Here is a 46,681-nt window from a genome sequence, read left to right as displayed (position 1 = left end):
GATGCCCAGACGCGCCTGCAGCGCCTCGGCCTGCGCGGCCGCGGCCATCTCGGCGACGCGGCCGGTCCGGCGCACGCGCCGCACCGTGTCGCCGTCGAGCACCGCGATGCCAGCCGAATCGTAGCCGCGATACTCCAGCCGCTTGAGGCCCTCGACCAGGACCGGGACCACATCGCGATCCGCGATCGCACCGACGATTCCGCACATGGCAAAACATCCGACAGGGCGCCCCATTATAGAACCGCAGCCATTCGCCCCCTTGCAGCCTGATGCGGCGTCCCGTCGATGCAGTGTGGCCGTTCATCCAGCGAGAACTCCTGCGGTTTGGCCGAGCGGCGCGTCGTCATACTCCTTCCCGACGCGGCCACCTGCCCGTTGCACGGTGGCGTAACGCAGACGCTGAGCCCCAACCGTGCAATCCCATGCACCAGCGCAGGACGCCACCTCGGCGCCCCGCATCGCGACATGGTGGCCATACGCCAATGTGGCCGGCTTGCCACCAGCGACCACAATCGCCATAGGGCCCGCCCTGGGCGGACAAGTGCAGGGGATGCGTTGCAGCCTCCCGCTTTGGGCTACAATCCCCGACCGCCCTCCCCGCTTTGCGGTGGTCGGCCGCACGACGCGCCTGTAGCTCAGCCGGATAGAGTAGTGGCTTCCGAAGCCATTGGTCGGGGGTTCGAATCCCTCCAGGCGCGCCATCCTGCGGCCCCCGATGACGCCTTGTGATCTCGCCACCGCCAAGTGGCGGTTGGCTCAAGAATTCACGGTTCCTGCGCGGTGATCGAGCGCCGCTTGTCGGCCCCAACCGGCCCAGCAACGCACTCAACACTGCAGCAGGCGCGCTCCGCATCGACGCCCACACGAACATGTCCCTGGACGGCTGCCCAGCCTTCCTCCGCACGCGAGCGACACACCGATCGCTGCGGCCGCAGGCGTCGTCCCAAAGGGGCCGAACCTTTGGCATCTCGCGAGCGATGCAGATCAGGCTCAGACAAGCGCGCCCCGCAACGTCCCCGCGCCGAGCGTAACGAAGATGCCAGCGCGACACGCCTGCGCCCGTAGGGATTTCCCATCGGACCGGTAATCGGCGCGAACGGGCATGCCGATCCCACTGCCGCCGTCCCGCCCCCGACTGATACGGTTGGACCTGCTGGGCGTCGGTGCTCAAAGCATCAGTGTGAAACCGAGCTGCAGGCCGCGCAGGTCCGCGCCCGGCTGGTCGGGCGGCAGGCCGGCCGTGGCGGCACCGGCGAAGCGATAGCTCGCCTGCCCACGGTTCTGCAGTACGTTGTAGCCGGCGTAACCGATCAGGTGGCTGTTGAACGTGCGCCGATAGAGCACGCCAACCTGACGAGCGTGATCGCCGCGCCCGCTACGGTCGTGCAGGACACCGACGCCGGCACCGATGATGTCCTTGTCGTTGAGCGCGTACTTCACCGAAACCTCGGCGGCATCGATGTCGACTTCCTGCCCCCAGCGCGCCGAGTGTGTGCCGAGGTACCAGGTGAGATCGCCGCTGCGGTAGTTGCCGCCAGCGAACATCGAGAAGCGGCGGTTGCCGCCGGGGCCGTCGAGGCTCTGCGCCGCGAGAACGCCCTGCCAAGGGCCGCGATCGTAGGTGGCCGCGAACTGGCGGCTTGCCCCGGGACGATGCGGGTCGTCATCGCCCCTGCCCCAATAGGCGGACAGCCGCCAGGCGCCCAGTTTGGGCGTCGTGTAGGACAGCGTGTCGGGGGTGCGATAGGTGTACCAGGCGAAGTTGTTGAGCGCCGATGCATGGGTGCCGCTCTCGGCGACATCGAGCCGGTCGGAGTGCACGAACATCAGGGCATTCTGCGTGCCGTAACGCAGTTCGCCCCAGTCGCCTCCTATGCCCGCCCATGCCTGCCGGTTGAACAGTGCGTTGCCGGTGCGCGTGAGTGTGCCTTCGGACGGGCTGAAGCCGGCTTCGAGCAGGAAGTTCAGCGTCACCGGTCCGGCGTCGGTACCGCCCGCCACGCCGAAGCGGCTGGCCAGGTAGCCGTTGGACCCGAAGTCGCTTTGCCAGCTTTCGCCGGTGTCCACGTGCTGGTAGAACACGTCGACCACTGCGAACGGCTTCAATGTCGACTCTGCGTGCGCAACTGTCGGCAGCAGTGCTGCACCGATGACGCCCCACACCAAGCGCATGACGGACATGCTCGCTCCCCCGCCGCGCAGCTTGCAGGCAGCGCGGTCATTGTGATGGTGATTGCGGAATGCGTGCGAGAGACAGGCGCCGCGCGACGCCTCGCCGCGTGTCAGCTCTGTTCGCTCGCGAACTCGGCCAATGCCTCGCGTGCGACACGGAAGCTGTCGACCGCGGCAGGAACGCCGCAGTAGATCGCCACCTGCAGCAGCACCTCGCGGATCTTCTCTTCGCTCACGCCATTGCGCCGCGCGCCCTTGATGTGCACTTTCAGTTCGTGCGGCCGGTTGAGGGCCGAGATCATCGCCAGGTTCACCAGGCTGCGTTCGGCCAGTTCCAGTCCGTCCCGACCCCAGATCTCGCCCCAGCAGTACTCGGTCACCAGGGACTGGAGCGGCTCGCCAAAGGCATCGGCGGTCGCCAGCGCCTTGTCGACATAAGCATCGCCCAGCACCTGACGCCGGATCGCCAGTCCTTTTTCGTAGCGTGTCTTGCTCATGCTCCCACTCCGCCGAACAGGCTGTATTTGATGTCCAGGTAGTCCTCGATGCCGTACTTGGAGCCTTCGCGGCCCAGGCCCGAGTGCTTGATGCCGCCGAACGGCGCGACTTCGTTGGAGATCGCGCCGCTGTTGATACCGACCATGCCGTACTCGAGCTGTTCGCTCATGCGCCACGCACGGCCCAGATCGCGCGTGTAGCAGTACGCGGCGAGACCGAACTCGGTGTCGTTGGCGAGTGCGATCGCCTGCGCCTCGGTGTCGAAGCGGAACACCGCAGCCAGCGGCCCGAAGGTTTCGTCGCGCGCGACCAGCATCTCGGGCGTCGCGCCCTCGAGCAGGGTCGGCGCGTAGAACGCGCCCCCTAGAGCGTGGCGTTCGCCGCCCGACACGCATCGCGCGCCCTTGGCGAGCGCATCCTGCACCTGCGACTCGACCTTGACCACGGCCTGTTCGCTGATCAGCGGGCCGATCTGCACGTCCGGCTCGCTGCCCTGGCCCACCTTCAGTTGCGCGATGCGTTCGGCAAACCTCTCGACGAATGCATCGTGGATGCCGGCCTGCACCAGGAAGCGGTTCACGCAGACGCAGGTCTGGCCGGCATTGCGAAACTTGGCGAGCAATGCGCCTTCGACCGCGGCGTCGAGATCGGCGTCGTCGAACACGATGAAGGGGGCGTTGCCGCCAAGCTCCAGCGACACCTTCTTCATCGTCGCGGCCGCCCTGCCATAGAGCAGCCTGCCGATCGGGGTGGAGCCGGTGAAGGTGAACTTGCGCACCGCATCGCTCTCGAAGAAGGCATCCCCAATGGCGCGCGCGTTGCCGGTGACCACGCTGAAGATGCCGGCCGGCACACCGGCCTGCAGCGCAAGGTCCGCAAGCGCCAGCGCGGTGAAAGGCGTCTCCAGCGCCGGCTTGACGATGCAGGGGCATCCGGCGGCAAGTGCCGGCCCAACCTTTCGGGTGATCATCGCGGCGGGGAAGTTCCACGGGGTGATGGCCGCGACGACGCCGACCGGCTGCTTGGTCACCACGATGCGCGCGTCGCGGTCAGGGCTCGGGATGACGTCGCCGTACACGCGCTTGGCTTCCTCGGCGAACCACTCGATGAAGCTCGCCGCGTAGAGAATCTCGCCACGCGCCTCCGCCAGGGGCTTGCCCTGCTCGGCGGTGAGGATGCGCGCAAGTGGGTCGGCGTGTTCGACAATCAGATCGAACCAGCCCTTGAGAATCCGGGCCCGCTCCTTCGCCGTCAGGCCGCGCCAGTGCGGCCAGCTTCTTGCGGCGGCCTCGATGGCGCGCGCGGTCTCGCGACTGCCCATCGTCGGCACATGACCGATGATGGCCTGCGTGGCCGGATTGGTGACCGCCGATACTGCGCCATCGTCGGCATCGCACCATCTGCCGTCGAGGAGGGCTTGTTGGCGGAACAGTGGACTGTGCTCGAGTTGCATGGAGACTCCGGGGTCTGTGACGCCGGTCGTCCGGCGCGTGAACGCATGGGGCGGCTGGGCGTGTCAGGCCGGCGGCTGGCTTGTCGGGGTATAGCGCGGCAGCGGTCGGATGCAGTGGAACAGCGCGCAGACGGTCGCGCTGGACGCGATGCCCAGAACCCAGGACACATCGACGCCAGCGAAGGCATCCGCCCAGATCCCATGGAACCAGGGGTTCTTCAGGAACGGCAGCTGCACGACGATGCCGATCACGTAGGCTGTGATCGCACGCGAGTTGAAGCGCCCGTAGACGCCGCCGTCGGCGGCGAAGATCGATTTGATGTCGTAGCCGTTGCGATGCAGAACGTAGAAGTCGAACAGGTTGATCGACACCCAAGGCGCCATCACGAAGAGGATCGCGAAGACGCCACTGATGAACAGCGAGACGAAGTCGCTCGATGCCCACAGCGCCGATCCGGTCGACAGCACCAGCACGATCATCGACATTGCGATGCGGGCGCGTCCCTTGGGCACCCAGTCAGCGACGAAGGTCTGGATGGCGGTGATGAACGACAGCACCGCGCCGTAGAGGTTCATCGCGTTGTGGCCGATGATGTTGCACAGGAACAGCACCATCAGCACCGCGCCGAACATGCCGGTGTGCGCTTTGACCGCTTCCATCGCATCACCCTGGTGGCCGATGCTCACCGCGACCATGCCGAAGACGAACGAGAAGATCGTGCCGAGCGACGCGCCCAGATAGGTATAGACGAATGGCTTGACGCGGCCCTCGGCCAGCGGCAGATACCGCGAGTAGTCCGATGTATACGGGGCAAAGCTAATCTGCCAGACCGCGCAGATACCGAACATCGAGAACCACGGCGCGGCGCTGAAACGCCCCTGCTGCAGCACGTCGGGCGTCAGGTGCGGAATCATCAGTGCCAGGCCGATGAGCAGTGCACCGCCCATGAACCACGCGCCGATGCGGTTGAAGACGTGGATCAGGTGGTAGCCCACCACTCCGATCAGCGTCGCCAGGCCCGCACCGATCACGGTCGCCACCGAGACCGGGATCGCCGGTACGACCGCGTGCAGCGTCTTGCCCGACAGGATGATGTTGGAGACGAAGTAGCCCAGGTAGATGATGGTGGTGAACAGCACCACCAACAGCGAGCCGTGGCGACCGAACTGCGCGCGGCTCTGGATCATCTGCGGAATGCCGGCCAGTGGGCCCTGGGCGGACGTGAGCGCAAGCACCACGGCGCCGAACAGGTGCCCGGCGGTGATTGCCAGCAATGCGCTGATGACATCGAGCTCGAACACCATGACCGACATGGCGCCGGTGATCACCGCCAGCGGGGCGACATTGGTGCAGAACCACAAGGTGAACAGATCGATCGCCTTGCCGTGGCGCTGTCGCGGTGACACATAGTCGATGGCGTTGCCTTCGATCGCGAAGACGCCTGTGACCTGCTGATTCGGGTCCTGCTGCATACGCTGATATCCCCGTTGGCTGCCGCACCGCGGGCCCTCCCCGACGGCGTCACACATCACCCCGGAAGGGGCTGCGGGCGTGGATGAAACGAACAACCGGTGCATACGATCGGCGGTCGCGACGCCGCACCGGCGGCGCGACCCACGTCGATCCGCCGCGCCGGTCGGCTAGCGCATCACGAACGGATCGCCCAGGCGGGCGTCGGAGGTCCGCAGCCACACCGTCTTGGTGGTGGTGTAGTCGAGGACCGCGTCGGCGCCGCCTTCGCGGCCGTGCCCGGACAGGCCGTAGCCGCCGAACGGGGCGAGCGGGGAGACCGCGCGGTAGGTGTTGAGCCAGACGACGCCGGCACGGATCGCGTGCGCCATGCGATGGGCCCGCGTCAGGTCGCGCGTCAACACGCCTGCGGCCAATCCGTACTCGGTCGAGTTGGCCTTGGCGATCGCTTCGGCCTCGTCGGAGAACACATCGACCGACAGGACCGGTCCGAACAGCTCGGTGATCTCGCTCATCGCCTGCGTCACGCCGCTGCAGTCGAGCACCGTGGGGGCGTAGTAGAACCCGTCGCGTTCGATGCGCCGCCCACCGGTCAGCAGGCGCGCGCCCTGTTCGATCGACCGGGCAACCGCCGCCTCGATGGTATGCAACTGGCGCTCGGTGCACAGAGGGCCGTACTCGGTCTGGACATCGCCCGGTGCGCCGATGCGGATCGCTTCGACCTTCTCGACGAGGCGGGCCAGGAACGCGTCCTTGATGCCGGCCTCGACCAGCAAGCGCGAGCCGGCGACGCAGCTTTGTCCGCTGGCCGCGAAGATCGCTGCCAGCTGCGCGTTGACCGCACTTTCCAGGTCGGCGTCGGCAAACACCACCAGCGGTGATTTGCCGCCCAGTTCCAGGGACACCTTGGCCAGGTTGTCGGCGCTGTTGCGGACGATGTGGCGCGCGGTCTCCGGCCCGCCGGTGAAGGCGACCAGGCTGACCTTGGGATGGCGGCTGAGCACGGCGCCGCACTCGGGGCCGAAGCCGGTGATGATGTTGACCACGCCCGGGGGAAACCCTGCGTCATGGATCAGCCGCGCAAATGCGAGCATCGGGGCGGGCGCCTCCTCCGAGGCTTTGAGGACCATCGTGCAGCCGGCGGCGATCGCCGGGCCGAGCTTCACCGCCGAGAGAAACAGCTGACTGTTCCAGGGCACGATCGCGGCCACCACGCCCAACGGCTCGCGCTTGACCCATACCTGCATGTCCGGCTTGTCGATCGGCACCACATGCCCGTGCAACTTGTCGGCGATGCCGGCGTAGTAGCGGTAGTACTCGGCGACGTAGGCGATCTGTGCCCGGGTCTCGCGGATGATCTTCCCGGTGTCTCGGGTTTCGAGCTCGGCCAGCTCGGGCGCAGCTTGCTCGAGCAGGTCGGCCAGACGATGCAGCAGACGTCCGCGCTGCGATGCGGTCAATCCGGCCCAGGCAGGGTCCTGCAGGGCGCGGTCTGCCGCGGCCACGGCGCGCTCGACTTCATCGGTGCGCGCCTCGGGCATCTGTGCCCAGGCCCGGCCCGTCGCCGGGTCGAGGCTGTCGAATGTCGCGGCGCCGGGCTCAAAGCGGCCGTCGATGTACAGGGCGAACGGGGCAGTCATGGCCATCCCTCACCGGAACGCCGGCATCACGTCGCGAATCATGCGCTCGAGCGACGCCTTCTTGCGCTCGAAGCTCATGCCGGTATCGATCCAGAACGCGTACTCGTCGTACCCCATGGCCTGGTAGGTCTTCAGACGGGCGATCACTTCCTCGGGCGGACCGATGACGTTGTTCTTGCGCATCGCCTCGGGCGAGTACATCGGATGGGCGGCGATCTCCTCCTCGCTCAGCGGCGCAATCAGGCCCTGGGTGATTTCGCGCTCGTTCTTGAACCACGCCCCGAAGTAGTTGTAGAAGACGTTGATCTCGTCGGCTGCTTGTTGCGCATCTGCTTCGCCCTCGGCCACATAGGTGTGGCGCAGCAGCATGATCTGCGGGCGCGGCACGTCGCCGAACTTCTCGCAGGCCGCATTGAAGTGGCCCATCAGCTTCTCGACTTCCTCGTCGCCGAAATGCAGCGGTGTGACCTGCACGTTGCAACCGTTGGCGACCGCGAACTCGTGGCTGTTGGGATCGCGCGCGGCCACCCAGATCGGCGGATGCGGCTGTTGCAGCGGCTGCGGCGCCGAGGTGGTCTTGGGAAACGTCCAGTACTCGCCATCGTGGGCGTAGTCGCCTTCCCACAGTGCCTTGATCGCGGGAATCAGCTCGCGTAGGCGACCGCCGGCGCCCCAGGCGTCGAGACCTGGATGCAGACGCTCGTACTCGAACGCGTACGCGCCTCGAGCGATGCCCAGCTCCAGGCGACCATCACTGATGATGTCGGTCATCGCCGCTTCGCCGGCGAGCTTGATCGGATGCCAGAACGGCGCGACCACCGTGCCGGTGCCCAGGCGCACGTGCTTGGTGCGGCGTGCGAGGTCGACAAGATTCAAGAACGGGTTCGGCGCGATGGTGAAGTTCATGCCGTGGTGTTCACCGGTCCAGATGGCGTGCATGCCGCCCTCGTCCGCAATCCGGCACAGCTCGATCATCTCGTCGTACAACTGCTTCTGCGTCTGCTGGTCGGAGACGCGCTCCATATGGATGAACAACGAAAAGCGCATGTCAGATCTCCTGGCCTTGGGCATCGCGCACGACGCCGTTGTGGTGGTTGCCGTAGTAGACGCCGTAGTTCTTGAGGCGACTTTCCCTGCAGTAGCGCTCGAGCATGCTTTTCACCGCAGGGTCGGCGATGTCGAGCGCAGCCACGTCGGACAGCGCGATGTAGCGGCCTTCGCGCGGCGATGCGTCCGGTGTGCTGCACAGGAAGGCGACGAACTGCTGCCGGCTTTCGGTGTTGCGATAGACCGAATAGACGAAGTTCGCCGATGCCCCGGGTTGGTAGCGTTCGAACAGGGCGTGAAGCGCCTCGTCCGCGCCGCGGTCTGCCGCGTCGACGCACGGCAGTGCCCATTGCCCGTCGGCATTACGCGCCAGCAGCACACGGTTCTCATGGGCGATGACGGCGTGGATGACCACACTTGCGCCGCCGATCACCTCGGCCGCCATCTTTGCCGGGGTGAAGTAGCCGCCGCGGTAGTAGCCCAGGCCGGCCTGGCCGCTCGATGCGAAGGCCTCGATGCGGCCGATCAGAATGGCGTGATCGCCAGCCGGCACGACCGAGTGCGTCGTGCAGTCAAACCAGGCGCCAACGCCGTCAAGCAGCGGGTTGCCGTGTTCGCTCATGCGCCATTGGACGCTGCCGAAGCGGTCATCGACGCGGCTGGCGAAGGTGCTGGAGACCTGCTTCTGTCCTTCGGCAAGCACGTTGATCGCAAAGTGTCCGCCGTTGGCGAAAGCGTCGTAGTTGCCGGAGCTGTTGGCGATGCTGACCAGCAGAAGCGGTGGGTCCAGCGACACCGAGGCGAACGAGTTGGCAGTGAAGCCGAGCGGTGTGCCTGCCGTATTGGTTGTGGTGACGACGGTGACGCCGGTCATGAACGCGCCGAACGCGTCGCGGAGTTCCTTGGTGGTGCAGTCCATCTTGTTCCCTCCCAGGTTCTTGACGGATGTCGCGCTCAGGGCGGCGCGGCCAGCCAGTCCGACATCGCGCGGTTGACGAGGTCGGGCGCAGTGAGATTGACCATATGGCGCTGGCCTTCGAGGATCACGGCATGGCCGCGCGCTGCGAGGCCTGCCATGCGTTGGGCCATCGCACCGGTGGAGTTGAGGTCGTCGGCGCCGGTCAGCGCCAGCGTCGGGCACTGCACCTCGCACCAGCGGTCGGCATAGAGCAGGTCGCCACGCGCGAATGCGCGGTAGGCATCGGCATAGCCTTGGAGATCGACCTGTTCCAGCCACCCGCGCACTGTTTCGACCAGCGCGGGCGGCGCGTCGGGCACGTCGAACCAGCGCTGCAGCGGTGTGTCGATATCCAGATGTCCGTCGCGCAGCTGCTCGGCGCGCGCCACGACCGCAGCGCGCGCGGCATCGCTGCGCCGGTGCACGCCGTTGACCACCGCCAGACGGCGTACCAGCGCCGGGCGCTCGATCGCCACACCGCCGGCGATGAGCGCGCCCATCGAGTGGCCCGCCAGGTTGACCGGCCCCACGTCCAGCGTCTCGATCACTTCGATCATCCAGCGCACGTAGTCCGCCAGACCCGGGGTGCCGCCCAGGCGGGCGCTGCCGCCATGACCGGGCATGTCGACCGCGATCACCCGGTAGCGGTCGGCGAAGTGCGCGACCTGCGGTCCCCATGCGGCAGCCTGCATGCCCACGCCGTGGATCAACACCAGCGGTTCGCCGCGGCCCTGCGCCAGCATGTGGACGTGGTGGCCGTCAGACAGCGGCAGGGTTCTTGACGTCATGACCCAGCGCTTCCAGATCCGTGTAGCGATCGCCGATGCGGTGATGGGGGCGCCCACCGGTGGACGCACCGAGCACGACCACAAGCTCGTCGGCGGCCGGCGCATCCGGGATCGAGAACTGCAGGGTCAGGTAGTGCGAACGACGGCCTTCGTCGTTCTTGTCCATCATCGGGATCGAGATCGGCGCATTCGCCGGACCGCGGGTATTGGTGAACGCCAGGTAGGACTTCGCCCCCACCGCAGCGCGGAAGATGTTGCCGAAATGCAGGGTATGGATCAGCGCCGAGGCGTGTTCGAGTTCGCCGTCCAGTCCGACCACCGCACTCTTGCCGAACGCCTCGACGGCCTCGCCGGAACCGACCTCGCCCAGGATCAGGTCGGTCAGATGCTGGCTCAGTTGCGGGCCAAGCTCGCGGATTTCCGGAGACAGGTCGGCGACGTAGCCACGGCCATGCCACGGGTTCTTGATGACCGCTGCCACGCCGACCATCTTCAGGGGCTTGGGCGCGTCGGCCTCGCCGTCCACGAACACGGTTTCGACATGGAGCACGGATTTGCGGATCAGTTTCACGGCGTGACCTCTGGCGGAGCGGATGCTCATTTAGGTGTACGGTATGATGGTATACCAAGAAGACGGGGTGGCAACCCTGTCGAAGGTCACCCTTCCCATTCAGGTGGAACGGCGCGCCGCAGCGGTGTCGGGCAGTTGCGGCCCGGCGGCTCGCACGCGTGCAGCAATGGCCTTTGGGATGCGGTATACCGACCGCCTGTATGCGCTTCTCGCACCTCGGCGCCCCTTCGCCCCCTCACGCCAGGACATCCGAATGGACCTCAAAATCGACCACGCGCCCATCACCCTGCGCGAGAAATGCCTGGAACGGCTGCGGGACGCGATCATTACCGGACACTTCGCCGCCGGCGCCAGGCTGGTCGAACGCACGCTCTGCGAACAGCTCGGCGTCAGCCGAAGCGTGGTGCGCGAGGTGATCCGGCATCTGCAGGCCGAAGGGCTCGTGGACGTCCTGGCCAACAAAGGCCCGATCGTCGCGCGGCTGGACTGGTCCACCGCGCACCAGATCTACGAGATCCGGCTGCTGCTGGAGCAAAGCGCGGTCGCGGCCTGTACCGGGGCCCTGACCGACGACATCGTCGCGCGCATCCGCGGCGCGCAGCACGCTCTGCAGACGGCCACCGCGGCCCAGGACATGGCCCAGATTCTGCGCACCTCCTCGCACCTCTACGAGACCATCTTCGTCGCAGCCAACCAGGGCATTGCCTGGGATATCGTGCGGCGACTCAACGGCCGGATCAGCCGCCTGCGTGCGATGACCCTGCGCGACAACCGCCGCGAGCGCAGCGGGCAGTCGCGGATCGATGCCATCTGCGATGCGATCTGCATCGACAGGGATCCCGTGCTGGCGAAGACGCGTGTCGCAGAACACATCAGTGAAGTGGCGACCATCGCGCGCCGCATCCTCGCCAGCGACGCGCAGGCCTGACATGCCCGCTTACTGGATCGCACACGTCGAAGTGCTGGATGCGACCGCCTACAGCGGGTACACCGCCCTGGCGCCGGCCGCCTTCCGGAAGTACGGCGCGAAGTTCCTGGCGCGTGGTGGTCGCAGCGAGTCGCTGGAAGGCGGCGGCTTCGGCCGTCATGTGGTCATCGAGTTCCCGGACCTGGAGACGGCGACTGCGTGTTATCGCTCGCCGGAGTACCAGCTTGCGAAGTCGAAACGCGACGGGGCCTGCATCGCGCATATCACCATCGTCGATGGTGTCGATCCAGCGGGTTGAATCGTCTTCGGCACCGCTGAGGTCTGCGCAAGGCTTGGCCCCGCGCAGCCTTTCTCTGGGAGGCATGCGTCTCTGCGTAGCGACGCAGGGTGAACGCCGGAGACTTCGGGAGCGCGGGCGCAGTGGCGCTCCGACGTTCGTCGACCACGTCCGCGTCCGGGCGGATGTCGCCCCAACGCCCTCGGCGGCCGGGCAGCAGCGCTGGAGCGGTCACCGTGTGGACTGCGCATCGCGCGCCCAGGCCAGAACGGTCCGGGCACGACGGAGGTCGGCGCGGCCTGCGTGGCCGCCGCCGGCCCCGACCGACGCTGTCAGTTCGCAGCCGGTCTCGCCGCCGCGGGCTCGGGCGTCGGGAGCGTGGGGGTCCACGGCTTCTTGAGCTCGGCCAGCGCTGCAGCGATCGGGGCATCGCCCGGCAGGGCGTCGCCGCCGGTGCTGCCGTCTTCCTCGTCGCCGCGCAGATGGCCCGGCAACGTGGCTTCGGTGTAGGCGCTGGCGGCGCGGGGAGCGTCGCCGTCGGTGTCGGCCTTCTCGGGGCGCAGCACGACATCCGGGTCGATGCCGCGGGCCTGGATCGAGCGGCCGCTGGGAGTGAAGTAGCGCGCGGTGGTGAGCTTGACCGAGTCACCGTTGTCGAGCGGCAGCACGGTCTGCACCGAGCCCTTGCCGAACGTACGGCTGCCGACGACGCGGGCACGGCCGTTGTCGCGTAGTGCGCCGGCCAGCACTTCCGAGGCGCTGGCAGAACCGACATCGACCAGCACGACGACCGGCGCGCCGTCGAGGATGTCGCCGGGTGTGGCGCTGAATTGCGCGTCGCTGATCGGGATGCGGCCGCGGGTGCTGACGATGTCGCCGCTTTCGAGCAGGTCGTCGGCGATCTGCACCGCCGAGGTCAGCAGGCCGCCGGGGTTGCTGCGCAGGTCGATGACCAGGCCGCGCAGGCGACCGCCGCTCTGGCTGGCGAGGTCGCCGACGGTACGGCTGAAGGTGGCCGCGGTATCGACCTGGAACTGGCTCACCCGCACATAGCCATAGCCCGGCTCGAGCAGGCGGCCGCGGACACTGACCACGCGGATGGTCTCGCGCTGGACGCGGATCTCCAGCGGCGTGCGCTCGCCATCGCGCAGGACACCCAGCACCACCGCGGTGCCCGATGCGCCGCGCAGCGGGCCATGGCCTTCGTTGTCGGTCGGTGTGAGTGCCCGGCCATCGACGCTGACGATGACGTCGCCGGCGCGGATGCCGGCCTTCTCGGCCGGTGTGCCGTCGATCGGCGCGATCACGCGCATGCTGCCGTCGGGCAGGTACATGACCTCCACGCCGATGCCTTCGTAGGCCCCGCTGGTGCCTTCGTCGAAGGCCTCGGCGGCATCCTTCTCCATGTAGACGCTGTGCGGGTCGAGGTCGAGCAGCAGGCCGCGAATGGCCGAGGCCATCAGCTTGCGATCCTCGACCGGCTCGACGTACGCCTGGCGCACGGCGTTGAAGACGCCGACATAGCGGCGGATCTCTTCGAGCGGTACGCGGTTGGAGGCGTGTTCGATCGCGTCCGGGTCGTCGCTGGCGGCGACCTCGCGGGCCGCCTGGGCGTCGTCGGGGGCGCCGTCGTCCGGTGCCGGGGGCGCGTCCTGCGCCTCGCCCTGCGGCGGGGTCTGCTCGGCGGGCGTGTCCTGGGCCGGTGCCGGGGTCGCATCCGCGGGGGGCGGCGCGGTCTGTTGCGCAAACGCCGCGGGCGACAGCAGCAACGACAGGGCCAGCGTCAGGGAACGAACGCGCATGCAGGACTCCGGGCAACGAAAACAGGCCGCGCGCAGGCAGCGTGCGGCCGATGATTATGCGGCGCGGTCGCGTGAATGGGGTGCCTTCCAGGCCGGCGATTCAGGTCCGCGAGGCTTCGCGCCGGCGGGCCTACCGGGCCGGATGCTCAGCGAACGGGCGGTGCGTACCGTCGGCGGCGACCAGTTCGACGGTGTAGGCCTGACTGCGCCCATCGGGCATTTCCATGCCGGGCGAGCCCATCGGCATGCCCGGCACCGCGATGCCGCGCGCATCGGGGCGCTCGGCCAGCAGCCGGCGCACGTCGGCGGCGGGCACGTGGCCTTCGACGAAGTAGCCGTCGATCTCGGCGGTGTGGCAGGACGCCATTGCGTCGGGCACGCCCAGGCGGGTCTTGACCGCGGCAAGGTTCTCGACATCGAGGGTCTCGACTTCGAAGCCGTCGCGCTGCATGTGCTCGACCCACTTGCCGCAGCAGCCGCAGGTGGCGGTCTTGTGCACACGCATACGCGGCAGGACCTGGGTGTCGGCCGCCTGCGCGACCGGCATCGCGCCTGTCTCGGCGGGCCGCGCGGCGGCGGTGTCGGCCGCCGCGGGCGTCGCCGCGTCGGTGCAGGCAGCGACGGGCAGCAGCAGCGACAGCGTCAGGGCGAGGGGATGGATGCGCATGGTCGGACTCCGGAAACTCGATCGTAGGACGCTCCGATTATGCGCGCGCGCTGCGAGCGGGCGGCGATGCGCATTGCATCGCGGGGCGGTCGTGATAGCGGTTACCTCCTCCGCTTCGCGGGGGAGGTCGATGCCACGGGCATCAGGTGGGGGCGGGCGCATTTCGCGAATAGCGGCCCCCTCCCCAACCCTCCCCCGCGATGCGGGGGAGGGAGACAAGCGACGCGTGCTGATGGTTGAGACGATGGCGTCTCCCTCCCCCGCGATGCGGGGGAGGGAGACGAGCGGCACATGCTGATGCTTGGGACGATGGCGGCTACCTCCTCCGCTTCGCGGGGAGGTCGATGCCACGGGCATCGGGTGGGGGCTCGGGCATTTCGCGAACAGCGCCCCCACCCCAGCCCTCCCCCGCGATTCGGGGGAGGGAGACAAGCGGCGCGTGCTGATGGTTGGGACGATGGCGGTTACCTCCTCCGCTTCGCGGGGGAGGTCGATGCCGCAGGCATCGGGTGGGGGCTCGGGCATTTCGCGAATGGCGGGCCCCTCCCCCCCCCCCCCCCCCCCTGCGGGGGAGGGAGGCGAGCGGTGGGTGCGGATGGTTGCGGCAATGTCGATGACCTCCCCCGCAGTGCGGGGGAGGGAGACCGGAATCAGCGCCCCTTGCGGGCGTTGTCGTTGGCCTTGCCGACGGCGCTCTGGACCTTGCCGGCGGTCTTCTGCGCCTTGCCGGCGACTTCCTTGCCGGTGTTGCCGGTGACCTTGCCGGCCACTTCCTTCGCGGTGCCCTTGACCTGGTTCTTCATGCCTTCGCTGCGATTCTTGTCCACGACAGCCTCCTCGCGCCTGCAGGATTGCAGGTTGCGAGGGGATATGCGCCTGTCGCCGCCATGCCGAGGTGAAGAAAGCTGCTCGGCTACAGAATCGGCATGCCACCAGTGACTGCATAGCGGCCGCCGGTCATGTAGCTGGCTTCGTCGGACGCCAGCAGCACGTAGATCGGTGCGCACTCGGCCGGCTGCCCGGGGCGCTTGAGCGGCGTCTGACTGCCGAACTCGGCCACCGCGTCGGGCGGCAGCGTCGAGGGGATCAGCGGGGTCCAGATCGGGCCGGGCGCGACTGAGTTGACGCGGATGCCCTGGTCGGCCAGCAGTTGCGCCAGACCCGCGGTGAAGTTGGCGATCGCGCCCTTGGTGGTCGCGTACGGCAGCAAGGTCGGATTGGGCTTGTCGGAGTTGATCGAGCTGGTGTTGATGATCGAGGCCCCCGGCTTCATGTGCGGTACCGCCGCCTTGCACAGGTGGAACATCGCGCTGACGTTGACCTGGAAGGTGTAGTCCCACTTGTCGTCGGGGATCTCGTCGAGCGATTCGTAGGTCATCTGGTAGGCGGCGTTGTTGACCAGCACGTCGATCCGGCCGAAGGCCTCGACCGCCTTGCGCACGATCGCGCGGCAATGCGCGGGGTCTGCGATGTCACCGGGCATCAGTTCGCAGCGACGCCCGGCGGCTTCGACCAGACGCTGCGTTTCCTGCGCGTCTTCGTCCTCGCTCAGGTAGCTCACCAGCACGTCCGCGCCCTCGCGCGCGTAGGCCAGCGCGACCGCGCGGCCGATACCGCTGTCGCCGCCGGTGATGATCGCGATCTTGTCCTGCAGCCGCCCACTGCCGCGATAGCTGTCCTCGCCGTGGTCGGCGGGCGGGTCGAGTTTGCGCTCGACGCCGGGCACGGCCTGCTGCTGTGCGGGCTGGTTCATCGTCACGTCTCCAAGTCGGGGGAAGGACGCCACGCTAGGCGCGCGCACGTGGCGCGCCAGTGATTGCAACGGCACGCGCGCGCATGGGATTGCAGGGATTGCATGCCGGCAGGCGACATCACGCTTACGACTTCTCGACACGATCCTAAGATTCGCGTTGGTCTAATCCGCGCCCGTTCCTGGATGTGATGGGAACGCGAAGGGCGAGGTGGCGTGGCTGCCGGCACTGTCCGGCGGCGCGGCCTCGCGCCTGCGGTCAGGCGGACATGCGCACCTCGACGATCCACGATCACAGAGGGCTCCGCAGTACGATGACGTTCGCTGTTCACTCCCACCCCCGCCGTGTGGCGCTGGCCACACTGGCCACCGCCATCCTCGCCACGCCCGCGTTCGCGCAGACCGGCGCCCCCGACACCGATCCTGCAGCGGACGAGGTCGAGAATCTCGACGCGGTCCAGGTGCGCGGGGTGCGCGCCAGTGTCGCCGGCGCGCTCGACGCCAAGCGCGGCGCGGCGCAGATCACCGATTCGATCGTCGCAGAGGACATTGGCAAGCTGCCCGACAACAGCGTCGCGGCGGCGATGCAGCGCATCACCGGCGTGCAGGTCCAGCGCGGCGGTGCGGAAGTGGGCACGGTGCTGGTGCGCGGGCTGCCGAACGTGGTCACCACGCTCAACGGCCGCAACATCTTCACCACCACCGGGCGCGGCGTCGCGCTGGCCGACATTCCGGCCGATCAGTTGCAGCAGGTCGATGTCTACAAGACCAGCGGCGCCGAGCAGATCGAAGGCGGCATCGCCGGTGCGGTCGACATCCGGCTGCGCCGCCCGTTCGACCTCGACGAGGACAGCACGCTCGCCGGCAGCGTGTCGACGCTCTATGCCGATCAAGCGCGCAAGACCGCGACCAACGGCAGCCTCACCGGCAGCCGCCAGTGGGAGACCGGGGCCGGCCGTATGGGCGTGCTCGGCGCGGTGTCGTACCAGGAGACGCCGTACCTGGAGTCCAACACCTTCCACGGCACCTACGACCGCGTGGACGACCCGCGCGATCCGTCACGGCAGCTGCTGGTGCCGTTCAATGCCGGTAACCTGCAGGCGCAGGGTTTCCGCCGGCGCAAGGCCGCGAACGTCGCATTCCAGTGGGCCCCCAGCGACAACACCGAGCTGTGGGCCGAGGGCTTCTACGTCGGCTATCGCAACACACCCCGGGTCAACTACTGGATGCCATTCCCCGGATCGCTGGCGCCAGGCAACACCGAATCGCTGACCACCCAGCCCGGCAACGACATCCTGCAGCGCGTCGAGCTGCGCGACAGCGATGTGCTGTCGAGCACCCAGGCCCACCAGAACAGCTCCGACACCTGGCAAGCGGCGATCGGCGGCAGTTGGAAGGGCGAGCGGCTGAAGCTGTCGAGCGAGCTGGCCTACACCTACAGCGAATCGGACAACCGCTCGATGGTGCTCGACATCATGACCACGGTGCCGCGGTTGACCATCGACAGCAGCCACGGCGTGCCGTTCACCTCGGCCACGAATGCCGACGGGTCGGCCTACGACGTCACCGATCCCGATGCCTGGCGGCTGGGCCAGTACTACGACAGTTGGAGCCGGCAGGAGGGCGACGAGTGGGCGTGGCGCACCGACGCCAATTTCGCCTTCGACGGCGGCATCGTCAGTTCGCTCGACGCCGGTGTGCGCCTGGCCAGGCGCAATGCCTCCAACATCGGGGGCGATCCGGGCGCGCGCAACAACCTCAGTGGCGCGCCGATCCGGATGTCCGACATCCCGGGCCTGGCGCAGGTCACGCCCGGCAACATCCTCGACGGGGACCGCGATGTCGGCGTCGATCGCTGGCTGGGCGCCAACCGCGACTTTCTGCTCGGCCACACCGCGCTGATCCGCCAGGCCATGGGCCACGGCCCCGACCGGCCGCCTGCGAACCCGGCGGTGCAGTTCGACAACCGCGAGGACAACCACGCCGCCTACCTGCAGGCCAATTACGGATTCGCGATCGGCGCGATTCCGATCGACGGCCGGATCGGCGTACGCCATGTGCGGCTGGAGCGCCAACTCAACGGCACCTCGCTCGTCGACGGCGTCGAAACGCCGGTGCAGACCACGCGCGCGCGTCACGAATGGCTGCCGAGCATCAGCGCCAACCTGTCGCTGCGCGAGGACCTGATGCTGCGCCTGTCGCACAGTCAGTCGATCACCCTGCCCCGCTTCGCCGACCTCAACCCGCAGCTGGCGCTGTTCGAGTCCACCGATACGTTGCCTGCGCGCGGCAGCGGTGGCAATCCGGACCTGGCGCCGGTCGAGTCCAAGAACCTCGATGCGTCGCTGGAGTGGTACTTCCAGGACAACGCGCTGCTGTCGTTGGCCGCGTTCCACCGCGCTGTCGACGGCTATGTGCAGAACTACGCCGAGGACGAGACGATCGACGGCACCACGTACCAGATCACCCGCCCGCGCAACACCGGCAGCGGCACGCTGCGCGGCGTGGAGATCGGCTATACGCAGTTCTACGACTTCCTGCCCGGCGCCTGGTCGGGTCTGGGCACGCAGTTGAACGCGACATGGATCGATGCGGAGGCCGAGTCGCCCGATGGGGTCATGCAGCCCCTGGCGAACGTGTCCAAGCGGGCCTGGAATGCGGTGCTGATGTACGAGTACGACGCGTTCTCCGCCCGCCTGGCCTACAACTGGCGCGACGACTACGCGGTGAGCTTCAGCGCGTCGGGCGACCAGCCCAACGAGGTCTTCCACGGCCCGGAGGCATGGCTGGATCTTGCGCTCAACTACGCGATGGACGAGAACGTCACGGTGTTTCTGGAGGCGACCAACCTGCTGGGCGGCAAGACCCACAACTACTTCGGCAGCCCGGAGTTCCTGCGCGACCGCGCCTCGCCCGAACGCAGTTACATGCTCGGCATCCGCTTCCGGCTGTAAGGCGCCCATCGCGCCGTCCCGTGTGACAGCGGGACGGCGCGGCGCGGTGTCCGCATGTCGACCATCGACATCGCGCACCGGCGGCTCTTCTTTTCAGGCGCATCGTCGCATCGAAAGGCATCCGCCTGTCCCGATGCCCTCCGGATAGAGCGCCCGGCCGCCGAGGTACAAATCGATGGTATTTCGGAAGCGTTCCTTGTTGCGGCCCCCGCAGTGATGGTCGAAGGCGTGGGTCTGGGAGCCAGTGCCGATGGGCAGCGCTGCCGCCCAATTTGCACACTTAGAGATACTTCGACACCTCGGCCATTCCGACATCACTTGCACGGCGGAATGCGGTCGCCACATCGTCGCAATCCTTGGTGGACACCTCGAACGCCTCGAACACGGTTCGCCACGTCCTGACAGCACCCACCACCGTGTCGATCAGTTGGGCGGCCCGTGTCCGGGTCAGCCCGAAATCCCCATAGCCGGCAAATGCATTGTCCAGGGTCGCCTTTCGGCCGCTCGGGCCCACCCCAAGGTGCAAGGTACGCTCCGTTCCGACCTGCGGTTTGGGCACCACGTCGTACAGGGGGCTCAGATTCCACGCCCCGTCGTCATGCACAAATGCGTGGTTTCGCAGGTGGTCATCATCGTTGGTGACCAGAATATTGAAGACCATCCGCGAGAACAGCTCTTCGCGCTGGGCGGTCACTTGGCCCTCGGCCCCCCATTGCTCGATCACCCTGACGATCTGGGCATAGCTGGCATCCGGGGAGTCCTGTTCCGTCAGGCCCAGCATCGTGAGCGCACTGACCATATGTTTGCGGCTCATTCCATCAGCAACCGGGATGCGGTCGAAGCGCTCGATCAGCATCACCTGCCGGCCATCGGCCAGAGTCTGCAGTTCGGTCTTGGGCACAGACATTCCCGCCCGGCGTGCCAGCTCCAGCGTGGCGCGCTCGACGCTGGGCACGTTGAAGCGGTCCCGAATGGACGGGAACTTGGCGATCCACTCGATGCCTTGGTGGAGCACAGCGGCCTTCGGACGTGCGCCACCCAGCGACGGCGCACCGGCAAAATAGTTCGCAAGGTGAGCCGGTACCGGCAGACCTTCCTCAACCCGTTGCGATGCCTCAATCAGATACTGCAGGTCGATGGTTGATGGCAGGCGCGAGTGATGTGGCGGGCTGTCTACTGCTACGCGCACATCCAACGCGCCCACCCGGTTGCTGCCGGCCTCCAGCATGTAGACCGACTCGGGCAGGCTGTTGGCGGGGACTTCCAGACGGTTCTCGATCACGCGTCGCCCCCAATCGTCGGGAGTGGCATCGCGCAATGCTCCGAACATTGCCAAGCCATTCACAGGCAGCATGCGCTCGCCGGCGCGCTCCAGCGGTAACGAGACCGGATCCACAGCAATCGCATTCGGCTTACGACGGGCCACGTAGCGTGTGCCGTACTGGAACTGAGACGCTTGCAGCTCCGGCCCCAGCTCGGTCAGATCGAGCAGGCCGGCCGGCACCGCAGTCACCTCACCGGGGAGGTACGCAAACACATAGGGCATGGTCGACCTCGGCTTAGAAATCCAGGCCAGAAGGCTTGCTACGGATCGGGCGCTTGGTCTTTGTGCCCTCCAGGATGGCCTCGGACACGGGGTCTCGCAGTTGGTCGAGCTTCGACAGCAGCCCCAGACGTTCAAAGGCGGAAAGCCACGTGCCCAGAGCAATGTTGACGCCCCCCTGCTCGAGCCGGTTCATGGTGGCAGGGCTCACTCTGGCGCGTTCGGCCAGACTTTCCTGGGTCCATCCGCGTGCCAGACGGGCACTCTTGACCATCTGTCCCAGATGCTTGGCAGTCTTCTGGGCCGCATGCGTGGCGTAGTCGGTCGTGCTCCGGCGCATATCTGTCATAGATTATAGGGAATTCGCCAATCCTATCATTTATGACAGGAAGGAGCGGTACCCGGGCGCAGTACCGCGATCATTGGGGCGCTCTCGGGACTCGGACCAGGCATATGCCGCCATAGCGCCAGGCCGCCGACAGGCCCAGAATCCGGGCAAACAGGTCGACATCTCATCCCCGCAGAAGGCGACGCAACCCACTCGGCGTGGCATAGCGCCATTTACAGCCATGACGATCCAGGTCTCGAACGCGGTCGCAAGACGGCTGTTTCTCGCACGGCAAGGGCTGGCCGCGCCGCCGGGCCGGGCGCTGTCCAAGGCGGGGCTGCTGCAGCTCATCACCGATCTGGGCTTCGTGCAGGTGGACAGCATCGGCACGGTGGAGCGCGCCCACCACCAGATCCTGTTCTCGCGCAACCAGACCTACCGGCGCGGCCACCTGACCACGCTACTGGAACAGGACCGTGCGCTGTTCGAGCACTGGACGCATGACGCCTCGATCCTGCCGACCGCGTTCTATCCGTACTGGAAGCATCGCTTCCGCCGTCGCGAGCCGATCATCCGCGAGCGCTGGCGCAAGTGGCATGGGGACGGCTTCGATGCGGCGTTCGAAGACACGCTCGCGCGCATCGAGGCCAACGGTCCGGTGCTGGCGCGGGAGTTGAAGGCGGCGGGGCATGCGTCAGGCGGTTGGTGGAACTGGCACCCGTCCAAGACCGCGCTTGAGTATCTCTGGCATACCGGCAAGCTCGCGATCGCCGGCCGCGTGAACTTCCAGAAGATCTATGACCTGACCGAGCGGGTGATTCCCGCCGAGGTCTACGAACGCGAGGTCGACCCTGCCCAGTTCGTCGACTGGGCCTGCCGGGAGGCCTTGAAGCGACTGGGCTTTGCGACGCCCGGCGAGATGTCCGCGTTCTTCGACCTGGTCTCGCCACTGGAAGCCAAGGACTGGATCGCACGCAATCGCGACGCGCTGTGCGAGGTCTCGCTTGCGTCCATCGATGGCGACAGCGCGCGTCGGTCCTATGCCTTCGCCGATATCGCTGCCGATCTGCAGGACGTGCCCGCGCCCTCCGCCCGCGTCCGGGTCTTGAGCCCGTTCGATCCGTTGCTGCGCGACCGCAAGCGCACCGAACGGCTGTTCGGCTTCCACTATCGCATCGAGGTCTTCGTGCCCGAGCCGAAGCGCCAGTACGGCTATTACGTCTTCCCGCTTCTGGAGGGCGACCGTCTGATCGGCCGGATCGACATGAAGGCCGACCGCAAGGGCAGCACACTGGATGTACGTCGGCTGTGGCTCGAGCCCGGCGTCCGTGCTTCGGCCGGACGTCTGGAGAAGCTCGACGCGGAACTGGCGCGACTGGCGAAGTTCACCGGCGTGGCGCGGGTGCACTACCTCAAGGGCTGGCACAAGGCGCACTGAGGCTTTTGCGTGGGTGCGCCTGCGTGGTCGGGACGTCGCCACGCGCACTGCACGCCTGCGCGGCTAGCGTGGCGCTTTGTGCACGGGATGCCCCGCATGCGCCTGCTGGCTGGTTGCGAGATCGTGGTCGAAGCCGAAGACGACTGCGCGGTGGTCGCGATGCTGCGCCCGCGCAGCGGCGACGCGCAGTGGTTGGTCAGCGAAAGCTACACCTTCGAGCCGGATGTCCGTCCGACCGAACACGTCGATCCGTTCGGCAATCTGTGCCAGCGGCTGATCGTCCCCAGGGGCCGGATGCGGCTGCGGACCGAGCTCGAAGTCGAGACCGAGCGCACGCTGCCCGTCGCGCCCTGGGCACTGCCCACGCCCGCCTCCCTGCTGGCCGACGCGACCCTGCAGTACCTGCTGCCCAGCCGCTACTGCCCCTCCGATCGCGCGTTCGAACAGGCCCAGGCCATCGTCGATGCCGCATCGCCCGGCACCGGCCATGTCGGTGCGGTGGTGGCGTGGATCCGCCGCCACATCGCCTATCGCTACGGGGTCAGTGACGCCTGCACCGATGCGCTCGACACGATGGCGCAGGGCGCGGGGGTCTGCCGCGACTTCGCCCATGTCGGAATCATGCTCTGCCGCAGCCTGCGGATTCCGGCACGCATGGTCGTGGGCTATCTGCACGGGCTTGAGCCGATGGACCTGCACGCCTGGTTCGAAGCCTACCTGGATGGACACTGGTACACCTTCGACGCCACCCAGGACGCGCCGCGTGGCGGTCGCATCGTCGTGGCGTATGGCCGCGACGCGGCCGATGTCGCGTTTCTGACCAACTACGGCTGGCTGCGGACGGTCGAGATGCAGGTCTGGGTCGGCGAGAAGACCTGAGCGCAGTGGCGATGCGACACTGCCCGCGTCCACCATTGCGGAACACCGCCATGTTGCGCGCTCCTCTTCCCGCTCGCGCTGCCGCCTGCCTGCTGTCGGCTGTGCTGGCTGCCTGCACGTCCGCCGGCTCCATCGCGACTGCCGGGCCGGCGGTGGCGCCGGTCGCCAGCGCCGCACCGGTCACGCCGGATGTCGGCTGGCCGCGGACCTTTGCCGCGGTGCAGGCGGCCTGGCTGTTCGAAGACCAAAAGACCTTTGCCGATGCGGTGCCGCGGCGCGATCCGGCGCAGATCGAGGCGGCGTTCGCCGGCAGCCACGCTCGCCCAGGCTTCGACCTGCGCGCGTTCGTGGAGGCCCACTTCGTGCTGCCCGCGCCGCCGCCCGGCACCCCGGTCGAGCCGCAGTCGACGCTGCGCGCGCATATCGATGCGTTGTGGCCGCTGCTCACCCGCCCACGTCCCGCGCCCCTGCCGCACGACAGTCTGTTGCCGCTGCCGCACACCTACGTGGTGCCGGGCGGGCGCTTCCGCGAGATCTACTACTGGGACTCGTACTTCACGATGCGCGGCCTGGTCGAGAGCGGCGAGCGCACGGCGTCGCGGCACATGCTCGACAACTTCGCGCAGTTGATCGACACCTGGGGCCACGTGCCCAACGGCAACCGCAGCTACTACCTCAGCCGTTCGCAGCCACCGTTTTTCTCGCACATGGTCGCGCTCGAGTCGCGCGACGATCCTGCGCTACCTGCCGCAGTTGCGCCGCGAGCATGCGTACTGGATGGACGGGGCCGAGCGGCTCGCACCCGGCGAGGCGACACGTCGTGTCGTGCGCCTGGCCGATGGCCACCTGCTCAACCGCTACTGGGACGACCGCGAGGTGCCGCGGCCCGAATCGTTCGAGCAGGACCGCCAGACCGCCGCCGCGGCGACGTCACGGCCAGCGGCCGAGGTCTGGCGCGACCTGCGTGCCGGCGCCGAAAGCGGCTGGGATTACTCCAGTCGCTGGCTCGACGATCCGATGCGGCTGGACACGATTCGCACCACGTCGATCGTGCCGGTGGATCTCAACAGCCTGCTGCATCACCTGGAATCGACGATCGCCACCGTCTGCGAACGGGCTGGCGACGCGGACTGCGCGCACCGCTATGCGGCCATGGCCGACGCGCGCGCCGAGGCGATTGCGCATCACCTGTGGCATGCCGACGGCTATTACACAGACTACGATCTGCGCACCCGGCAGCCGCGCGCACAACTGACCGCCGCCGCGCTGTTTCCGCTGCATGCCGGCATCGCTTCGCCCGCTCGCGCACGCCGCACCGCCGACGCGGTGCGCCGGCAGTTGCTGCGTCCGGGCGGCCTGGTCACCACTGCGGTCGACAGCGGCCAGCAATGGGATGCGCCCAATGTCTGGGCGCCACTGCAGTGGATCGCGGTCGACGGGCTGCGCCGCTATGGCGAACATGCGCTCGCACACGATATCGCGCGCGGCTTCGTCGGCAATGTGCAGACGGTATTCGACCGCGAGCGCAAGCTGGTGGAGAAGTACGACGCCGATGGCGCGCTGCAGGGCGGAGGCGGCGGCGAGTACCCGCTGCAGGACGGCTTCGGCTGGTCGAACGGGGTGACGCTGGCGCTGTTGGCCTTGTATCCCGAGCTCGAACGCAGCCCGGCCGAAGTCGATTGATGCCTCGTGCCTGCGTCAGCGCTCGGCCGCCGCGAACGGGCAACCGGGATGCAGGGCAACGCCGTTCTTGCGCGCACGGAAATTCTGCGAGGCGGCGTAGGCCGACCGCCGCAGGCGCATCAGCTCGCCGAGCGGGCGATGCGCCTCCAGCCCGTGCCATGGACTGAACCCCATCCCGGCGTCGACCGCCGCGCTGCGCTCGGGCGTCCAGGCCGGCTGCGGCGGCGCGATCACGCGGGCCACGGTCCGGAACGGGCTGCGCGCCTCGTCCCAGCGCGCGGTGGCATCGTCGACCGGCATCTCCTCGAGCGAAGTGCACAACTGCGCGCGCAGTTCCCATTCACCACCCTGCGCGGCGAAGAACGCGACCACGGCTTCGCGCAGGGCATCGTCGTCGGACAGGTCGAGCCGTGTGTCGGTGAGCGCGCGCAGCGAGGTCGAGACCGGCGCCAGTTGCAGCTTGGCGATGTGGTCGCCGTGGCGCAGCGGTAACTGGGTGAAGAAGGTCTCGCCGAGGATGTGATACGGCGGTTCGCCGCCCATCGCCTTGAGCGTGGCGCTCTGCCCGCCCATCGCCTCCAGGCCGCGCTCGGTCCCCCGCAGAATCGCCGAGATCAGTCTCTTGGTGCGGTCCATGCGGTCGGTGGTCTTGGCCAGCAGCTTGAGGCTGCGCAGGAAGGCGCGCCCATTGGGCGCGTTGAACTGCGGGCCGTTGACCAGGATGACATCCTGCGCGCCCGGGCCGTCGCTGCCGTCGAGACGGGCGCCGGGCACGTCGCAGATCCGCAGCGCAACGCCGCGCGGCGTCGACACACGATCGGCAAGCAGGTCGCCGGGCGTGGTCGACAACCGCATCACCGCGGTGTGGCGGCCGGGCCGCGCGAACAGGCCCTGTGCCAGTTCCGGCGCCAGCCCCGCCGGCACCTCCACCACGGCCGACAACAAGCCATGGCTCTTGGCATGCACCGCACGCAGGCCCTGGCCCTCGTCTTCCCAGGTCTTGTGCGAGATCGACAACAGCACCTCGTCGAGCTCGGCCGCCAGCGCCGCCTCGTCGGGACCTGGCTGCGCGAGCGCAGGATCGTAGCGCTGGAAAGCCGCTGGACGGGGAATGGACATCGGGGCTCCTGGCGTGTCGAGTCGATCGTGGCGTGGCGTGGCCACCGCTAGCGCGCGAGGAACTCCAGCAGCGCGCGGTTGAAGGCGTCGGCATGACTGACGTTGAGACCGTGCGGCGCGTCGGGCACCACCACCAGCGCACTGCCCGGAATCGCGGCATGGGTACGCTGGCCCGAGCCCTCGAACGGCACGGTCGCATCGCCGTCGCCATGCAGTACCAGCACCGGCACGGTGATCGCCTTCAGGTCGCTGCGGAAGTCGGTCGTCGCGAAAGCCTCCATGCAGCCCAACGCCGCGGTCTGGTCGGACTGGCGCGCGAGCGCGAGGGCCTCCTGGCGCTGGGACTCGTCGACCTTGAGCGTGCCGTCGACACTGAAGAACTGGGTCGTGAAGTCGTCGAAGAATGCGTCGCGATCACGTTCGAGGCCGGCCCGCATCTCGTCGGCCTTGGCCTTGTCCAGTGGCCCCTCGGGGTTGTCGTCGGTCTTGAGCAGATACGGCGGTACCGCGGCGGCGAACACGGCGCTGTGGATGCGCGCCTGGCCATGGCGGGCGAGGTAGCGGGCCACTTCGCCGCCGCCCATCGAGAAGCCGACGAGCGTGACTTCGCGCAGGTCGAGGTCCTCGAGCACACCGGCCAGATCGTCGGCGAGCGTGTCGTAGGTGTAGCCGTCCTCGGGCTTGTCCGAGCGCCCGAACCCGCGGCGGTCGTAGGCGATCACGCGATAGCCCGCCGTCTGCAACGGGCCGACCTGTGCACGCCACGAGGCGGCCGACAACGGCCAACCATGGATCAACACGATCGGCCGGCCGGCACCGCCCGAGTCCTCGACATGGAGACGCACACGGGATGAAGACGACGCACTGGTCATGGCGGCACTCGAAGTCCGAAAGAGAGGACGCCATGCTGCGTACGCTCACCCGATGCGGATGTGAAGTCGCGGAACACCCGTTGCGGTCCCTGCGCCTGCGTGCAGTTCGCGTCATCGCCAATGCCCAGGAGTCACGGCGCTTTGATCGGCGCGCGCCTAGCCTGCGGATGTCTTCCCCCTCGGAGTCCGTCCCATGAGTACGATGTCTCCGGTGACCGGCGAGGTCTCGGACAGCAAGGTCGCCGCGATCTTCGACAGCGAGCGCACCGCCCGGCGCGTCGCCCAGCAACTGCAGGCCGAACACGGTTTCAAGGCCTCGCAGGTGAAGGTGATCACGCGCCACGACCGCCAAGCCGGCCGCAAGCTCGAACCCGAGAGCCGCGGCATCCTGCGCACGCTGATCATTGCCCATTACAAGCTGGGCCTGGCTGGCCTGGCGATCGGCGCGGCCCTGTTCGGCGTGCTGTATGCGGCCAGCGTGCCGGCGGTGGTCAACTCGCCATGGTTCGCCGGCGCCTTGATCATCGGATACGGCGGCGTGTTCGGGCTGATGGTCGGTGGCCTGGTGACATTGCGCCCCGACCACGACCCCTATCTGTTCAAGGTGCGTGAGGCACTGGCCGAAGGTCGCGCCGCGGTTGTCGTGCACGCATTCGATGCCGCCCAGCGCGACCGTGCCAGCGAAGCGCTGTCGAGCGCCAGCGGCGAGACCATCCGCACACTGTGACGCGTGACCGCACGGGCGACCGCCATCAGCCCTCGACCCGCACGTCCTGCGTGCCGGCGAGGTCGCTCGCGAGCTGGCGTGCGATGTGCGGGTGCTCGCTGTAGAACGCGGCGTTACCGGCGAGCTCGCGCCAGATCTCGGCATCGGTGATCAGCCTCGCCACGTGCTGTGTGACCTCCGCGACCTGGTGCGGCGCGGGCGCGGTCCGCGCCATCGCCAGTTCGAGCAGATACAGCAGGGTGCGCGACTGGGCCATGCAGATCTGGGCTTCGTGCAATGCGAGTCGGCCCAGCATCTGCATCCGTTTGTGATCGAGCGTGGCCACGCGGGCGTCGGCGAGCACCGCATCGGGCGTCCCCGCCACGAGATCGAGAAGCCGTCGCAGCGGCCCCTGGGTGGAGGCGCAGTGCGCGATGTCGTCGATGCGCGTGCCGCGTCGCGCAGGATGGCGGACTTCGTCCATGGTCGCTCTCCTTGGAAAATGGCGCCGGCGGACCGGCGCGCTGCACGCGTGACGCCATCAGGCGCGTCGACATGCGGGCTGCCACCCGCAAGCTACGTTTAACGTAGTATCGGAGTCAAGCGACGTTTCGGAAGCTTCCCGACGCCGAAGTCCGGGATGCGATGCAAGCGTGGCTGCCAAGGAACCCCTGCCTGTCTTCAGCCGTCGGCTGCGCGAAGCGCGCACCGCGGTGGGCATCTCGCAGCGCACGCTGGGGATCGAGGCCGGCCTCGACGATTTCGTCGCCAGTACCCGGGTCAATCGCTACGAGACCGGCGTCCATCAGCCCGATCTGCAGACCTTGCGCCGCATGGCGGAGGTGCTCGACCTGCCGGTGGCGTATTTCTATGCCGACGACGACGCCCTGGCCGGCCTGATCGCCGATCACCACCGCCGCGATCGCGCGTCGGCGCGCTGATCCACTGAAGCCACGCGCCGGTCACAGCGTCCCTGACGCCCGCGCCGTGCGGTCTGCCCACTGCAGGCTGCAGCCCTTGCACACGCTCCACTGCCTGGTTCACGCATCGCCGATGCCTGCGTTCGCACAATCGCCTGCATCCCTTTTCTTCCTGCGCGCGCGCGCGGATGCCTGTTCGAGGACGCGATCGATGAACGACGGTTTCACGCTGGAGTACGACATGCGCCTGCGCCTGTGGGTGTTGCGGCAGGACAGTTCAGGGCGCTTGATCGCCTCGTTCCTCAGTCGTCAGAGCGCCACCGAAGGCTCGACGTTGCGCGACCTCATCGGTCCGAACGCGCGTGTGCGGATCCGCAATGCGGACGGCAGCTATCAGGACGGCCTGGCCGACACACTCGAGGCCGCGCTGTCGACGTCGCCGACCACGCGCGCAACGCCGCCGACGCAGCTCGCGAACTGACTGGCAAGGCAGTGCGCTGACGCCGACAACGCACATGGGCGCCCAAGGGCGCCCATGTCTCGAACCTGCCGATGCGGACCGGGCGGCGCCCGGTCCGCAGATCGACATCAGAACGCGTATTCGGCGGTCAGGCCGAGCAGCGCGGTCGAACGCTTGGGGCCTTCGAACTTCACGCCGGTGACCGGGTCGCGCAGGTCGCCCGACTTGGCGCGGAAGTAGTCGTAATGCAGACCGATGCTGAAGTTCTCGGTGGCATTCCAGCCCGTGCCGACACCGGCGTACCAGCTGTTGCGACCATCGCGGCCGCCGCTTTCGAGGCCCAGATCCTGGCCAACGTCGTTGTAGTAGCGCGCATTGTTGTCGGAAGCGCGGAAGAAGCCACCACGCGCACCCACGTACCACTCCGGGGTGATGTTCAGGCGGGCATTACCACCGGCGATCCAGCCGCGCAGCGCATTGGTGTCCTCGCGCTGGTTGACGCCGTCGTCGCGGAACGCGTTCTTGACCACCAGGTTGCCCAGGTCGGTGTAACCGCCTTCCAAGCCCAGACCGAAGTTCTGCGCCAGCTTCCAGCGGTAGCCGCCGACCAGGCCGTAGCCGGTCTTGCGACCGTCGCGGCTTTCGAACACGTTGAAATCGCCGGTGCCGAACCGACCGGCGGTGCCGCCATCCGTACGACCGACGTTACCGGCGATGAAGGCGTTGCCCTCGCCGATCTGCAGGTCGGGACGATAGGTATCGCCACCCATGCTCTGGGCGAATGCGGAAGGGGCACACAGGGCGGCGGCGATCGCTGCGGGAATCAGGAGAGTTTTCATCGGGGGCATTTCCTTTTCTTCTTGGATACGCGGCTCGCGTATCGATGGACATGCGGGGTCGGGGGTGTCCCGCGGTGCGCAGTAGAGACCCCGTCGCCTGAAGCGCGCGCAAACGTTCACACCCGTTCGACGCAATCGCGGCATTCGCATTCAAGTCTGGTTTACGCGAATGAGGAACTTGCGAGCGCAGGCACGAACGGTTCCCGATTGCAAGACGCGGGCAACGCCGTGTCGACACGCCGCGTCGGCTACGATGCCTGCCCCGTCCTTCGGTGCGTTTCGTGGCCCACGTCTCCGGCCCCCTGCTGACCCGCGACACCGCCGACGCGCTCAATGCGGCACGCGATGCGGGCAGCCGTACGTGGACCGGATCGCTGGACCTGGGCCGCAGCACGGCCACCGCGAAGTTGTACGCAACGCACTGGACCTGGCACGACGCGGACTATCCCTGGCCCGGCGCGCTGCGCGAGCGCACGGTGTACCGCCACGATGGCGATGCCTGGGTCGCGATCTCGCGCTACGGCGGCGCTTTGATCAAGCTCGTGCCCACGTCGTGGGGGCCGCCCACGTTCGAGATCGACGGCATCAAGATGCTGCCCACCGCGCAGACATCACCGCTGGACGATGCCCGCCGCAAGGTCGCACTCATCGCGCCGCAGGGCGCGCGCGTGCTCGACACCTGCGGCGGCCTGGGCTACTTCGCCGCGTGTTGCCTGGACGCGGGCGCGGCGCATGTGCGCTCGTTCGAGAAGAATGCCGACGTGCTGTGGCTGCGCAGCTGCAATCCGTGGTCGCCCGACCCCGATGCAGCCCCGTGGCAGGGGCGCCTGTCGTTGGTCCATGCCGATGTCGTGGAGGCCGTTGCCGACCTCGCCGATGCATCCGTGGATGCGGTCCTGCATGACCCGCCCCGTTTCGGGATCGCCGGTGAGCTGTACGCGCGGACGTTCTACGATCAACTGGCCCGCGTGCTGCGGCGCGGTGGCCGGCTGTTCCACTACACCGGCAGCCCGAATCGCCTCACCAGCGGCCGCGATGTGCCACGCGAGGTCGCGCGGCGGCTCGAAGCCGCGGGCTTTCGCGCGGCCCCCGCGCTCGACGGCGTACTCGCGACGCGCCGTTGAGCGGGCGCCGTCCGACGCTCGGATGCCGGCACGCGATGCTGGCCGCGCGCGCTGCGCGAGCTGCGCGCCGCGTCGCTAGTCGCGCCACCAGGCGGTCGTGGCCTGCGGCGCGGTCAGGTCCACGCGCTCGCCCATGCGCGGGGTCGCCAGCGTGACGCCGCGCTCGGCGGCAATCGCCACCACGCGCTCGAACGGCTCGTCCCAGTCGTGCATCGCCAGGTCGAATGTGCCGTTGTGCACCGGCATCAGCACGCGCGCGCCCAGGTCGACATGCGCCTGCACGGTCTGCTCGGGCTGCATGTGCACGAAGGCCCAGCGAAGGTCGTAGGCACCGGTCTCGACCATCGCCACGTCGAACGGTCCGAAGCGCTGGCCGATCTGCGAAAACCCATCGAAGTAGCCGGTGTCGCCGCTGAAGAACACCCGCAGGCCCGGATCGCCGTCCGCCGCGCGGTCCTCGATCACCCACGAAGCCCACAGCGTGCGGTCGCTGTCGAACGGCCCTCGCCCGGAGAAATGCTGGGCCGGCGTGGCGGTGAAGCGCAGTTCGCCGATCGTGGTGCCCTGCCACCAGTCGAACTGCTGCACCTTGGCCGCCGGCACGCCCCAGTCGATCAGGCGGTCGCCCACGCCCAGCGGCGTCAGGAACACCGCCGCGCGATCGGCCAGCGCGCGCACGGTGTCTCGGTCGAGGTGATCGTAATGGTCGTGCGACAGCAGCACGCCGCGCAGCGGCGGCAGCGCATCGAGCGCGATCGGCGGGGGGTGGAAGCGTTTGGGTCCCATCCATTGCACCGGCGAGGCGCGCTCGGAAAAGACCGGGTCGGTCAGCCAGAAGCCATCGCGAAGCTTGAGCAGCACGGTCGAGTGGCCCAGCCGCCAGGCACTGCGGTTCGGCGCGGCCTCCAGGTCGGCCGCCGTCAGCGGCGACACCGCCAAGGCGTGGGCCGGCACCGTGGTGGCCGGCTTTTCGAACAGCATCTCCCACATCAGTCGCGCGGTCTTGGCCACCCCGATCGGCGGTCGCGGCGCCGGATTGCGGAACCGGCCAGCCTCGGCCTGCGGCGATGCCGAATAGTCGGCGATGGGGCGATTGGTCTGGAAGTACGACAGCAGGCAGGCGCTCACGATGCAGACTCCAAGAACGGAGAGGAGGAGGACGGCGGTGCGCCGTCGGCGATGCGGCTTTACGGGCGAGGACGAGGGAACGGCAGGCATCGACGGGACCCATAGGAACTACACCGTGCAGTGTAGATATATCGGCCTGAATGTAAACCCGGCGGTGTAGAATTGTCCGATGGACTGCGACCCACCCCTCGCCCGGCTCACCGATCGCAAGCACGCGGCGATCCTGGAAGCGGCGGTGGCCGAGTTCCGCGCTGCCGGCTATGAGGCGACCAGCATGGATCGCATCGCCAGCCGCGCCGGGGTATCCAAGCGCACCGTCTACAACCATTTCCCCGGCAAGGACGCACTGTTCCTGCGCATTCTCCAGGCGATGCTCGAACGCGGTGTCTGCGGGCCGGATCTCGCCTACCGCGCCGATCGGCCGCTGCGCCCCCAACTGCTCGAGCTGGTGCACCAGAAGCTGCGGCTGCTCCACGACCCGGAGTTCGTGGACCTGGCACGCGTGGCCATCGCCGCGGGCATCCACTCGCCTGCGCTGGCGCGCGACCTGCTTTCCCGCCTGGGCGATCGCGAGGAAGGGGTGTCGGTCTGGATCCGAGCCGCGTCCGCCGACGGCCGGCTGCGGACGGACGACCCGGCCTTCGCGTCGATGCAGTTGCAAGGCCTGGTCAAGAGCTTCGCCCTGTGGCCGCAGCTGTCGATGGGCCAGCCGCCGCTATCGGCCGCGCAACAGACGCGCGTGGCCGAAACGGCGGTCGACATGTTCCTGGCCTACTACGGCTGAGCGACCGCGCCGCGGCCACCCGCGCGCCGGATCAGGCCGTGGATGTAGGCCATCTTCTCAAGCACCGGCGGCGCGATCGAGAACGGATACAGGTCGGGCTGACCCATCGCCCGGTTGAGGCTGTTGACCGCGTAGGTCAGCGGCAACCACGCATCGATCAGCCGTCGCAGATCGGCCACGTGATGGGGATCGAACGTGATCTCGGTCTCCATCGTCGTGCTCTCGGCGATGTCGGGCGCGATGCGAATACCGAACGCGGCGGCCATTTCCAGCGTGTCGACGATATGCAGATAGTGCGCCCAGGTCTCGGCCCAGTCCTCCCACGGGTGCATCGTCGCGTAGCGGCTGACGTGACTGCGCTGCCACTGCGCGGGCGCGCCGGTCGCGTAGTAGCGCTGCAGCGCCTGGCCGTAATCCTGTCGGTCGTCGCCGAACAGCGCGCGGCAACGGGCGCGCTCGTCCGGTCCGGCGTCGCGCACCAGCCGGTCCCAGTAGTAGTGGCCGATCTCATGGCGGAAATGGCCCAGCAACGTGCGGTAGAGCTCGCCCATCGACACCCGCGCCGCCTCCCGGCGGGCATCGTCGGCTTCCGACAGTGCGATGGTGATGAGGCCATTGTCGTGCCCGGTCATCACCCGGGGCCCGTGCGGCGGGTCGGCCAGGAAATCGAACGACAACGGTTCGGGATCGCCGCTGCCGACGGTCGGTGTGGGCAGGCGCAACCGCAGCAGGCTGTAGAACAGCCGGCGCTTGGCGACCTCGATCCGCCGCCAGGCCTGCAGCCGGTCGTTGTCGGACAGATCCGGGATGGTGCGGTTGTGGCGACAGGCGCGGCAATAGCGCTGGGGAGCGTCGGCAGGCAGCAGCCAGTTGCAGGCCGAATGCGTGGCGTTGCTGCAGAACCGGTAGCGCGGACCGGCGGGCGCGCTCTGCAGCCGCCACGCCGCGCCGTCGGGGATCAGTGCGCCCAGCGTCACCTGCTCGGGCACGAAGCCCAGCCGCGCGCCGCAGCGCAGGCACTCGGTGTTCTCGAAGTACAGCACCTGCTCGCAACGGTCGCACTTGAACAACTGCATGGACGAAATTCCGGTGCGCTCACGCCGCCGCGTCGAGTTCGGTCCAGACCTGGATCGACACCGTGCGCAGCGGCCGGTAGCTGGTGAGAAAGGCGACGTCGGCCGCATCGCGTCCGTGCGCGATCACCACCCGGCCCCCGCGTGGGGTCGCCTGGGTGGCATCGAAGGTGTGCCAAGCATCGCCCAGGTACGCTTCGAACCAAGCGTGCATGTCCATCGGCTTGAGGTCGTGCAGCCAGCCCACGACCATCCGCGCCGGAATGTCGAGTGCGCGGCACAGCGTCATGCCCACATGCGCGAAATCCCGACAGACGCCGGCGCCTTGCGCCAGGGTGTCCTGGGCATCGGTGCCGGCGTCGCTGACGCCATAACGATAGGCGAGATGGGCGTGGATCCAGCGACGGATCGCCTCGACCTGGGCATGGCCCGGCGCGGCGTCGCCGACGATTTCCAGCGCGCGTGCGTACATCGCCGCGCGGTCGGACGGGCAGTAGCGGCTGGGCAGCAGGAACTGCAGCGTCGATGCCGGCAGGTCGGCCGGCGCGACCGCCGCTGCCGCCGGCATCGCTCCGGGATCGGGCGCGGCGATGGCGCGCGTCTGCAATCGGATGCGGGTCAGTCCCGGCGGCAGGGTGAAACGCTGACAGCGGTTGCCGAAGCCGTCGAGATACTCGTCGAAACCCAGGGCCGGGTCGAAGCCCGCACGGTCGTTGACGTGCCAGCGCGCGCGGCCGGTCCTGGGCCGCAGCATCGCGATGACAGGCGCGGCGACATCGGTCTCGATCGCGAGTTCGCAGCCTGCGCGGACGTGCATGCGGGGGAACTCATTTCGACGGTGCGCCAGCCTAGAGGCGGGCATGTGCAGCGCTCGTGCAGGCGTGCGGCCCGCTAACGGCACGTTGTCGTGGGTTGGATAGGATGCGCGCTCCACACCCGGACTCGCCCGCATGCATCGACGTTCGTTCCTGCACGGCGGCCTGGTGGCCCTCTGCGCGGCCGCCCTGCCGACCTCGGTTTTGGCCGCCCTGCGCATGGGCGCGCCGGCCCCGTTCGACTTCGCCGCGCTCAAGGGGCGCGCCCGCGCACTGGCGGGCCAGGCGTACACCGCGCGGCCGGCCGCACTGCCCCAGCCGGTGTCAGCCCTCGACTGGGACGCCTACCAGGCGCTGCAGTTCCGCCAGGACCATGCGCTGTGGCATGAGGACGACACCCGCTACCTTGCACAGTTCTTCCACCTGGGCCTGTTCTTCAAGCGCCCGGTCCGCATGCACGCGCTGGCCGAGGGCCAGGCGCGCGAGATCGCCTACGACCCGGCGATGTTCGACTACGGCGCCTCGGGGCTGGACGGCGCCGCACTGCCGACCGATCTGGGCTTCGCCGGCTTCCGACTCAACCGGCGCAGCGATCCCAAGCGCGACTTCGCCGCGTTCCTGGGCGCGAGCTACTTCCGCGCCGTCGGTGGCAGCGGCCAGTACGGGCTGTCGGCACGCGGCCTGGCGGTGGACACCGGCCTGGCGAGGCCGGAAGAGTTTCCCGACTTCACCGACTTCTGGCTCGAGCGTCCGGCGCCGGGCAGCGACACGGTGGTCGTCTACGCCCTGCTCGACTCGCCGTCGGTCGCCGGGGCCTACCGGTTCGCGATCACCCCGGGCGAACCGCTGGTGATGGAGGTCGACTGCGCGCTGTACCCGCGCACTGCGATCGAGCGCCTGGGCATCGCGCCGGCGACCAGCATGTACCAGGCCGGCGAGAACGACCGCCGCATGGCCTGGGACTGGCGCCCCGAGATCCACGACAGCGACGGCCTGGCGCTGCACACCGGCAGCGGCGAGTGGCTGTGGCGGCCGCTGGAGAATCCGCGCGCGCTGCGGTTCAACGCCTTCGCCGACGACAACCCGCGCGGCTTCGGCCTGCTGCAGCGCGATCGCAACTTCGACCATTACCAGGACGACGGCGTCTTCTACGAGCGCCGGCCCTCGCTGTGGGTGGAACCGCGCGACGGCTGGGGACGCGGCGAGGTGCAACTGGTCGAGATCCCGACCGTCGATGAGACGTTCGACAACGTGGTGGCGTTCTGGCATCCGGCGCAGCCGATCGAGCCCGGTCGCGAGCTGCTGTTCGGCTACCGGCTGTTCTGGGGCGAGGCAATGCCGGCGCGTCCGCCGCTGGCCACCTGCATCGCCACGCGCACGGGCCTGGGCGGCCGCATCGGGTTTGCGCGCAAGGCCTGGTCGCAGCGCTTCGCGGTCGACTTCGCCGGCGGCACGCTCGCCGCGCTGGCCGGGCGCAATGCCACGGTCGAGCCTGTGCTGCAGACCACTGCCGGCCAGTTGGAGACCGTCTCGGCCCGCCCGCTGCACGCCGTCGAAGGCTACCGGGTGATGTTCGACATCGTCCCGCCAGGGCCTGGCACCGAGCAGCTCGAACTGCGCCTATTCCTGCGCGATCCGGCCACCGGCCAGGCCCTCAGCGAGACCTGGCTCTACCAGTGGAATCCGCCCCCGCCCGAGGCACGGCAGGTCTACTAGATCGTGGCGTTTGCGTCGCCGTGGCAGCGACTGCACGGCGTGCGCATGGCGGCGGGCGGAGCGGATCCGCCCGCCGCAGCCTTCACAGGCAGGGATAGATCCTCAAGCCGTGCGGCCCGCCGGCATCGCCCCAGGTCTGGAGCGTGCCATCGCACTCGATCCGGCCACCGCCGATCGCATTGCCGGCCGCGTCGTAACGCGTCCATTCCGCCCACTCCTGGCCGAGGATCGGCCAGCGCGCGGCGGCGCTGCCCACCACCACGACCCCCAGCACCAGCGACACCATTGCCGCGATCACGCGTCCACGTCTGCTCATCGTGCTTGCCTCCAGCCCGTCGGAAGGATCCCCCGGCGCCAGCCTAGTGGCCCGCGGGGCCGGCAAATGGGGTGCCGGTCACAGCCCGCGATGGGGCCGCGTTCAGCCCCCGGCGTGCTGTGGCAGCGCTAAGCGCCGCAGTCGTGGCGACCGGCTGAGCGGCGTCGGCAGCAGATAGTCGCCCTGCATCAGCGGCAGGGCGAGGCGAGTGAAGCGCACCTCCAGATCGACGCCGGCGCGGCGCCAGGCGTCCCAGACCAGCCGGGTACAGTAGGTGCCGGCCGCATCGGCGATCCGGAAGCGGGTGCCGCGCATGCCCAGGGCCTCAGCGACCGCGGCGGCGCGCAGGGCCTCGGACGCATCGACGCGATAGACGGCATAGCCGCGGCTGCGCACCGGGTCGAGGAAGAAGCTCAGGGCATCGACGACCACGCCGTCGGCGCGTCCAGGCACTTCGGAGGGCGTCGCATGCACCACCTGCCAGGCGCCGGGACGCCCGACCAGCATGCCGACGTGGCTGAACTGCCCGCCGTCGATCGCCAGCACCATCGCGCTGACCGACTCGGTCCCGCGCCGGAACACCAGATCGCCTGGCTGCGCATCGGCCGGCAACGCGGGGCCACCGGCCAGACAGGCGCTGGCCGCGCACAGTGCCAGCAGTGCGCACCACCAGCGTCGCATCGTCACGTCCTCAGCGCAGGCGGATCTTCCACTTGCCGTCGTCGCGGACCAAGCGGTGCGTCTCGGTCAGGTCCTTGCCGTTGTCGAAGACCACCCGGACCTGCACGCGCGCGGTTTCGCCGTCCTCGTCGATGCTCGACTCGATCACCTCGACCTTGTCGAGGCCGTCGTTGGCATCGATCCTGGACTGCATCTCGCCGACGATCATCTGCACCTTGCCCTTGGCCTGCACCATGCCGTTGGCGGGCACATCGGCGAACGAGACCTGCGCGGTGGCTCTCTCGACATCGCCCTTGGCCGCCGCTTCATAGAACGCCTGGACCGCCGCTTCGGGCTTGGCGGACGAACACGCTGCCAGGGCCAGCGTGGCCAGTGCCAGGAAACAGATGGCGGACAGACGGAATCGATGCATGACGCGCTCCTCGCGTTCAGGGGACCGGCAGTTTACCGCCCGCGCCAGGCCGGGACCGTCGGCATGCGGTGCAGGAACGGCGCGGCCGCGCGCCGACTGCAGCAGGCAGTCGTCGCCTGCGGCGTTCGCACTGCGGCTACGTGCGTGCACGCGGTGCGGCGAGCAGGCCCCGGCGCCGGTACCAAAGCTCCAGCGGCAGGGTCGCCAGCGGCGGCACTGCGGCCGCGATCGCGAGCAGCCAGGCCCACCAGGGCCAGCGCAGGCGCAACGCCGCGACGAGCGCGACGGCGAGATAGGCGAGGAACGCCATGCCATGCAGCCGCCCGAACCACCACACCCCCAGGGCCGTGGTGCCGGTGCCGTACTTGAGGGCCATGCCAACCAGCAGGCCGGCCCAGGTGAACGCTTCGATCAAGGCCACCGCCGCGAAGACGCGACCGATGGGCGACAAGGGGGGCGATATCGTCATCCGGGGCACGGTCGCAGGCCGGCAGCTCGGACGCAAGGCCATCGCTCGACCAACGCCCGAATGCGATCCACACACCGGGGTCACGCCCGGATCACCGCCGCGCTTCCACGCTGTCGCATCGACCGCCGCGCACGCCCCGCGCGACGGCGTGCCCACCCGATGGAGACGCCCGATGGATTCGATCAACCGCAACCAGCCCGAGGACAACCGCCAGGATCTGGCGGCCACGGCGGCGACCGCCCGCATCCGCGACATGTCCAAGGAGGCCGGTGCCTGCTTCTTCTGCACCACGCCCCTGTCCAGCAGCGACACCGGCGGCACCCGGCCGATGTCGATCGAGCAGGCCGACGACGATGGCGTGCTGTGGTTCCTCAGCGCTGCCGACAGCCACAAGAACGCCGAGATCCAGGCCGACCCGAAGGTGCGGCTGTATCTGCAGGCATCCAAGCATTCCGGCTTTCTGGTGCTCGATGGCCATGCCACGGTGAGCCGGGATCGCGACCGGATCGAGGCCTTGTGGAGCCCGATCATGAAAACCTGGTTCACCGAGGGCAAGGACGACCCCCGGATCACCGTGATCCGGGTGCAGCCGCAGGCGGGCTACTACTGGGACAACAAGCACGGCGATTTCGTTGCGGCGACGAAGATGGCGCTCGGCGCCGCGATCGGCAAGACGCTCGACGATTCGATCGAAGGTAACGTCGCGCCGTGATCGCACACCGGTGGCGGGACGTCCCGTCACCGGTGCGGCCGAGCGGACGCTGCGCGTCGATCGGATGGCATGACCGGATGGATGGTCGGGCGGACGTGCTCTGGTGGGATCAAGCCGCGTGCCGACTCACGGCCCGCATTGCCACATCCCCTCGAAGCTGCGGCTCGCACCGTCGCCGCGCTGGTAGGTCAATGTCGCCGGACGCGGCGGTGACTCGCCGCCGCCGACTGCGGTGCCGGTCTCGACGATATGGATCGTCGTGCCGCGTCCTGTGAATGTGGGGGTCTTGAGCATGCCGTCGAAACCACCGGGCGCGCGCACCGTCTCCACGACGTCGCCCACCTTCACCACGCCCTGCGCGGGCTCGGCGGCGCCGACCACGCCCTTGGCAAACAACAATGGCGCCTCGCCTTCCTCAGCGAAGCTGCATGCGAGCTCGCCGGTCAACGCCGCATCGGCGATGTCGCGTTCGCTCAAGGTGCCGAGCTGGATCTGCGACCCGTCGCCGCCCTCGGTATCGCCGGTCGCACTGGGCGCAGCGGCATCGGCGACCGGCGCCTGCGTCGGGGGCGGCGTGGTCGCTTCGTGCTGCGCAGTGGCAGGCGCGTCCCCAGCGGGCGCGCACGCCGCGAGCATGCCGGACATCAGGCCCAGGATCGTGGCCTGGGCCGCAGCGCGCACGCGCGGCCGGACGAAAGGTGTGGACATCGTGACCTCCAGTTGGGCGGCCGCGTCTGCGCGCAGCCGGGAGCCTGATGCTCGCCAACCCGCCCTTGGCATTGCGTGAAACAAATGTCATGCGGCCGTGTCGACTGCGCGACCGCCGATGCCCGAATGTCGAGATGATCTGCCAGCCGGAGACCGCATGACGCGTGCCACCCCGCCAATGAAGACGCCGGACGGGCGTTATCTGGTGGTGCGCGGGCGGCTATGGCGCAGTACCGATCCGCATCTGGACGAAAGCGAGCGACAACGGCTGGTGTCGGCACTGATGGACGCGCGCCGCGCGGTCAAGGCGGTACGGGCGGCAGATGATGCCGAGGCGCTCGCCCACGCACGCCGACAGGTGGATGCCGCCAAACGCGGGTTGGGAGAACGCGGCCCGGTGTGGTGGAGCGATGGCGCCCCCGACTACAACCGGCACCTGGTCCGCAATTCGCCGTATGCGGCGTGGTTTGCAGCGCTCGCGGACGCGAAGACGCCCTCCCCGCCGGCGTGACCCCCGTGCCCGCGCGCAGCGCGTCGGCACGACGCCAAGACCGACCGCGATCGCATCGCCGGATGCACACTCCACACGCGCCACTGCCGTTCGTTCCCCAGCGCGTGCTCGTCGCCGGGGTCACCGGCAGCGGCAAGACCACACTGGCCCGACGTCTGGCCACACGCTGGCGCATTCGCGCCAGCGACGCCGACAGCGCGCGTCCATTGAAGCGCGTCTGCTCAGAGCGCCAGCAACTGGCCGAACCGGTCGATGACGGCGCGCGCGCCGCAGCCATGCAGGTCGAAGTCGCGCCGGTAGCCGTAGGTCACCAGCACCAGCGGCGCCCCCGCGGCGATCGCCGCGCCGGCATCGGCTGACGAATCGCCGACCATCAGGCACTGCCCGATGTCGACGCCGAAATGCGCGGCCAGATGCAGCAGCGGCAACGGATGCGGCTTGCGCTCGGGCAGCTCGCCGGCGCCGAGCACCGCGTCGAAGTACTGCGCCAGATCCAGCGCCTCGAGCAGCGGGCCGACGAACGGCGCCGGCTTGTTGGTGCACACCGCCATCCGCACGCCGGCCGCGCGCAGCGCCTGCAGGGTCTCGGGCACCTCGGGATAGATCTGCGGATCGAGCAACAGGCAGTCACGATAGTGCTGCATGAAACGCGGCATCACCGTCTCGACATCGCGTCCGTCGCCGGCGTGCCGCAACGCCGCGGTGATGAGCTGGCGCGCGCCATCGCCGATCCAGCTGCGCACGGTGGCCTCGTCGACCTGGGCATGGCCGAGCTCGGCCAACAGGCGATTCACCGATGCGGCGATGTCCGACGCACTGTCGACCAGGGTGCCGTCGAGATCGAACAGCGCCACCGGCCAGGGAAAACCGGTTGCCTTCGCGGATGCATCGTTCACGCCTGTGCCTCGTCTCGTCGTGCGGGGAAGCTGCCTAGTGTGGGCCATCGCGACGCTCGCGAACGGCCTGCAACGCTGCGTTCGCCCCGACACGCGTGCATGGCGCGCATCGCGCGCCTATGCTCGCTTCGCGGCGTTGCCGCCTGCTCTGGAGTCCTGCGATGCCGATCACCACCACCGCCACGACGCGATCCAACGACGCCCCGCGCCTGCTGCGCACGCTGTGCAACCACTGGCGGCACAAGTTCGAGATCCGCCGCGACCACGACACGCACGCGTTCGTCCCGTTCGCCGGCGACGAAGCGGGTGCGGATTTCGTCGTCGAAGGCGATGCGCTGCGGATCGTCCTGACCCAGCCCGATGCCGAGGCGATCGCCCGCTATCAGCAGGTCATCGAGAACCATCTGCAACGCTTTGCACGCGACGAGACGCTGGCCTTCGACTGGCAGCCGGCCTGACAATCAGCTAGATCTCCGCCTCGCCGAACAGGCCGGCCTGCTGCGGCAGGTCTTCGGGCTCGCGAAAGCCGCCCAGGCCGACACCGACGAGCCGGTAGCGGGTCGAGGCCGGCAGATCCACGCGCTCGCGCAATGCCAGCGCGATCCGCGTGAGTTCGGCCTGCGAGGCCGGCGGCGCATCGGGCGTGAAGCTGCGCGTGAGAATGCGGAATTGCGCGGTCTTGAGCTTGAGCACGACCGTCCGCCCCACGCGCGCGGTCTTGCGCGTGGCCGCCCAGGTCTTCTCCGCCAGCCGTTCGATCATCGGCGCCAGCGCTTCGAGTGGCAGATCGGTCTCGAACGTGTCCTCCGAGGAGATCGACTGTACCGGCTGGTCCGGCTCGACCGGGCGTTCGTCGATGCCGCGCGCGCGCTGGTAGAGCCGCGCGCCGAAGGTGCCGAAACGCCGCTCGAGCGCGTCGAGCGACAGCCCGCGCAACTCGCCGACCGTGGTCACGCCGAGCTCGGCGAGCTTCTTCTCCATCACCTTGCCGACGCCGGGGATCAGGCCGACCTTCAATGGCGTCAGGAACGCTTCGATCTGACCCGGCTTGACCACGAACAGGCCGTCGGGCTTGCGCCAATCCGAGGCGATCTTGGCCAGGAACTTGTTCGGCGCCACGCCCGCCGACGCCGTCAGCTGAGTTGCCTCGCGGATCTGCGCACGGATCGCTTGCGCGGTCGCGGTGGCGCTGGGCGAAGGGATTTTCGGTGCAGTGACGTCCAGATAGGCTTCATCGAGCGACAGCGGCTGCACCAGGTCGGTGTGCTGCAGGAAGATCTCGCGCACCTGGCGCGAGACCGCCTTGTAGCGCGGGAAATCCGGCGGCACGAACACCGCATCCGGGCACAGCCGCTCGGCGGTCACCGCCGGCATCGCCGAGCGCACGCCGTAGGGCCGGGCCTCGTAGGAGGCCGCGCAGACCACCGAGCGCGCGCCGCGCCAAGCCACGACGACCGGCCGCCCACGCAGCGACGGATCGTCGCGCTGCTCCACCGACGCGTAGAACGCGTCCATGTCGATGTGGAGGATCTTGCGCACACGCCATTATCGCCGGCGCGGCGGGCGCCGGCGCGATGCCGGCGGCAGGCGTTCAGATCGCCGGCGGCGGCTCGGCCACGATCGGCAAGCGCACGATCGCCACCGTTGCGTCGTCGGGATCGGCGGTGATCGCGAAGCCCAACTGGCGGCACATCGCCAGCATCGTGGTGTTCTCCCGCAGCACCTGCCCCTCGACCATCCGCAGCCCCTGCCAGCGGGCGTACTCGATCATGATCCGCATCAGCCGCCAGCCCAGGCCCGCACCCTTGAGATCGGAGCGCACCATGATCCCGTACTCGCCGGTGTCGTAGTTCGCATCGGCCAGCAGGCGCACCGCGCCGAGCATCTCGCCCGTGGCCGGGTCGATCGCCGCCAGCGCGATCGAGCGCGCATAGTCGAGCTGGGTCAGCCGGGCAATGAACTCGTGACTGAAGTGGCGCACTGCGCTGAAGAAACGCAACCGCAGGTCGTCGGTACTGACCCGCTCGAAGAAGCGCAGGAACATCGCCTCGTCCTCCGGCCGCACCGGGCGCACGAACACGTCGCTGCCGTTGCCCAGCGCGATCGTGCGCTCCCACTCCTTGGGGTACGGGAACACCGCAAAGCGCGGGTGCCCGCGGCCGGGATGCAGCCGCTGCACCGGACCGACGGCGACCCGCGCATCGACCGCGATCACCCCGTCGCGGTCGGCGAGCAGCGGATTGACGTCGACTTCCTGGAGCTCGGGGATGTCGGCGGCCATCTGCGCCAGCTTCACCAGCAGCAGCGCGACCGCCCGCTCGTCGGCCGCCGGCACATCGCGGTAGGCCTTGAGGATGCGCGCCACACGCGTGCGTCCGATCAACTCGTGCGCCAGGCGCAAGTCCAGCGGCGGCAGCGCCAGGGCTTTGTCGTCGATGATCTCCACTGCCGTGCCGCCTCGGCCGAAGACCACCACCGGGCCGAAGGTCGGGTCGTCGGCGATGCCGGCGATCAGTTCGCGCGCCTTGGGCCGCACGACCATCGGGTGCACGGTCACGCCGTCGATCCGCGCCTGCGGGCGGGCGGCCCGTGCGCAGCGCAACAGGTCGTCGGCGGCGTCTCGCACCGCCTCCACGCTCGCCAGGTTCAGGCGCACGCCGTCGATGTCGGATTTGTGCGGGATGTCGCGCGACCAGATCTTCACCGCCACCGCGCCGCCGCGCTCGAGCAGGGCCGTCGCCGCCTCGGCGGCCGCGTCGGCATCGGGCACCGGAATCGCTTCGGCAATCGGGATGTCGTAGGCGGCGAACAACCGGGCGATCGCTGGCGGGTCGAGCCAGCGCTGGCCTTCGGCGAGCGCCGCCTCGACGACCGCGCGCGCGCTGGCGGCATCGACGTTGAAGTCGTCGGGCAGGCTGGGCGGCGTCTCCATCAACGCGCGCTGCGCCTGCTGGTGCCGCACCAGGTACATGAAACCGCGCACGGCCCCGGCCTCGCTGGTGAAGGCATGCACGCCAGCGTCGGCCAGGATCCGCCGCGCCTCGGGATGCTCGCCCACCAGCACGCCGAACACCGGCTTGCGCGCGGCCTCGCGCGGATGCGCGCGCAGCGTCTCGACGACCGCCCGCGCGACCTCGGGCGGCGAGGACAGCACGGTGGGCACGTTCATGACCAGGATCGCGTCGTTGTCCCGGTCCTGCAGCAGCGCGGCCAAAGTCGCGGCGTAGCGCGGGCCGTCGGCGTCGCCGAGCATGTCGACTGCATTGCGGCGCGACCAGCCGCGCGGCAACGCGGTATCGAGCGTCTCGAGCGTGGCATCCGACAGCGCGGCGCGCTCGCCGCCCAGATCGACCAGGCGGTCGAGTGCGAGCATGCCCACGCCGATGCCGTTGGTCATCACCGCCAAACGGTTGCCGGGCGGCATCCGCAGCCGCGACAGCGTGGCGGCCGCGGCGAACAGTTCGTCGAGCGCATGGACGCGCAGCAATCCGGCGCGCCGGAACGCCGCGTCGTAGACCGCGTCCGGGCTGGCCAGCGCGGCGATGTGGGTCTGCGGCGGCTCGGCGCTGCGCGCATGTCGGCCGGGCTTAACCACCACGACCGGCTTGGCGCGCGCCGCGGCGCGCGCGGCCGACAGGAACTTGCGGGCATCGCGCACGCGCTCGACGTAGAGCAGGATCGCGCGGGTGTGGCGGTCGGTGGCGAAGTAGTCGAGCAGATCCGCGAAGTCGACATCGAGCGCATCGCCGAGCGAGGCGACGGCCGAGAATCCGATCCCGCGCGAGCGGCCCCACTCGATCATGCCGGCCGCCACGGCGCCCGACTGCGAGATCAGCGCCAGTTCGCCCGGTGCCGGCGCGTGCGCGGCGAAGCTCGCGAACAGCCGCGCATGCGGCGCGATGACGCCCAGGCAGTTCGGCCCGACGATGCGCAGGCCGCGGGTACGCGCGACCTCGGCCAGCGCGGCGTTGTACGAGCCCGGCCCACTGCCCATGTCACGCGTGAGCACGATCGCGGCCTTGGCGCCACGATCGGCGGCGGCGCGCGCCACATTCGCCACATCGGCCGGCGGTGCCGCGATGATCACTAGTTCGGGCGCGAAGGGCAGCGCCTCGAGTGAGGTCACTGCCTCCACACCATCGATCTGTGCGTGACGCGGGTTGACCAGACCGATCGGTCCGGTGAATCCGCCCTCGCGCAACTGCTGCAGCACCAACCGCCCGAGCGAACGCGGCCGTGGGCTGGCGCCGACGACGGCGACCGACGCCGGCCGGAACACCGATTCCAGTGCGTAGATGCTCATCGGCGCGCGTCTGGCCTCCCGCTGGACGAGGGGCTGACGATACACGAGGCCGGGTGCCCACTGCCTGGGGCGAACCGACGCAGGCGACGCAACTGGGCTCACATCGCCAGGTTCGTTCGCCATACGGCGGCAACAGCTGTGTCGGCCTGACGACCACGACCACACGCTCGGCAATCCAGGCGTCCGAGGCACACGGTCGGGACCGCCAGCATCGGCAGCGGCATCGCTTCTCGGGCGTGACGGCGTCCACTAAGCTGGTCGGATGCGCACGCCTTCTGATTTCCAGCTGCGGATCCGCCTCGACAGCGTCATGCTCGGGCCGGGCAAGGCGGACCTGCTGGCGGGCATTCGCGAGACGGGTTCGATCTCGGCGGCCGGCCGCCGCATGGCAATGAGCTACCGACGCGCCTGGCAGCTGGTCGAGGAGATGAATCTCTACTTCGGTTCGCCGGTCGCCGCGACGCTGACCGGCGGCAAGGGCGGCGGCGGAGCGGCGTTGACGCCGCTGGGGGATCAGGTCCTGACGCTTTATCGCAGCATGGAGGCGAACTGCCGGGACGCGATCGCCGACGACCTGGCGCAACTGCACCGTCTGCGGCGCTGAACCGATTTCTCGAGTAGCTGGCGGACGCCGTTAGAGGCGTTCTGACATCCCTCCAGTCGATACCGCGATTAGCGGCGAGGGCGTTCGACTTCGGACAGGCAGCCGCCTGCCGGCCGGAAGCCGCTCTTCCCTCGGTCAGGACATCCTGTCCTGACTCGGGCGCGCCTGCTCCGCTTCGCGGATCGGTCCGACCCGGCGAAGCACGCCGGGCGTTCACCCGCTCGCGCGGCATGCCGCGCAAGCTGAAGCGGGCTCACCCATGGCGCGCTCGGCGCGGCCACCGGCCGCCAGTCTGCTGCTCTGAGGCGTCTGCAACCCGTCTACGGGAAGCCAAGCGCCGCTCCATCAAGCGAAGCTGCGGACCTTCAATCTCAGTGCGTTGCACTGTTCGGCGATTGCGATGGCGGAATGGATGAGGGGCGGTCGTTTGCGCTGCACTGCCTCGCGACCTCAGCAATGGGCGCGAGGCTGCAATAGCACGCACGGCGTTCTGCCTCAGGCGCGCGCCCGCCCCGCTTCGGGCATCGGTCCGACCCATCGCCAAAATTGGGGGCCAAAAAAAGGTTCTTCGCAGATTAGCGGGGAGTCCTTTGCCAGCCACCGTTACGCTTGATGCCTGATTCCAGGGCGCAAGGGTGAGGGGATGTTCGACCGGAAGACGATCAA

At 68.6% G+C, this 46,681-nt stretch carries 45 protein-coding genes, 1 tRNA gene and 2 pseudogenes; 17 read left to right on the top strand and 31 right to left on the bottom strand.

Annotation, left to right across the window (positions count from 1 at the left end; all coding sequences use genetic code 11):
• Positions 1 to 207: pseudogene (locus ABE487_RS15115) on the bottom strand (glutamine--fructose-6-phosphate aminotransferase); the annotation flags it as partial.
• 417 nt (positions 208 to 624) lie between these two features.
• Here ABE487_RS15115 and ABE487_RS15110 point away from each other — a divergent pair.
• Positions 625 to 701: transfer RNA gene (locus ABE487_RS15110), tRNA-Arg, on the top strand.
• Positions 702 to 1,167: 466 nt separating this feature from the next.
• Here ABE487_RS15110 and ABE487_RS15105 read toward each other — a convergent pair.
• The 9 genes from ABE487_RS15105 to ABE487_RS15065 all read right to left on the bottom strand — a co-directional run bounded on the left by ABE487_RS15105 (position 1,168) and on the right by ABE487_RS15065 (position 10,598).
• Positions 1,168 to 2,181, bottom strand: a complete 1,014-nt coding sequence (locus ABE487_RS15105) for a porin (RefSeq protein WP_346452450.1) — start codon at positions 2,179 to 2,181, stop codon at positions 1,168 to 1,170.
• A gap of 101 nt (positions 2,182 to 2,282) precedes the next feature.
• Entirely contained in the window at positions 2,283 to 2,669 is a 387-nt protein-coding gene (gene pcaC / locus ABE487_RS15100; RefSeq protein ID WP_346452451.1) for a 4-carboxymuconolactone decarboxylase, read from the bottom strand.
• Positions 2,666 to 4,123, bottom strand: coding sequence for an NAD-dependent succinate-semialdehyde dehydrogenase (locus tag ABE487_RS15095; RefSeq protein ID WP_346449617.1), 1,458 nt, complete (start codon positions 4,121 to 4,123; stop codon positions 2,666 to 2,668). The genes pcaC and ABE487_RS15095 overlap by 4 nt, the downstream gene beginning before the upstream one ends.
• A gap of 63 nt (positions 4,124 to 4,186) precedes the next feature.
• Entirely contained in the window at positions 4,187 to 5,596 is a 1,410-nt protein-coding gene (locus ABE487_RS15090) for a cytosine permease (protein WP_346449615.1), read from the bottom strand.
• Positions 5,597 to 5,764: 168 nt separating this feature from the next.
• A complete protein-coding gene (locus ABE487_RS15085; RefSeq protein WP_346449613.1) occupies positions 5,765 to 7,234 on the bottom strand; it encodes an aldehyde dehydrogenase in 1,470 nt (489 codons plus the stop codon).
• Between the two features lie 9 nt (positions 7,235 to 7,243).
• Entirely contained in the window at positions 7,244 to 8,281 is a 1,038-nt protein-coding gene (locus ABE487_RS15080; RefSeq protein WP_346445264.1) for an LLM class flavin-dependent oxidoreductase, read from the bottom strand.
• A 1-nt stretch (position 8,282) separates the two neighbouring features.
• Positions 8,283 to 9,200, bottom strand: coding sequence for a flavin reductase (locus ABE487_RS15075; RefSeq protein WP_346452452.1), 918 nt, complete (start codon positions 9,198 to 9,200; stop codon positions 8,283 to 8,285).
• 35 nt (positions 9,201 to 9,235) lie between these two features.
• Positions 9,236 to 10,027 (bottom strand): alpha/beta hydrolase, encoded by a 792-nt coding sequence (locus ABE487_RS15070; protein WP_346449610.1) that lies wholly within the window; start codon positions 10,025 to 10,027, stop codon positions 9,236 to 9,238.
• The gene (locus tag ABE487_RS15065) at positions 9,999 to 10,598 is read right to left on the bottom strand and encodes an amino acid synthesis family protein (protein ID WP_346449608.1); all 600 of its coding nucleotides are present in this window, start codon (positions 10,596 to 10,598) and stop codon (positions 9,999 to 10,001) included. The genes ABE487_RS15070 and ABE487_RS15065 overlap by 29 nt, the downstream gene beginning before the upstream one ends.
• Before the next feature lie 253 nt (positions 10,599 to 10,851).
• Here ABE487_RS15065 and ABE487_RS15060 point away from each other — a divergent pair, with 253 nt between their 5' ends.
• Together ABE487_RS15060 and ABE487_RS15055 are read left to right on the top strand one after the other, a co-directional pair.
• Entirely contained in the window at positions 10,852 to 11,526 is a 675-nt protein-coding gene (locus tag ABE487_RS15060) for a GntR family transcriptional regulator (RefSeq protein WP_346452453.1), read from the top strand.
• 1 nt (position 11,527) lies between these two features.
• Positions 11,528 to 11,824 (top strand): DUF1330 domain-containing protein, encoded by a 297-nt coding sequence (locus tag ABE487_RS15055; RefSeq protein WP_346445269.1) that lies wholly within the window; start codon positions 11,528 to 11,530, stop codon positions 11,822 to 11,824.
• Between the two features lie 311 nt (positions 11,825 to 12,135).
• Here the strand turns inward: ABE487_RS15055 and ABE487_RS15050 are convergent, their stop codons facing one another.
• From ABE487_RS15050 to ABE487_RS15035, 4 genes are all read right to left on the bottom strand, one after another.
• Positions 12,136 to 13,605 carry a S41 family peptidase gene (locus ABE487_RS15050; protein WP_346452454.1) on the bottom strand — a complete coding sequence of 490 codons (1,470 nt, stop codon included), beginning with the start codon at positions 13,603 to 13,605 and terminating at the stop codon, positions 12,136 to 12,138.
• Positions 13,606 to 13,735: 130 nt separating this feature from the next.
• On the bottom strand, positions 13,736 to 14,152 hold the full coding sequence (locus tag ABE487_RS15045; RefSeq protein WP_346445304.1) for a DUF411 domain-containing protein: 417 nt from the start codon (positions 14,150 to 14,152) through the stop codon (positions 13,736 to 13,738).
• A 770-nt stretch (positions 14,153 to 14,922) separates the two neighbouring features.
• Positions 14,923 to 15,099, bottom strand: coding sequence for a CsbD family protein (locus ABE487_RS15040; RefSeq protein ID WP_346445271.1), 177 nt, complete (start codon positions 15,097 to 15,099; stop codon positions 14,923 to 14,925).
• An 86-nt stretch (positions 15,100 to 15,185) separates the two neighbouring features.
• The gene (locus tag ABE487_RS15035; protein WP_346449485.1) at positions 15,186 to 16,025 is read right to left on the bottom strand and encodes an SDR family oxidoreductase; all 840 of its coding nucleotides are present in this window, start codon (positions 16,023 to 16,025) and stop codon (positions 15,186 to 15,188) included.
• Positions 16,026 to 16,336: 311 nt separating this feature from the next.
• Between ABE487_RS15035 and ABE487_RS15030 the strand changes: the two genes are divergently transcribed.
• Positions 16,337 to 18,976 carry a TonB-dependent receptor gene (locus ABE487_RS15030; protein ID WP_346452455.1) on the top strand — a complete coding sequence of 880 codons (2,640 nt, stop codon included), beginning with the start codon at positions 16,337 to 16,339 and terminating at the stop codon, positions 18,974 to 18,976.
• Between the two features lie 280 nt (positions 18,977 to 19,256).
• On the opposite strand, the gene ABE487_RS15025 is transcribed toward ABE487_RS15030, so the two are convergent.
• Positions 19,257 to 20,522: a HipA domain-containing protein gene (locus ABE487_RS15025; protein ID WP_346452456.1), complete on the bottom strand. Its 1,266-nt coding sequence runs from the start codon at positions 20,520 to 20,522 to the stop codon at positions 19,257 to 19,259.
• 13 nt (positions 20,523 to 20,535) lie between these two features.
• Positions 20,536 to 20,868, bottom strand: coding sequence for a helix-turn-helix transcriptional regulator (locus ABE487_RS15020; RefSeq protein ID WP_346452457.1), 333 nt, complete (start codon positions 20,866 to 20,868; stop codon positions 20,536 to 20,538).
• A 220-nt stretch (positions 20,869 to 21,088) separates the two neighbouring features.
• On the opposite strand from ABE487_RS15020, the gene ABE487_RS15015 reads away from it, so the two are divergent.
• From ABE487_RS15015 to treA, 3 genes and pseudogenes are all read left to right on the top strand, one after another.
• On the top strand, positions 21,089 to 22,285 hold the full coding sequence (locus ABE487_RS15015) for a winged helix-turn-helix domain-containing protein (RefSeq protein WP_346452458.1): 1,197 nt from the start codon (positions 21,089 to 21,091) through the stop codon (positions 22,283 to 22,285).
• A gap of 96 nt (positions 22,286 to 22,381) precedes the next feature.
• Positions 22,382 to 23,164 carry a transglutaminase family protein gene (locus ABE487_RS15010; RefSeq protein WP_346452459.1) on the top strand — a complete coding sequence of 261 codons (783 nt, stop codon included), beginning with the start codon at positions 22,382 to 22,384 and terminating at the stop codon, positions 23,162 to 23,164.
• A 119-nt stretch (positions 23,165 to 23,283) separates the two neighbouring features.
• Positions 23,284 to 24,847 (top strand): annotated as a pseudogene (gene treA / locus ABE487_RS15005) (alpha,alpha-trehalase TreA); the annotation flags it as partial.
• A gap of 15 nt (positions 24,848 to 24,862) precedes the next feature.
• Here treA and ABE487_RS15000 read toward each other — a convergent pair.
• Positions 24,863 to 25,966, bottom strand: coding sequence for a catalase family protein (locus ABE487_RS15000; RefSeq protein WP_346452460.1), 1,104 nt, complete (start codon positions 25,964 to 25,966; stop codon positions 24,863 to 24,865).
• A 47-nt stretch (positions 25,967 to 26,013) separates the two neighbouring features.
• Positions 26,014 to 26,838, bottom strand: a complete 825-nt coding sequence (locus ABE487_RS14995; protein WP_346452461.1) for an alpha/beta hydrolase — start codon at positions 26,836 to 26,838, stop codon at positions 26,014 to 26,016.
• A 193-nt stretch (positions 26,839 to 27,031) separates the two neighbouring features.
• Here ABE487_RS14995 and ABE487_RS14990 point away from each other — a divergent pair, with 193 nt between their 5' ends.
• Positions 27,032 to 27,565 carry a hypothetical protein gene (locus tag ABE487_RS14990; protein ID WP_346452462.1) on the top strand — a complete coding sequence of 178 codons (534 nt, stop codon included), beginning with the start codon at positions 27,032 to 27,034 and terminating at the stop codon, positions 27,563 to 27,565.
• A 25-nt stretch (positions 27,566 to 27,590) separates the two neighbouring features.
• Here the strand turns inward: ABE487_RS14990 and ABE487_RS14985 are convergent, their stop codons facing one another.
• The gene (locus tag ABE487_RS14985; protein WP_346452463.1) at positions 27,591 to 28,028 is read right to left on the bottom strand and encodes a hypothetical protein; all 438 of its coding nucleotides are present in this window, start codon (positions 28,026 to 28,028) and stop codon (positions 27,591 to 27,593) included.
• Positions 28,029 to 28,197: 169 nt separating this feature from the next.
• Between ABE487_RS14985 and ABE487_RS14980 the strand changes: the two genes are divergently transcribed.
• Complete coding sequence (locus ABE487_RS14980; protein WP_346445283.1) at positions 28,198 to 28,485, top strand: helix-turn-helix transcriptional regulator; 288 nt, start codon at positions 28,198 to 28,200, stop codon at positions 28,483 to 28,485.
• A 190-nt stretch (positions 28,486 to 28,675) separates the two neighbouring features.
• Positions 28,676 to 28,945: a hypothetical protein gene (locus tag ABE487_RS14975; protein ID WP_346452464.1), complete on the top strand. Its 270-nt coding sequence runs from the start codon at positions 28,676 to 28,678 to the stop codon at positions 28,943 to 28,945.
• Positions 28,946 to 29,052: 107 nt separating this feature from the next.
• Here ABE487_RS14975 and ABE487_RS14970 read toward each other — a convergent pair whose 3' ends face one another.
• Positions 29,053 to 29,763, bottom strand: a complete 711-nt coding sequence (locus ABE487_RS14970) for an outer membrane beta-barrel protein (protein WP_346445285.1) — start codon at positions 29,761 to 29,763, stop codon at positions 29,053 to 29,055.
• A 281-nt stretch (positions 29,764 to 30,044) separates the two neighbouring features.
• Here ABE487_RS14970 and ABE487_RS14965 point away from each other — a divergent pair, with 281 nt between their 5' ends.
• On the top strand, positions 30,045 to 30,887 hold the full coding sequence (locus ABE487_RS14965; protein ID WP_346452465.1) for an SAM-dependent methyltransferase: 843 nt from the start codon (positions 30,045 to 30,047) through the stop codon (positions 30,885 to 30,887).
• A gap of 75 nt (positions 30,888 to 30,962) precedes the next feature.
• Here ABE487_RS14965 and ABE487_RS14960 read toward each other — a convergent pair whose 3' ends face one another.
• On the bottom strand, positions 30,963 to 32,015 hold the full coding sequence (locus ABE487_RS14960) for an MBL fold metallo-hydrolase (protein WP_346445287.1): 1,053 nt from the start codon (positions 32,013 to 32,015) through the stop codon (positions 30,963 to 30,965).
• Positions 32,016 to 32,184: 169 nt separating this feature from the next.
• Between ABE487_RS14960 and ABE487_RS14955 the strand changes: the two genes are divergently transcribed.
• Entirely contained in the window at positions 32,185 to 32,799 is a 615-nt protein-coding gene (locus tag ABE487_RS14955) for a TetR/AcrR family transcriptional regulator (RefSeq protein WP_346445288.1), read from the top strand.
• On the opposite strand, the gene ABE487_RS14950 is transcribed toward ABE487_RS14955, so the two are convergent.
• Both ABE487_RS14950 and ABE487_RS14945 read right to left on the bottom strand, forming a co-directional pair.
• Complete coding sequence (locus ABE487_RS14950) at positions 32,790 to 33,875, bottom strand: putative zinc-binding peptidase (protein WP_346445289.1); 1,086 nt, start codon at positions 33,873 to 33,875, stop codon at positions 32,790 to 32,792. The genes ABE487_RS14955 and ABE487_RS14950 overlap by 10 nt on opposite strands.
• A gap of 19 nt (positions 33,876 to 33,894) precedes the next feature.
• Positions 33,895 to 34,689, bottom strand: coding sequence for a transglutaminase family protein (locus ABE487_RS14945; RefSeq protein WP_346452466.1), 795 nt, complete (start codon positions 34,687 to 34,689; stop codon positions 33,895 to 33,897).
• Positions 34,690 to 34,822: 133 nt separating this feature from the next.
• Between ABE487_RS14945 and ABE487_RS14940 the strand changes: the two genes are divergently transcribed.
• Positions 34,823 to 36,403: a glucan biosynthesis protein D gene (locus ABE487_RS14940; RefSeq protein ID WP_346452467.1), complete on the top strand. Its 1,581-nt coding sequence runs from the start codon at positions 34,823 to 34,825 to the stop codon at positions 36,401 to 36,403.
• A gap of 82 nt (positions 36,404 to 36,485) precedes the next feature.
• Here ABE487_RS14940 and ABE487_RS14935 read toward each other — a convergent pair whose 3' ends face one another.
• The 4 genes from ABE487_RS14935 to ABE487_RS14920 form a co-directional block, all read right to left on the bottom strand.
• Positions 36,486 to 36,719 carry a hypothetical protein gene (locus ABE487_RS14935; protein ID WP_346445292.1) on the bottom strand — a complete coding sequence of 78 codons (234 nt, stop codon included), beginning with the start codon at positions 36,717 to 36,719 and terminating at the stop codon, positions 36,486 to 36,488.
• Between the two features lie 102 nt (positions 36,720 to 36,821).
• Complete coding sequence (locus ABE487_RS14930) at positions 36,822 to 37,400, bottom strand: YiiX/YebB-like N1pC/P60 family cysteine hydrolase (RefSeq protein WP_346452468.1); 579 nt, start codon at positions 37,398 to 37,400, stop codon at positions 36,822 to 36,824.
• 10 nt (positions 37,401 to 37,410) lie between these two features.
• On the bottom strand, positions 37,411 to 37,812 hold the full coding sequence (locus tag ABE487_RS14925; protein WP_346452469.1) for a DUF4878 domain-containing protein: 402 nt from the start codon (positions 37,810 to 37,812) through the stop codon (positions 37,411 to 37,413).
• Between the two features lie 136 nt (positions 37,813 to 37,948).
• Positions 37,949 to 38,281 (bottom strand): DUF3817 domain-containing protein, encoded by a 333-nt coding sequence (locus ABE487_RS14920; protein ID WP_346452470.1) that lies wholly within the window; start codon positions 38,279 to 38,281, stop codon positions 37,949 to 37,951.
• 172 nt (positions 38,282 to 38,453) lie between these two features.
• Here ABE487_RS14920 and ABE487_RS14915 point away from each other — a divergent pair, with 172 nt between their 5' ends.
• On the top strand, positions 38,454 to 38,993 hold the full coding sequence (locus tag ABE487_RS14915) for a pyridoxamine 5'-phosphate oxidase family protein (protein ID WP_346445296.1): 540 nt from the start codon (positions 38,454 to 38,456) through the stop codon (positions 38,991 to 38,993).
• Between the two features lie 126 nt (positions 38,994 to 39,119).
• Here the strand turns inward: ABE487_RS14915 and ABE487_RS14910 are convergent, their stop codons facing one another.
• Positions 39,120 to 39,701 (bottom strand): hypothetical protein, encoded by a 582-nt coding sequence (locus ABE487_RS14910; RefSeq protein ID WP_346452471.1) that lies wholly within the window; start codon positions 39,699 to 39,701, stop codon positions 39,120 to 39,122.
• A 157-nt stretch (positions 39,702 to 39,858) separates the two neighbouring features.
• On the opposite strand from ABE487_RS14910, the gene ABE487_RS14905 reads away from it, so the two are divergent.
• Positions 39,859 to 40,212 (top strand): hypothetical protein, encoded by a 354-nt coding sequence (locus tag ABE487_RS14905; protein ID WP_346445298.1) that lies wholly within the window; start codon positions 39,859 to 39,861, stop codon positions 40,210 to 40,212.
• Between the two features lie 221 nt (positions 40,213 to 40,433).
• Here ABE487_RS14905 and gph read toward each other — a convergent pair whose 3' ends face one another.
• Complete coding sequence (gene gph / locus ABE487_RS14900; RefSeq protein WP_346445299.1) at positions 40,434 to 41,108, bottom strand: phosphoglycolate phosphatase; 675 nt, start codon at positions 41,106 to 41,108, stop codon at positions 40,434 to 40,436.
• A gap of 161 nt (positions 41,109 to 41,269) precedes the next feature.
• Here gph and ABE487_RS14895 point away from each other — a divergent pair, with 161 nt between their 5' ends.
• Entirely contained in the window at positions 41,270 to 41,566 is a 297-nt protein-coding gene (locus ABE487_RS14895) for a DUF2218 domain-containing protein (RefSeq protein ID WP_346445300.1), read from the top strand.
• 7 nt (positions 41,567 to 41,573) lie between these two features.
• Here the strand turns inward: ABE487_RS14895 and dinB are convergent, their stop codons facing one another.
• Together dinB and ABE487_RS14885 are read right to left on the bottom strand one after the other, a co-directional pair.
• The gene (gene dinB, locus ABE487_RS14890) at positions 41,574 to 42,647 is read right to left on the bottom strand and encodes a DNA polymerase IV (protein WP_346452472.1); all 1,074 of its coding nucleotides are present in this window, start codon (positions 42,645 to 42,647) and stop codon (positions 41,574 to 41,576) included.
• 52 nt (positions 42,648 to 42,699) lie between these two features.
• Complete coding sequence (locus tag ABE487_RS14885; protein WP_346445302.1) at positions 42,700 to 45,411, bottom strand: bifunctional acetate--CoA ligase family protein/GNAT family N-acetyltransferase; 2,712 nt, start codon at positions 45,409 to 45,411, stop codon at positions 42,700 to 42,702.
• A gap of 262 nt (positions 45,412 to 45,673) precedes the next feature.
• On the opposite strand from ABE487_RS14885, the gene ABE487_RS14880 reads away from it, so the two are divergent.
• Positions 45,674 to 46,015 carry a LysR family transcriptional regulator gene (locus ABE487_RS14880; protein ID WP_346445303.1) on the top strand — a complete coding sequence of 114 codons (342 nt, stop codon included), beginning with the start codon at positions 45,674 to 45,676 and terminating at the stop codon, positions 46,013 to 46,015.
• Positions 46,016 to 46,681 lie beyond the last annotated feature (666 nt).

It is taken from the genome of Luteimonas sp. TWI596, from assembly GCF_039674105.1.
In the GTDB taxonomy this organism is placed as follows: domain Bacteria; phylum Pseudomonadota; class Gammaproteobacteria; order Xanthomonadales; family Xanthomonadaceae; genus Luteimonas.
The sequence above is the reverse complement of the archived record's forward strand: the minus strand, read 5'-3'. Positions and strand labels throughout refer to the sequence as shown.

Coding starts and splice junctions, on each gene's coding strand:
- pcaC (WP_346452451.1), bottom strand. CDS start 2,669: ATGAGCAAGACACGCTACGAAAAAGGACTGGCGATCCGGCGTCAGGTG.
- ABE487_RS14925 (WP_346452469.1), bottom strand. CDS start 37,812: ATGCATCGATTCCGTCTGTCCGCCATCTGTTTCCTGGCACTGGCCACG.
- ABE487_RS14970 (WP_346445285.1), bottom strand. CDS start 29,763: ATGAAAACTCTCCTGATTCCCGCAGCGATCGCCGCCGCCCTGTGTGCC.
- ABE487_RS15095 (WP_346449617.1), bottom strand. CDS start 4,123: ATGCAACTCGAGCACAGTCCACTGTTCCGCCAACAAGCCCTCCTCGAC.
- ABE487_RS15050 (WP_346452454.1), bottom strand. CDS start 13,605: ATGCGCGTTCGTTCCCTGACGCTGGCCCTGTCGTTGCTGCTGTCGCCC.
- ABE487_RS14915 (WP_346445296.1), top strand. CDS start 38,454: ATGGATTCGATCAACCGCAACCAGCCCGAGGACAACCGCCAGGATCTG.
- ABE487_RS15000 (WP_346452460.1), bottom strand. CDS start 25,966: ATGTCCATTCCCCGTCCAGCGGCTTTCCAGCGCTACGATCCTGCGCTC.
- ABE487_RS15055 (WP_346445269.1), top strand. CDS start 11,528: ATGCCCGCTTACTGGATCGCACACGTCGAAGTGCTGGATGCGACCGCC.
- ABE487_RS14930 (WP_346452468.1), bottom strand. CDS start 37,400: ATGCGACGCTGGTGGTGCGCACTGCTGGCACTGTGCGCGGCCAGCGCC.
- ABE487_RS15015 (WP_346452458.1), top strand. CDS start 21,089: ATGACGATCCAGGTCTCGAACGCGGTCGCAAGACGGCTGTTTCTCGCA.
- ABE487_RS14975 (WP_346452464.1), top strand. CDS start 28,676: ATGAACGACGGTTTCACGCTGGAGTACGACATGCGCCTGCGCCTGTGG.
- ABE487_RS15090 (WP_346449615.1), bottom strand. CDS start 5,596: ATGCAGCAGGACCCGAATCAGCAGGTCACAGGCGTCTTCGCGATCGAA.
- ABE487_RS14905 (WP_346445298.1), top strand. CDS start 39,859: ATGACGCGTGCCACCCCGCCAATGAAGACGCCGGACGGGCGTTATCTG.
- ABE487_RS14885 (WP_346445302.1), bottom strand. CDS start 45,411: ATGAGCATCTACGCACTGGAATCGGTGTTCCGGCCGGCGTCGGTCGCC.
- ABE487_RS14940 (WP_346452467.1), top strand. CDS start 34,823: ATGCATCGACGTTCGTTCCTGCACGGCGGCCTGGTGGCCCTCTGCGCG.
- ABE487_RS14955 (WP_346445288.1), top strand. CDS start 32,185: ATGGACTGCGACCCACCCCTCGCCCGGCTCACCGATCGCAAGCACGCG.
- ABE487_RS15075 (WP_346452452.1), bottom strand. CDS start 9,200: ATGGACTGCACCACCAAGGAACTCCGCGACGCGTTCGGCGCGTTCATG.
- ABE487_RS15025 (WP_346452456.1), bottom strand. CDS start 20,522: ATGCCCTATGTGTTTGCGTACCTCCCCGGTGAGGTGACTGCGGTGCCG.
- ABE487_RS15030 (WP_346452455.1), top strand. CDS start 16,337: ATGACGTTCGCTGTTCACTCCCACCCCCGCCGTGTGGCGCTGGCCACA.
- ABE487_RS14995 (WP_346452461.1), bottom strand. CDS start 26,838: ATGACCAGTGCGTCGTCTTCATCCCGTGTGCGTCTCCATGTCGAGGAC.
- ABE487_RS14910 (WP_346452471.1), bottom strand. CDS start 39,701: ATGTCCACACCTTTCGTCCGGCCGCGCGTGCGCGCTGCGGCCCAGGCC.
- ABE487_RS15020 (WP_346452457.1), bottom strand. CDS start 20,868: ATGACAGATATGCGCCGGAGCACGACCGACTACGCCACGCATGCGGCC.
- ABE487_RS15080 (WP_346445264.1), bottom strand. CDS start 8,281: ATGCGCTTTTCGTTGTTCATCCATATGGAGCGCGTCTCCGACCAGCAG.
- ABE487_RS14945 (WP_346452466.1), bottom strand. CDS start 34,689: ATGCACGTCCGCGCAGGCTGCGAACTCGCGATCGAGACCGATGTCGCC.
- ABE487_RS14880 (WP_346445303.1), top strand. CDS start 45,674: ATGCGCACGCCTTCTGATTTCCAGCTGCGGATCCGCCTCGACAGCGTC.
- ABE487_RS15060 (WP_346452453.1), top strand. CDS start 10,852: ATGGACCTCAAAATCGACCACGCGCCCATCACCCTGCGCGAGAAATGC.
- ABE487_RS14985 (WP_346452463.1), bottom strand. CDS start 28,028: ATGGACGAAGTCCGCCATCCTGCGCGACGCGGCACGCGCATCGACGAC.
- ABE487_RS15010 (WP_346452459.1), top strand. CDS start 22,382: ATGCGCCTGCTGGCTGGTTGCGAGATCGTGGTCGAAGCCGAAGACGAC.
- ABE487_RS15070 (WP_346449610.1), bottom strand. CDS start 10,027: ATGACGTCAAGAACCCTGCCGCTGTCTGACGGCCACCACGTCCACATG.
- ABE487_RS15105 (WP_346452450.1), bottom strand. CDS start 2,181: ATGTCCGTCATGCGCTTGGTGTGGGGCGTCATCGGTGCAGCACTGCTG.
- ABE487_RS15035 (WP_346449485.1), bottom strand. CDS start 16,025: ATGAACCAGCCCGCACAGCAGCAGGCCGTGCCCGGCGTCGAGCGCAAA.
- ABE487_RS14920 (WP_346452470.1), bottom strand. CDS start 38,281: ATGACGATATCGCCCCCCTTGTCGCCCATCGGTCGCGTCTTCGCGGCG.
- ABE487_RS14935 (WP_346445292.1), bottom strand. CDS start 36,719: ATGAGCAGACGTGGACGCGTGATCGCGGCAATGGTGTCGCTGGTGCTG.
- ABE487_RS15085 (WP_346449613.1), bottom strand. CDS start 7,234: ATGACTGCCCCGTTCGCCCTGTACATCGACGGCCGCTTTGAGCCCGGC.
- ABE487_RS14895 (WP_346445300.1), top strand. CDS start 41,270: ATGCCGATCACCACCACCGCCACGACGCGATCCAACGACGCCCCGCGC.
- ABE487_RS14990 (WP_346452462.1), top strand. CDS start 27,032: ATGAGTACGATGTCTCCGGTGACCGGCGAGGTCTCGGACAGCAAGGTC.
- ABE487_RS14950 (WP_346445289.1), bottom strand. CDS start 33,875: ATGCAGTTGTTCAAGTGCGACCGTTGCGAGCAGGTGCTGTACTTCGAG.
- ABE487_RS15045 (WP_346445304.1), bottom strand. CDS start 14,152: ATGCCGGTCGCGCAGGCGGCCGACACCCAGGTCCTGCCGCGTATGCGT.